The sequence below is a fragment of the Pseudoalteromonas sp. S3785 genome (assembly GCF_005887365.1).
GTDB lineage: Bacteria > Pseudomonadota > Gammaproteobacteria > Enterobacterales > Alteromonadaceae > Pseudoalteromonas.
This window is the reverse complement of record NZ_PNCT01000012.1, coordinates 1-48844: the sequence shown is the minus strand read 5'-3', so window position 1 is coordinate 48844 and position 48844 is coordinate 1. Positions and strand designations below refer to the sequence as shown.

47 protein-coding genes are annotated in these 48844 nt (G+C 42.4%); 11 read left to right on the top strand and 36 right to left on the bottom strand.

What is annotated here, in order from left to right:
• Nucleotides 1–185: 185 nt before the first annotated feature.
• From rplQ to CWC17_RS04015, 18 genes are all read right to left on the bottom strand, one after another.
• Nucleotides 186–587, bottom strand: a complete 402-nt coding sequence (gene rplQ / locus CWC17_RS04100) for a 50S ribosomal protein L17 (RefSeq protein WP_004589197.1) — start codon at nt 585–587, stop codon at nt 186–188.
• A gap of 39 nt (nt 588–626) precedes the next feature.
• Nucleotides 627–1613 carry a DNA-directed RNA polymerase subunit alpha gene (locus CWC17_RS04095; protein WP_004589198.1) on the bottom strand — a complete coding sequence of 329 codons (987 nt, stop codon included), beginning with the start codon at nt 1611–1613 and terminating at the stop codon, nt 627–629.
• A 24-nt stretch (nt 1614–1637) separates the two neighbouring features.
• Entirely contained in the window at nt 1638–2258 is a 621-nt protein-coding gene (rpsD, locus tag CWC17_RS04090) for a 30S ribosomal protein S4 (RefSeq protein ID WP_002959461.1), read from the bottom strand.
• Between the two features lie 21 nt (nt 2259–2279).
• Nucleotides 2280–2666, bottom strand: coding sequence for a 30S ribosomal protein S11 (gene rpsK / locus CWC17_RS04085; protein WP_002959471.1), 387 nt, complete (start codon nt 2664–2666; stop codon nt 2280–2282).
• A gap of 12 nt (nt 2667–2678) precedes the next feature.
• A complete protein-coding gene (gene rpsM / locus CWC17_RS04080) occupies nt 2679–3035 on the bottom strand; it encodes a 30S ribosomal protein S13 (protein WP_004589200.1) in 357 nt (118 codons plus the stop codon).
• 125 nt (nt 3036–3160) lie between these two features.
• The gene (rpmJ, locus tag CWC17_RS04075) at nt 3161–3274 is read right to left on the bottom strand and encodes a 50S ribosomal protein L36 (RefSeq protein ID WP_002959476.1); all 114 of its coding nucleotides are present in this window, start codon (nt 3272–3274) and stop codon (nt 3161–3163) included.
• Between the two features lie 22 nt (nt 3275–3296).
• Nucleotides 3297–4625 (bottom strand): preprotein translocase subunit SecY, encoded by a 1329-nt coding sequence (secY, locus tag CWC17_RS04070; protein ID WP_055015418.1) that lies wholly within the window; start codon nt 4623–4625, stop codon nt 3297–3299.
• Nucleotides 4626–4635: 10 nt separating this feature from the next.
• Complete coding sequence (gene rplO / locus CWC17_RS04065; RefSeq protein WP_004589202.1) at nt 4636–5070, bottom strand: 50S ribosomal protein L15; 435 nt, start codon at nt 5068–5070, stop codon at nt 4636–4638.
• Nucleotides 5071–5074: 4 nt separating this feature from the next.
• A complete protein-coding gene (gene rpmD / locus CWC17_RS04060) occupies nt 5075–5257 on the bottom strand; it encodes a 50S ribosomal protein L30 (protein WP_004589203.1) in 183 nt (60 codons plus the stop codon).
• Nucleotides 5258–5259: 2 nt separating this feature from the next.
• Complete coding sequence (gene rpsE, locus CWC17_RS04055) at nt 5260–5766, bottom strand: 30S ribosomal protein S5 (protein WP_004589204.1); 507 nt, start codon at nt 5764–5766, stop codon at nt 5260–5262.
• Between the two features lie 9 nt (nt 5767–5775).
• Nucleotides 5776–6126 carry a 50S ribosomal protein L18 gene (gene rplR / locus CWC17_RS04050; RefSeq protein ID WP_004589205.1) on the bottom strand — a complete coding sequence of 117 codons (351 nt, stop codon included), beginning with the start codon at nt 6124–6126 and terminating at the stop codon, nt 5776–5778.
• 9 nt (nt 6127–6135) lie between these two features.
• On the bottom strand, nt 6136–6669 hold the full coding sequence (rplF, locus tag CWC17_RS04045) for a 50S ribosomal protein L6 (protein WP_138541031.1): 534 nt from the start codon (nt 6667–6669) through the stop codon (nt 6136–6138).
• 13 nt (nt 6670–6682) lie between these two features.
• Nucleotides 6683–7075, bottom strand: coding sequence for a 30S ribosomal protein S8 (rpsH, locus tag CWC17_RS04040; protein WP_004589207.1), 393 nt, complete (start codon nt 7073–7075; stop codon nt 6683–6685).
• Nucleotides 7076–7096: 21 nt separating this feature from the next.
• Nucleotides 7097–7402 carry a 30S ribosomal protein S14 gene (gene rpsN / locus CWC17_RS04035; protein ID WP_004589208.1) on the bottom strand — a complete coding sequence of 102 codons (306 nt, stop codon included), beginning with the start codon at nt 7400–7402 and terminating at the stop codon, nt 7097–7099.
• A 10-nt stretch (nt 7403–7412) separates the two neighbouring features.
• Complete coding sequence (gene rplE, locus CWC17_RS04030) at nt 7413–7952, bottom strand: 50S ribosomal protein L5 (protein WP_010392500.1); 540 nt, start codon at nt 7950–7952, stop codon at nt 7413–7415.
• Between the two features lie 16 nt (nt 7953–7968).
• A complete protein-coding gene (gene rplX, locus CWC17_RS04025) occupies nt 7969–8283 on the bottom strand; it encodes a 50S ribosomal protein L24 (RefSeq protein WP_004589210.1) in 315 nt (104 codons plus the stop codon).
• Nucleotides 8284–8293: 10 nt separating this feature from the next.
• Nucleotides 8294–8662 carry a 50S ribosomal protein L14 gene (gene rplN / locus CWC17_RS04020; protein WP_004589211.1) on the bottom strand — a complete coding sequence of 123 codons (369 nt, stop codon included), beginning with the start codon at nt 8660–8662 and terminating at the stop codon, nt 8294–8296.
• 279 nt (nt 8663–8941) lie between these two features.
• Complete coding sequence (locus CWC17_RS04015) at nt 8942–10912, bottom strand: AsmA family protein (RefSeq protein WP_138612149.1); 1971 nt, start codon at nt 10910–10912, stop codon at nt 8942–8944.
• 311 nt (nt 10913–11223) lie between these two features.
• On the opposite strand from CWC17_RS04015, the gene CWC17_RS04010 reads away from it, so the two are divergent.
• Entirely contained in the window at nt 11224–12387 is a 1164-nt protein-coding gene (locus tag CWC17_RS04010; protein ID WP_138612148.1) for a hypothetical protein, read from the top strand.
• Nucleotides 12388–12666: 279 nt separating this feature from the next.
• On the top strand, nt 12667–13353 hold the full coding sequence (locus CWC17_RS04005) for a TorF family putative porin (RefSeq protein ID WP_138612147.1): 687 nt from the start codon (nt 12667–12669) through the stop codon (nt 13351–13353).
• Between the two features lie 386 nt (nt 13354–13739).
• On the opposite strand, the gene CWC17_RS04000 is transcribed toward CWC17_RS04005, so the two are convergent.
• Both CWC17_RS04000 and CWC17_RS03995 read right to left on the bottom strand, forming a co-directional pair.
• Nucleotides 13740–17318: an ABC transporter permease/M1 family aminopeptidase gene (locus CWC17_RS04000; RefSeq protein ID WP_138612146.1), complete on the bottom strand. Its 3579-nt coding sequence runs from the start codon at nt 17316–17318 to the stop codon at nt 13740–13742.
• A gap of 9 nt (nt 17319–17327) precedes the next feature.
• Nucleotides 17328–18209: an ABC transporter ATP-binding protein gene (locus CWC17_RS03995; RefSeq protein ID WP_055017995.1), complete on the bottom strand. Its 882-nt coding sequence runs from the start codon at nt 18207–18209 to the stop codon at nt 17328–17330.
• 180 nt (nt 18210–18389) lie between these two features.
• Between CWC17_RS03995 and CWC17_RS03990 the strand changes: the two genes are divergently transcribed.
• Entirely contained in the window at nt 18390–19067 is a 678-nt protein-coding gene (locus CWC17_RS03990; protein ID WP_055017996.1) for a nitroreductase family protein, read from the top strand.
• A 6-nt stretch (nt 19068–19073) separates the two neighbouring features.
• Here the strand turns inward: CWC17_RS03990 and CWC17_RS03985 are convergent, their stop codons facing one another.
• On the bottom strand, nt 19074–19382 hold the full coding sequence (locus CWC17_RS03985; protein WP_055017955.1) for an ArsR/SmtB family transcription factor: 309 nt from the start codon (nt 19380–19382) through the stop codon (nt 19074–19076).
• A gap of 98 nt (nt 19383–19480) precedes the next feature.
• On the opposite strand from CWC17_RS03985, the gene CWC17_RS03980 reads away from it, so the two are divergent.
• The 3 genes from CWC17_RS03980 (at nt 19481) to CWC17_RS03970 (ending at nt 21858) form a co-directional block, all read left to right on the top strand.
• Nucleotides 19481–19669 (top strand): YgaP family membrane protein, encoded by a 189-nt coding sequence (locus tag CWC17_RS03980; RefSeq protein WP_138612145.1) that lies wholly within the window; start codon nt 19481–19483, stop codon nt 19667–19669.
• The gene (locus tag CWC17_RS03975) at nt 19669–20013 is read left to right on the top strand and encodes a rhodanese-like domain-containing protein (protein WP_055017957.1); all 345 of its coding nucleotides are present in this window, start codon (nt 19669–19671) and stop codon (nt 20011–20013) included. Before CWC17_RS03980 ends, CWC17_RS03975 begins: the two co-directional genes overlap by 1 nt.
• Nucleotides 20014–20079: 66 nt before the next feature.
• On the top strand, nt 20080–21858 hold the full coding sequence (locus tag CWC17_RS03970; protein WP_138612144.1) for an alkaline phosphatase D family protein: 1779 nt from the start codon (nt 20080–20082) through the stop codon (nt 21856–21858).
• Here the strand turns inward: CWC17_RS03970 and CWC17_RS03965 are convergent.
• Nucleotides 21855–22394, bottom strand: coding sequence for a PH domain-containing protein (locus CWC17_RS03965; protein WP_138541022.1), 540 nt, complete (start codon nt 22392–22394; stop codon nt 21855–21857). The genes CWC17_RS03970 and CWC17_RS03965 overlap by 4 nt on opposite strands.
• 230 nt (nt 22395–22624) lie before the next feature.
• On the opposite strand from CWC17_RS03965, the gene CWC17_RS03960 reads away from it, so the two are divergent.
• Nucleotides 22625–23374, top strand: coding sequence for a MipA/OmpV family protein (locus CWC17_RS03960; RefSeq protein WP_138612143.1), 750 nt, complete (start codon nt 22625–22627; stop codon nt 23372–23374).
• A gap of 86 nt (nt 23375–23460) precedes the next feature.
• Here the strand turns inward: CWC17_RS03960 and CWC17_RS03955 are convergent, their stop codons facing one another.
• The 5 genes from CWC17_RS03955 to CWC17_RS03935 all read right to left on the bottom strand — a co-directional run bounded on the left by CWC17_RS03955 (nt 23461) and on the right by CWC17_RS03935 (nt 32208).
• Entirely contained in the window at nt 23461–27765 is a 4305-nt protein-coding gene (locus CWC17_RS03955; protein WP_138612142.1) for an alpha-1,6-glucosidase domain-containing protein, read from the bottom strand.
• A gap of 22 nt (nt 27766–27787) precedes the next feature.
• Nucleotides 27788–30661, bottom strand: a complete 2874-nt coding sequence (locus CWC17_RS03950; RefSeq protein WP_138612141.1) for a TonB-dependent receptor — start codon at nt 30659–30661, stop codon at nt 27788–27790.
• 167 nt (nt 30662–30828) lie between these two features.
• Nucleotides 30829–31446: a LysE family translocator gene (locus CWC17_RS03945; protein ID WP_138612140.1), complete on the bottom strand. Its 618-nt coding sequence runs from the start codon at nt 31444–31446 to the stop codon at nt 30829–30831.
• The gene (locus CWC17_RS03940; RefSeq protein WP_055017961.1) at nt 31447–31629 is read right to left on the bottom strand and encodes a hypothetical protein; all 183 of its coding nucleotides are present in this window, start codon (nt 31627–31629) and stop codon (nt 31447–31449) included. It lies immediately after the preceding gene.
• Nucleotides 31630–31809: 180 nt separating this feature from the next.
• On the bottom strand, nt 31810–32208 hold the full coding sequence (locus CWC17_RS03935; RefSeq protein WP_004587550.1) for a DUF3224 domain-containing protein: 399 nt from the start codon (nt 32206–32208) through the stop codon (nt 31810–31812).
• 91 nt (nt 32209–32299) lie between these two features.
• Here CWC17_RS03935 and CWC17_RS03930 point away from each other — a divergent pair, with 91 nt between their 5' ends.
• On the top strand, nt 32300–34078 hold the full coding sequence (locus tag CWC17_RS03930) for an ABC transporter transmembrane domain-containing protein (protein WP_138612139.1): 1779 nt from the start codon (nt 32300–32302) through the stop codon (nt 34076–34078).
• Here CWC17_RS03930 and CWC17_RS03925 read toward each other — a convergent pair.
• Nucleotides 34075–34707 carry a YiaD family glycine zipper/OmpA-like lipoprotein gene (locus tag CWC17_RS03925; protein WP_004587548.1) on the bottom strand — a complete coding sequence of 211 codons (633 nt, stop codon included), beginning with the start codon at nt 34705–34707 and terminating at the stop codon, nt 34075–34077. The two genes, CWC17_RS03930 and CWC17_RS03925, sit on opposite strands and share 4 nt — an antisense overlap.
• A gap of 214 nt (nt 34708–34921) precedes the next feature.
• Between CWC17_RS03925 and chrA the strand changes: the two genes are divergently transcribed.
• Nucleotides 34922–36076 (top strand): chromate efflux transporter, encoded by a 1155-nt coding sequence (chrA, locus tag CWC17_RS03920; protein WP_138612150.1) that lies wholly within the window; start codon nt 34922–34924, stop codon nt 36074–36076.
• On the opposite strand, the gene CWC17_RS03915 is transcribed toward chrA, so the two are convergent.
• The 4 genes from CWC17_RS03915 to speA all read right to left on the bottom strand — a co-directional run bounded on the left by CWC17_RS03915 (nt 36048) and on the right by speA (nt 41059).
• Nucleotides 36048–37292, bottom strand: coding sequence for a mechanosensitive ion channel family protein (locus tag CWC17_RS03915; RefSeq protein WP_138612138.1), 1245 nt, complete (start codon nt 37290–37292; stop codon nt 36048–36050). The two genes, chrA and CWC17_RS03915, sit on opposite strands and share 29 nt — an antisense overlap.
• Nucleotides 37289–38209: a 1-acylglycerol-3-phosphate O-acyltransferase, YihG family gene (gene yihG, locus CWC17_RS03910; protein ID WP_138612137.1), complete on the bottom strand. Its 921-nt coding sequence runs from the start codon at nt 38207–38209 to the stop codon at nt 37289–37291. The genes CWC17_RS03915 and yihG (CWC17_RS03910) overlap by 4 nt, the downstream gene beginning before the upstream one ends.
• A gap of 26 nt (nt 38210–38235) precedes the next feature.
• Complete coding sequence (gene yihG, locus CWC17_RS03905) at nt 38236–39114, bottom strand: 1-acylglycerol-3-phosphate O-acyltransferase, YihG family (RefSeq protein ID WP_138612136.1); 879 nt, start codon at nt 39112–39114, stop codon at nt 38236–38238.
• Nucleotides 39115–39178: 64 nt separating this feature from the next.
• The gene (gene speA, locus CWC17_RS03900) at nt 39179–41059 is read right to left on the bottom strand and encodes a biosynthetic arginine decarboxylase (RefSeq protein ID WP_138541013.1); all 1881 of its coding nucleotides are present in this window, start codon (nt 41057–41059) and stop codon (nt 39179–39181) included.
• 197 nt (nt 41060–41256) lie between these two features.
• Between speA and speE the strand changes: the two genes are divergently transcribed.
• The gene (gene speE, locus CWC17_RS03895) at nt 41257–42120 is read left to right on the top strand and encodes a polyamine aminopropyltransferase (RefSeq protein ID WP_055019701.1); all 864 of its coding nucleotides are present in this window, start codon (nt 41257–41259) and stop codon (nt 42118–42120) included.
• 54 nt (nt 42121–42174) lie between these two features.
• On the opposite strand, the gene CWC17_RS03890 is transcribed toward speE, so the two are convergent.
• A complete protein-coding gene (locus CWC17_RS03890) occupies nt 42175–43401 on the bottom strand; it encodes a hypothetical protein (RefSeq protein ID WP_138541012.1) in 1227 nt (408 codons plus the stop codon).
• On the bottom strand, nt 43391–44014 hold the full coding sequence (locus CWC17_RS03885) for a cupredoxin domain-containing protein (RefSeq protein ID WP_138612135.1): 624 nt from the start codon (nt 44012–44014) through the stop codon (nt 43391–43393). The genes CWC17_RS03890 and CWC17_RS03885 overlap by 11 nt, the downstream gene beginning before the upstream one ends.
• Before the next feature lie 159 nt (nt 44015–44173).
• Here CWC17_RS03885 and CWC17_RS03880 point away from each other — a divergent pair, with 159 nt between their 5' ends.
• Complete coding sequence (locus CWC17_RS03880; protein WP_138612134.1) at nt 44174–46216, top strand: glycoside hydrolase family 97 protein; 2043 nt, start codon at nt 44174–44176, stop codon at nt 46214–46216.
• A gap of 311 nt (nt 46217–46527) precedes the next feature.
• Here the strand turns inward: CWC17_RS03880 and envZ are convergent, their stop codons facing one another.
• Both envZ and ompR read right to left on the bottom strand, forming a co-directional pair.
• Nucleotides 46528–47844, bottom strand: coding sequence for a two-component system sensor histidine kinase EnvZ (gene envZ / locus CWC17_RS03875; RefSeq protein ID WP_138541009.1), 1317 nt, complete (start codon nt 47842–47844; stop codon nt 46528–46530).
• Between the two features lie 5 nt (nt 47845–47849).
• Complete coding sequence (gene ompR / locus CWC17_RS03870) at nt 47850–48569, bottom strand: osmolarity response regulator transcription factor OmpR (protein WP_089348882.1); 720 nt, start codon at nt 48567–48569, stop codon at nt 47850–47852.
• Nucleotides 48570–48844: the final 275 nt, after the last annotated feature.

The following is a 48844-nucleotide window of genomic DNA, read 5'->3' as shown; positions in this document are numbered from 1 at the left end:
ATATATTTTTTTAAGTAGATAAGTAGATAAGTAGATAAGTAGATAAGTAGATAAGTAGATAAGTAGATAAGTAGATAAGTAGATAAGTAGATAAGTAGATAGAATAACTCAAACAATTTGTTTATCAAATTTTTGGTATTAAAAAGCCGAGCATAAGCTCGGCTTTTTGGTGTCTCTTTAAAGACTTACTCTGCAGACTGCGCGTCTTCTTGAACTTCTTCGTTAGTCGCTGGGCGACCCACTAGTTCAATATAAGCCATTGGTGCATTATCACCAGCACGGAAGCCACACTTAAGAATACGAGTGTAACCACCTGGACGGTCTGTATTACGAGGACCGATTTCGCTGAACAATTTACCAACTACTTCATTATCACGCGTGCGAGCAAACGCTAAACGGCGATTTGCTACACTGTCAGTCTTAGCCAGTGTGATTAAAGGTTCAATTACACGGCGTAACTCTTTCGCTTTAGGCAAAGTAGTTTTGATGATTTCATGTTTCACCAAAGAACCTGCCATATTGCTGAACATCGCTTTACGATGGCTACTGTTACGGTTTAATTGACGACCACTCTTACGATGGCGCATGACCCTATCCTTCTAACTAAACTAATATAGTGATTTAGATTATTCAGCTAGGCTTGCAGGCGGCCAATTTTCTAGGCGCATGCCTAGAGAAAGACCACGTGAAGCTAGCACGTCTTTTATTTCAGTTAGAGACTTCTTACCTAGATTAGGCGTTTTAAGAAGCTCAACTTCAGTGCGCTGAACTAAATCACCGATATATTGAATTTGCTCGGCTTTCAAACAGTTTGCTGAACGTACTGTTAGTTCAAGATCATCAACTGGACGAAGTAGAATAGGATCGAATTCTGGCTTCTCTTCTTTCTCTTCTGGCTCAGTTACATCACGTAAATCTACGAATGCATCTAATTGCTCAGCTAAGATAGTAGACGCACGGCGGATCGCTTCTTCAGGATCTAAAGTGCCGTTTGTTTCCATATCAATGATTAACTTGTCTAAGTCTGTACGTTGCTCAACACGGGCTGATTCAACCGAGTACGCAATACGTTCAACTGGGCTGAATGATGCATCAAGCAGCAATCGACCAATTGGACGCTCATCGTCATCAGAGGATAAACGACTAGATGCCGGCACATAACCACGACCACGCTCAACACGAATACGCATGCTGATCTCGCTGCTATCTGTCGTTAAATGACAAATAACGTGATCTGGATTAGCAATTGTTACATCGCCATCGTGCTGAATATCAGCCGCAGTCACAGGGCCTACACCAGATTTAGTCAGGGTCAGAAAAACTTCATCTTTGCCTTCTAACGTTACTGCTAGACCTTTTAGGTTTAGTAGTATTTCAATGATGTCTTCTTGTACGCCTTCTTTCGCGCTGTACTCATGCAATACACCGTCGATTTCAACTTCAGTTACTGCACATCCAGGCATAGATGATAACAGTATACGGCGTAAGGCATTACCCAGAGTATGACCAAAGCCACGCTCTAGTGGTTCTAAAACTACTTTAGAACGCGTTGGGTTGATAGCGTCGATATCGACTAACCTTGGTTTTAGAAATTCTGTAACAGAACCCTGCATTTTATCCTCTCTTAACTCTTAACTTTACTTAGAGTAAAGTTCGACGATTAGTTGTTCATTAATGTCCGCAGACAGATCTGAACGCTCAGGTAGGCGCTTAAAGCTACCTTCCAATTTCTTACCGTCAACTTCAACCCAAGTCGGCTTTTCACGTTGCTCAGCCAACTCTAGAGCAGCGATGATACGTGCTTGTGTTTTAGACTTCTCACGGATTACTACAGTATCTTCTGGAGTAATTACGTATGAAGGAATATTCACAACACGACCATTAACTAAAATCGCTTTGTGGCTTACTAACTGACGTGCTTCAGCGCGTGTGCTAGCAAAACCCATGCGATATACAACATTGTCTAAACGTTGCTCTAAAAGCTGTAACAAGTTTTCACCTGTATTACCTTTAAGGCGAGCAGCTTCTTTGTAGTAATTACGGAATTGCTTTTCTAATACACCGTAAATACGACGTACTTTTTGCTTTTCACGTAATTGTAAACCGTAATCAGATAAGCGACCTTTACGAGCGCCGTGCTGACCAGGTGCAGTCTCAAGTTTACACTTAGAGTCGATAGCTCTTACGCCGCTCTTAAGGAACAGGTCAGTACCTTCACGACGACTCAGCTTGAGCTTAGGGCCCAAATATCTTGCCATGTTATTTCTCCTAACCTATTGTTAAACGCGACGTTTCTTCGGTGGACGACAACCATTATGTGGTATTGGCGTCACGTCAGTAATGTTGGTGATACGGTAACCAGCAGCATTCAAAGCACGTACAGCAGATTCACGACCTGGACCTGGACCTTTAATGAAAACTTCTAGATTTTTTAAACCGTATTCTTGAGCAGCAGTACCTGCACGCTCTGCAGCAACCTGAGCAGCAAATGGTGTAGATTTACGTGAACCACGGAAACCTGAACCACCGGCAGTTGCCCATGATAATGCATTACCTTGACGGTCGGTAATTGTTACAATAGTGTTGTTGAAAGACGCATGAACATGAGCCATACCATCAGCAACTTGCTTTTTAACCTTTTTACGACGAATTGGTGTCTTAGCCATAATACTATCCCCTTATCGCTTAATAGGCTTACGAGGACCCTTACGGGTACGCGCGTTAGTCTTTGTTCTTTGACCACGTAGTGGTAAAGAGCGACGGTGACGTAGGCCACGGAAACAACCAAGGTCCATAAGGCGCTTGATATTTAGAGTAACTTCACGACGAAGGTCACCTTCTACAGTGTACTTGCCAACTGCATCACGCAGTACGTCAAGAGTTTCGTCTGAAAGTTCACCGATTTTTGTGGTCTCGGCGATACCAGTCGCTTCTAAGATAGCCTTAGAGCGAGTCTTACCTATGCCATAAATTGCTGTTAAACCAATAACTGCATGTTTATGATCAGGGACGTTAATGCCAGCGATACGGGCCACTAACACATCTCCTATATTTGAATTTGGTAATCAAAAGTTTGAAAAGCCCGTAAGGATACTCAAACGAAGACCAAATCACAACTAAAAACACAGGCCGAGAAATCTCAGCCTGCACGACTGTTTACTTAGCCTTGCCTTTGCTTATGCTTAGGCTCACTGCAAATTACGCGTACTACACCAGCACGTTTAATAACTTTACAGTTACGGCATATTTTCTTAACGGAAGCACGTACTTTCATTGCTCAACTCCGTAAACTGACCTTATCGGCCGTAGCCTTTAAGGTTCGCTTTTTTCAGCACAGAATCATACTGATGTGACATCAGGTGAGTCTGTACTTGTGCCATAAAGTCCATGATTACTACAACGATAATCAAAATTGATGTACCGCCGAAATAGAATGGCGTTTGCCATGCCATAGTCATGAATTCGGGCACCAGACAGATAAAGGTTATATACAAAGCACCTGCCAATGTCAGGCGTGTCATCACTTTATCAATGTATTTAGATGTCTGCTCACCTGGACGAATACCTGGGATAAATGCGCCAGATTTCTTCAGGTTGTCTGCTGTTTCACGTGGGTTAAAAACCAACGCTGTGTAGAAAAAGCAGAAGAAGATGATAGCTGCAGCTAATACCATCGCATACAAAGGTTGACCAGGAGTCAACGTTGTTGCAATAGCTTGTAGCACATCAGCGACCGGACCTTCACCCTGGCCGAACCAGCTTGCAATTGTACCAGGGAACAGAATTATACTGCTAGCAAAGATTGGTGGAATAACACCCGCCATATTTACTTTTAGTGGTAAATGCGTGCTTTGAGCAGCAAATACTTGACGACCTTGTTGGCGTTTAGCGTAGTTAACAACGATACGACGTTGTCCACGTTCGAAAAACACTACAAGATAAGTAACAGCGAATACTATAACCGCAACCATCAACAGTACAAAAACATTCAAATCACCTTGGCGCGCCATTTCGGCTGTCGAACCAATAGCAGACGGCAGGTTAGCTACAATACCAACAAATATTAGAACTGAGATACCGTTACCGATACCACGTTCAGTTATTTGCTCGCCCAACCACATTAGGAACATAGTACCTGTAACCAAACTCACCACAGCGGTGAAGTAGAAACCGATACCAGGGTTAACAACTAACCCTTCCATCATGCCCGGTAAGCTAGTCGCAATACCGATTGATTGGATAGTAGCAAGCACAAGCGTGCCATAGCGTGTGTACTGGCTAATTTTTTTACGCCCTTGCTCACCTTCTTTCTTAAGCTCTATAAACGGAGGATACATATGCGTTAATAGTTGCGTAATAATCGAAGCCGAGATATACGGCATAATACCCAGTGCTAACACTGAAGCTCGCTCAAGCGCACCACCGCTAAACATGTTGAACATCTCAACAATGGTGCCCTTTTGTTGCTCGAAGAAATCGGCAAGTACAGCGGCGTCAATCCCAGGGATTGGCACAAATGAACCTAGACGGTAAATAATGATAGCACCTAAAACAAATAGTAATCGACGCTTCAATTCCGAAAGTCCACTTTGTGCACTTTGTGTATCTTGACCTGGTTTAGCCATCAGTACTTCCTTAGTCTTCTACCTTGCCTCCGGCAGCTTCAATAGCTTCGCGAGCACCTTTAGAAGCCTTAAGGCCTTTAACGGTAACAGCGCGTGAAACTTCGCCAGATTTAACAACTTTAACGAACAGAACGTTCTTTTTAACTAGACCAGCTGCTTGTAACGCGTTTAGGTCTACCACATCGCCTTCAACTTTAGCGATTTCAAAAAGGTTTACTTCTGCAGATACTAACGATTTGCGTGAAGTGAAACCAAATTTAGGTAGACGACGTTGCATAGGCATTTGACCGCCCTCAAAACCAACGCGTACTTTACCGCCAGAACGTGATTTTTGACCTTTGTGACCACGGCCACCAGTCTTACCAAGACCAGAACCGATACCACGACCAACACGTTTTGGAGCAGTTTTAGAACCTGCAGCAGGTGAAAGTGTATTCAAATGCATGAAATTAACCCTCTACCTTTACCATGTAAGAAACTCGGTTGATCATACCACGTACACATGCTGTGTCTTCTAACTCAACAGTGTGGTTGATACGACGTAAACCAAGACCGCGTAATGTAGCTTTATGCTTCGGTAAACGACCGATAGAGCTCTTTACTTGTGTTACTTTTACAGTTTTATTTGCCATGGTTACCCCAGAATTTCGTCTACGCGCAGACCACGTTTAGCAGCGATTGACTCTGGAGAGTTCATGTTCTCTAGAGCTTGAATCGTTGCACGTACTACGTTGATCGGGTTGGTAGAACCGTAACATTTAGAAAGTACGTTCTGCACACCAGTAACTTCTAGTACTGCACGCATAGCACCACCTGCGATGATACCAGTACCTTCTGATGCTGGTTTCATGAACACTTGTGAGCCAGCATGACGTCCTTTAACAGGATGCTGTAATGTGTTGCCATTTAGGTCTACATTGATCATGTTGCGACGTGCTTTTTCCATTGCTTTTTGAATAGCAGCTGGAACTTCACGTGCTTTACCATAACCAAAACCTACTTTACCTGCGCCATCACCAACTACAGTTAGTGCAGTGAAGCTAAAGATACGACCACCTTTAACTACTTTAGACACACGGTTTACCGCGATTAGCTTTTCAGCTAAATCAGGCTGTTGTTGCTTTGCTTCTACGTTAGCCATTGTCTACTCCTAGAATTGCAAACCGGCTTCACGCGCAGCATCAGCTAGCGCCTTCACACGGCCGTGATATTTAAAGCCACTGCGATCAAAAGCAATCTTTTCGATGCCTTTGTCAGCCGCACGTTCTGCAACCGCTTTACCAACTGCTTGTGCAGCTGAAACGTTGCCTGTGCCTTTAACTGTTTCGCTAATAGCTTTCTCAACAGTAGAAGCAGCAGCCAGTACAGTACCCTCAGCATTAACTACTTGAGCGTAAATGTGACGTGGCGTGCGGTGGATAACAAGACGCGTTGTGCCTTGTTCAATATAATTTCTACGAGTGCGTTTAGCACGACGTAGACGAGCTGTTTTTTTATCCATCGTCTTACCTTACTTCTTCTTAGCCTCTTTACGGCGTACATTCTCATCTGCGTAACGAACACCTTTACCTTTGTAAGGCTCAGGTTTACGGTATGCACGAATGTTAGCAGCTGTTTGACCAACTAACTGCTTATCTACGCCCTTAACTAGAACTTCTGTTTGGCTTGGAGTTTCAATCGTAATTCCTTCAGGAACTTCGAAATTAACTGGGTGCGAGAAACCAAGTGTTAAGTCTAAAACTTTACCCTTAGCTGCTGCACGGTAACCAACACCTACTAACTGAAGTTTCTTCTCGTAACCTTCATGCGTACCAACAACCATGTTGTTGATAAGAGCGCGAGCAGTACCTGCTTGTGCCCATGCATTAGCTACGCCTTCACGAGGTAAAGTTGTAATAACGTTGTCATTAAGTTGTACTTCAACTGCATCGTTGATAGTACGCGTTAATTCACCGTTTTTGCCTTTAACTGTGATGTCCTGGCCTTTTAATGTAACTTCTACACCGGCAGGAACATTGATTGGTGCCTTTGCTATGCGAGACATAGTTCCCCTCCGATTAAGCTACAAAGCCAATGATTTCACCACCAACACCAGCACTACGTGCTGCGCGGTCTGTCATTAGGCCTTTAGAAGTTGATACGATAGCGATACCAAGACCACCCATTACCTTCGGTAATTCGTCACGTTTCTTATAGATACGTAGACCAGGGCGGCTAACACGCTGGATATTTTCAATTACAGCTTTGCCTTCGAAGTATTTCAACTCGATAGAAAGCTCAGGTTTCGCTTCGCTGTTTACTGCGAAATCTGCGATGTAACCTTCGTCTTTTAATACTTTAGCTACTGCTACTTTCAGCTTTGAAGTTGGCATCGTTACAGATACTTTCTTCGCTGATTGACCGTTACGGATACGTGTGAACAAATCCGCGATAGGATCTTGCAAGCTCATAGTCTTACTCCCGTGATACTATTACCAGCTAGCCTTTTTAAGGCCAGGAATTTCACCGCGCATAGCTGCTTCGCGAACTTTAATACGGCTCATGCCGAATTTGCGAAGGAAACCATGTGGGCGGCCCGTAATGTTACAACGATTACGTTGACGTGCAGGGCTAGAATCACGTGGTAAAGCTTGAAGCTTAAGTACCGCGTCCCAACGATCATCTTCTGATGCGTTAACATCGCTGATGATAGCTTTTAGTGCTGCACGCTTTTCAGCGTACTGAGCAACTAGTTTAGTGCGCTTTGCTTCGCGCGCTTTCATAGAATTCTTTGCCATAACCCTACCCTTATTTCTTGAATGGGAAGTTAAACGCTTCTAACAACGCACGGCCTTCCTCATCAGATTTCGCAGAAGTTGTGATTGTGATATCCATACCGCGTACACGGTCTACTTTATCGTAATCAATTTCTGGGAAGATGATTTGTTCACGTACGCCCATGCTGTAGTTACCACGTCCATCAAAAGACTTAGCACTCACACCACGGAAGTCACGGATACGTGGGATAGCGATTGATACCAAACGCTCAAAAAAGTCCCACATACGCTCGCCGCGTAAGGTTACTTTACAGCCAATTGGGTAGCCTTCACGCACTTTAAAGCCAGCAACAGATTTGCGTGCTTTAGTGATTAAAGGTTTCTGACCAGAGATAGCTTCTAGATCCGCTACAGCGTTATCTAAAATCTTCTTGTCAGCTAGGGCTTCGCCCACGCCCATATTTAATGTGATCTTTTCGATCTGAGGGACTTGCATGACAGAGCTGAAACCAAACTTCTCTTGAAGCTCAGCAACTACTTTGTCTTTATATACTTCATGCAGTTTCGCCATCATTCTACTCCAACTATTAGATAGTTTTACCAGTAGATTTAAAGATACGTAATTTCTTACCATCTTCAATCTTGAAACCTACACGATCTGCTTTACTCGTTTCCGAGTTGTAGATCGCAACGTTTGATACGTCGATAGACGCTTCTTTCTCAACAATGCCGCCAGCTTGGTTCAATTGTGGAACCGGCTTTTGGTGTTTCTTGATTAAGTTAATGCCTTCGACAAATACTCGACCAGACTCGGTAACAACTGAAAGCACTTTGCCGCGCTTACCTTTGTCTTTACCTGCTAGTACGATTACTTCGTCATCACGACGGATTTTTGCTGCCATGATAGACTCCTTACAGTACTTCTGGGGCTAGTGAAACAATTTTCATGAACTTGTCATTACGAAGCTCACGAGTCACAGGGCCGAAGATACGAGTACCAATTGGCTGCAAGTTATCATTTAAGATAACAGCCGCATTGCTATCGAAACGGATCAGAGAACCGTCCGGACGACGAACGCCTTTTTTGGTACGCACAACTACCGCGTTTTTAACATCACCTTTCTTCACTTTACCGCGAGGAATAGCTTCTTTCACAGAAACTTTAATGATATCGCCAACTGCCGCATAGCGACGGTGTGAACCACCAAGGACTTTTATACACTGCACTTTGCGAGCGCCGCTGTTATCAGCAACTTCCAGCTGAGTTTGCATTTGGATCATGTTAATGACCTCCGGTGTAGTAATTACAACTTGCCTTAAATTTGTTTAAAATCAAGGCACTTCGATTAAATCCCACTCTAAAAACAACGGAGTTGTCTCTTAAGGGCGGGCAATTGTACCAGCATTGGCTAGTGAGTGGTAGGTTATTTTTTAATTAATTTGAGTGAAGGCCAGATTAAAACTGAGTAAAAACCGCTATGTAGCTATTTTACAAGTGGTTATAAAACAATCAAGGCGCTAATAGCGCCTTAATTATTTATTTGTGGTTGCTTATTAGCTTTAGCCAAATAAGCCTTTTAGTTTATCTTTAACCTTGTCCTTAGCTTTCTCTTTTGCTTTTTCTTTGGCATCGTCTAGCTTTTGCTTTGCTTTATCTTTAAGTGCATTGCTTACATCTAGCTTAAAGCCAACGTCATGGAATGGGCCTTTTATTCGCAGTGGGATTTTAAAGCCCGTGCTGTCATCTGTAGTGCCTTGTCCTTCAATTGAATCAACAATACCTGTCACTAACCGATAATCAACATTGGTTTTAGGTAAATCTACATCGCCCTCACCTGTAATACGGATAAGCGGGCTCATCAGGGATAGGTCGTTATTATGTCCCACGCCATTCGTAAAATTAAAGCTACCTGTGAGCGCAGAAAAATCTGTTTGCTCAGATTCTTGAAAGCCTGTATCTAGCCCTTCGCTTACAGCGCCCAAGTTACCTGTAATAAGCTCTTTACCCTTACGAACCATTTCAGCGACGTTTGCGCCCTTAACAGCCCCATCAGCAAATTCAAAACCAACCTTGCCGTTTAAAGCATCAATAAAGGTTTTTTGACTTTGACCAGTCGTAGTTAAGTTCCAATTTAATGACCCTTTACCCATAAGTTTATCAAAGCCAGCTGCATCTGTGAGTAGTGGCTGCGCATCTATGTCAGTTAAATCAAAATTTGTGCTTATTTTATAAGGCGTTTGCTGGGCATTTATATTAATGACCCCTTTACCGGTGCCCTCATAGGCTTTAAAGCTATCCAAACTTAATTTAGCAACGCTGTTGTTTAAGTCGACTGTAAATTGATTCGCACCGAGCTTAATATCATTCGCTTTTAAACCGCTTGAACGAATAACTACGTTAGCATTAAGTGCATTTAATGCGCTTAAATCAATTTTAGTATCGTCCCAAACAATCGGCTGTGCGGCTTTAGGTTCTTCGCTTTGCGACGCTTGTTGCTTAGCTACTGCCTCCGGTAAGTATGGATTTAGATCAAGCATACCTAGGTCTATGTCGGCATTAACCGCTAGTTTATTTCCTAAGTTAACTTCACTTTTACCTTTAATCTCTAATTCATCTAGGGTAGCAATCAGCTCTTCTAGGTTAAACGTATCATTTATAAGGTGCATTTTGCCGTTTACGCTAAACGCATTAAATGCATTTTCTTTGGCGTTTAAGTCTACTCCCTGCCAAGTTGCTAGCTCTTTAACAGAATCACCACTGAGCGCTAACTCACCTTTTATATCTTTTCCTTGTTGCGCAATATTGCCGTTAAAAGTAAGGTCGACCAAGCGAGAGTCTACGCTTTGAGTAACCTCAAACATCGCCCCTTCAATAGCCTTTGCTGGCGTATCAAGTTTTACATCTAGCTCAAAGCGCTCTTGCATATATGTAATGCCGCCTTTGATCTCTAATGTTTTACGCAGTGATGGTAATAAAATAGCCAGCTCTAGGTCACTAATTTGCTGTTTAGCGCCAGTTTGCCCATCTAGGTAAGTAAATGTACCACCGTAAATAGCTACTTCACCTAGCTCTATATCAAAGTTCTCTGGTAGCTGAACAGCCCCACCAGATTGAGTTTGCTCTTGCGGCTGCGCTGCTAAAGCATCAAACAACTGCCAGTTAGCTTTACCGTTTTTATCAGTTTCTAATAAAATATTGGGCTCGTTAATAACAAACTTATCAAGTTTAAACTCACCACCAAATAACGATAACCAGGGTATATGCACAGCTAATTGCTCCATACTGGCCATGTCGTCGCGCGAGCCTGTCTGCATGTTTGCAAAGTGCACATCGTTAAGCTCTAACTTTAATGCAGGAAATACACTAAGCGTTTTATCACCTTTAATAGTAAGTGTGCGCCCTGTTGTTTTTTCAACCTGTTCAGATACTTTATTAAAAATAGTATCCGTTGGAATTAAAAACGGAGCGGCAATAATTAACGCAATACAAAGTAAGAGTATTACACCAACAATTTTGAGTAAGGTCTTCATGATCATCCTTTCAAACGTGCAAATAATGTTCTTATCATAGCGAGTGTTAGCTTTAAAATCATTGTCGTTGCGACAAAAAAGCTGTTTATTGTAATTTATTTAATTTGAGATGAATTTATGCTTAAAAGTAAACTTTGCGAAATTGGTGACTAAAAGTAAAGCTCATCAAATTTAAATCTAGCCAAGTATTAAACCCTACAACATTGCATCCCTTGAATTGTTAGGTATGATGCACGGCCCTGTTGCTATTGGCGTATTTGCGCTAAAATAAAGCAGCTAAAAAATGTATCTACTCGGAGACTCTACAAGGCATGAAAAAACTGCTAATTTCACCGTCAAAAATGGCGCTAGGCGAACAAGAAAGTCAAATTTACCAAAACATCTTGAAGCAAGCTTCAGAACTAAGCCTAAACCTAATGGCCGTGAAAGTAGAAAACCACCCAGAGGATTTTTTAGGCTGGTGTTATGAGCTATTAAGTGCAAGTAAAGACCGCATAAATTACGACTTACTAGATCCAAAACAGCTACCCGTTTTAAAAAAGCTGCACGATCAGCTAACCTCTGCAATTAGCTTTTTACAGCTTAAAACACTACGTGTAGCACCTTGGCCTGTTATTAGTATGTTTGTAGAGCAACATAAAGAACTTATTGCACTGAAAGAACAGCTTCGCCTTACCACGTATTTGCACACCATTCGTGAGCAAGCATTAAAAGACATGATCCCAGAAGATTTACTGGCATTTAGTGGTAAACACACTGCTACGCTCGACCCAAGCACCTATAACTTTGATGTTGAATGGTTTGCATCAACAAAAAGTGCAAAGGGTTTTCATCAAATGCTAGCCGACTTACCTGGCGCGTTTGACGATGCACTTGCTAACATTCCGCTTGAAGGAGATGTGAGCGAAGCTGATTACCAACAGTTTGTTGTTGCTTATTTACTTGCCTTTAACGGCAGTGATGAAAAACCTACCCTTGCCCCTGCTACACGTTTATTAGCAATGCGCCGCCCAGATGTATTTACGCCAATTAGTAATAGCCGCCTTGATGCATTATGCGCAGCTTTAGGTATTACAAAATTAAACAACCGCGACTTTGAGCGCTACTGGCAAGATATAGTACAAAGCATTCATGCTATGTCGTGGTTTAAAATGGCTAGTGGCAGCAATGAACTAGAAGCGCAACTGGTAAGTATAAAAGCGCTATTACCGTGCTTTTTTTACTATGCAGATGCCAACACGGCCGATAACTCAAATTATATTAAGCTATTAAACAAACCTAAACGCAGCACAACAAGTGCGGGAAAACCACAGCGTAGAGGTAAAGAGTCAGCCGAAATACTTGTAGACCGCGCACTTGCAGCCGATGACATTCCTGAGCATATTCGTAGCAAACGCGACTCTATAATTAGCGAAGTACAAAAAGGGCGCGGAGTAAACGAAACAATTAGTCTTATGCGCACTATATTTGGCTAATTTCACCTAACCTAACTGTATTTTTCTGGTGCAGTTAGGTTAAATTATGCACCAGCAGTGTGCGTTTCTTTACTATCACCCTCATTACCTCCTTTTTCGAAAATCCTTTAACACCTTGTTATAAAAGAACAAAAAACCAGTTTCAACCAAATAATTTTGAGCTGGCACATACAGTGCAATTCTATTTCCAGTTAAACAATAAAACGCCGCTAGCCAAAGGGTTGCCAATAAGAGAATAAAAACCTAGGCGGTAAAAAAATCATACAACGGGAAATGGACATGCTAAAACTAAAAAAAACTATCGCAATTAGCGCAATCGCTTTATTAGGTGCTACATCTTTAACATCAACAGCCGTGCATGCAGAGGTAACCGCAAACGCAGCGGCTACGTCTAACTACTTATGGCGTGGACAAGAGCAAACTGGGGGCGATGCTGCTATTTCTGGCGGTATTGATTACGCTAACGAGTCGGGCTTTTATGCAGGCACTTGGGTCTCAAATGCATCTTGGGCCGATGAAATGACGTATGAGCTAGACCTATACGCTGGCTTTGGCGGTGATATTAATGAGACAGTTAGCTACGATGTAGGTTACATTTATTACGCTTACCCAGATGCAGCTTCTGCGGCAGATGCTGATTTCTCTGAGATTTACGGTAGCATTAGTGTAGAAGGTTTTACTTTTGGTGCTGCAATCCTTGCCACTTCAGCTGCTGACGGTGATGGTACTGACTTTGGCGATTCGCTATACCTAAATGCCGATTACAGCTTTGCTGTTGGCAGTAATGGCACTGAGGTTGCGCTGCACTTAGGCCACTACTCTGGCGACTTTATAGGCGATGATAATATTATTGATTATGGTATCTCTGTATCAAAAGATGGTTTTACTTTTGGCGTATCTGACACCGACATGGATGAGTCAGATGTTAAAGTTTACGTAGGTTACGCGGTAGACTTTACGCTTTAAAACAAAATGTGTTACTTGCTGCAACACTAAGGGCCTTTTGGCCCTTTTCTCGTTTAGGGCAGCCTAAATACCCATAACGCCCTCTAAGTTTAGAACTAATGCGCTCTTCCATGTGCACCAGTTAATCAATCACTACCACCACGCTGTTAAATCATTTACCCGTAATGCCAACTCGCTTAATTGACTAATCTACTCTGAGGCAAGAGAAACGTGGCGAAACCTAGCCAAAGTAAGCTATTTAGTTGCTCTAAACCTGAGGCTTTAACGCAGCCAGCTGCCACGTTTAGCCTTGAAGTAATTAAGTATTATTGAGGGTCAGTGTTATACACATTAGCTAAAACAAAAAAGGCCGCACTAAATGCGGCCTACAAGTTAGTAGCTAATCGTTAAAACTTAGCGAGGTTGTTTTTACTGTCTTTATCAACAAGCTTAATGTACGGGTCTACCCCTGCATACACTGGTTTTTCTTTTACTTTTAGCTCAATAGTATTAGTACCAGAGACTATTTGATGCTTTTGCGAGTAAATAACAAAGTCTTCAGCGAGAAGGTTTTCAGGGTCATCGCTAAATAATGCAATATCAATTAGCTCATCGAGTGGTTGCTCAGTCTCTTCACCTTGTCCATCGGCATGCTGCTTAGTTGCTTCAACGCTCAGTGTTACTGTATAAAAACCTTCGCTATCAACATCATCTGTAACCGACACTGCTTTCATTTCAAGCTCATAAAGCGTTATGTATTTAAACTGATCATCTATAAAACGTTGTTCAACTTGTGTTGCATCTCGCTTTAAATAATTAAGTAAATCAAGTGTGGTTGGGTATGGGGTTGATTGGTATTTAAACTCATTCAAAAACGCTTTAAGTGCGGCATTTAAGCGCTCTTCACCTAAGCGATCATACAAAGCCATCATCACAACTGAGCCTTTATTATAGTGAAGGTATTGTTGAGCCTGCGTTTTATACAGCGGCATTTCTTCAAAGGCTTCGCCTGTGCGGCCCATTAAGTATTTATCTAACTCGTACTTTAAAAATTTACGAAGTTTCTCGGCGCCAAAGCGTTTTTTTAGCACCATAAGTGCGCTGTATTGGGAGAGCGATTCAGAAATAACGGCACTGCCCTCTACATTAGCCCCCGATACTTGATGCCCCCACCATTGGTGCGCAACTTCATGTGCGGTTACATAGTAAGGTAAGTCAACTTTACTCTCATCTCTTAGGTCTGTAATAAAGCCAATACTTTCTGAGTAAGGCACCGTATTGGCAAAACTTTGCGCAAACGAGCGGTACTTAGGAAACTCAATAATACGTAACTGCTTATGCTGATATGGTCCAAAGGCTTGCGTGTAGTAATCTAGTGAGTCTTGTACCGACTCAATCATACGGTCAACATTCCATGCATGATCTTTATGGTAGTACACCTCAATATTTACACCGTTGTGCTCAACCTTTTTGCTTTCAAGCTCTGCCGAAAGCACAGAATAAAAGTTTAAAATAGGGGCATCCATTTCATAAACAAAAGTACGTCGTCCGTCTTTTACACTCTCACTTTTTAAGTAGCCGGGTGTAATAGCAAATTGCGACTCATCGGTGGTTACCGTGGCTTTGTAGTTTATAAACCCATTAGCAGGCCCAAACTCATTTTGCGTATAAAAACGGCTGTCTTCTAGTTTATGTGCGCGTTCAAGTTCGGGTAAATCATGCTTACGGCGCTCATATTTATCGGCAATTTGATAATACTTTTGATAACCAAAACGCGGTAGTAATTCTCTATTATTTATAAAAGTACCGTTATGCACGAGCTGAGTATCCGATCTTCTATCAACAAAACCGTCGTGTTCACGAATAACAGACAGCTCTCCTTCGCGCACTTCGTTAGGCATTAGTGGTTGTTCAAACTCAAACCATACCATGCCAAAATCGGTTAAACGCTCAACTATTTTCCCACCTGCCATTTTTACATCCCAGCTTTTAGATTGGCTAGGCTCGTTAATTAACACACGGGTTATTGGCTCGTTTGCGGTATTGGTAAACTTAATTTTAGCCACGGCATTTAAAGCACGTTTTTTAGGATAAATATCAATGTGTAAATCAACATCAGTTATTATAGGCAGTGGCAAGTCTTTGTATTGTGAGAACTCTTGCTCATACCTTACTTGTAGCGCTTCGTTATCATCACTTGTTACAAACTCATTGATTACACGGGTGTTGTAATAAATGTTATAACCTGCGCCCACAAATACCAATAAACTTATAACCGCTGCAATCTGGCCTTTTAAAGACATGTTGTAACGCACTAAAGATAAACGCGTACGCAATGTTTGCGATGGGCCGCGATGCCATAAAGCAAACCCTACAATAGCTAAAAACACACTCAATGCACCCCAATATAAGGTATACCAATGTGCGCCTTGTAAAAAATGTCCGTAACCGTTTATATCAGAATACGGTACGCTGCTGCTTTGTGAAAAATGATACATATGATGCTCAAACCCGTAAGCACCCATTACCATTTGAGCAATGTAATACAAAATAAACAAGCCCATACCTATGTATTTATTAGGGCTAATTATTTGTAAAAAGAACGCCAGAATAGCCATCATAATTAAAGGTAGTAATGTAAGGTAGCCTAACCTAAATAAGTACTGGCCAAGCTCTAGGTTAAATTGCCCCTTAAATAGCTGCACTGCAATGGTAAACATCATGCCTACTAAATAAAGGCCACAAACTGCAGTGATTAGCGCAATAATTTTAGATACCCAAAACACACTGTTATGCACCGGGTAGCTGTCAACAATATCGCCCATACCACTGTGACGTTCTCGCCAAACCAGCTCTGCGCTGTAATAAGCAATAATAATAAACATAAATATAGCGGAGGCGTTTTGAATAATGCCCACCATGTTTTGTGTGAGCGGCCAATCTGTTGTGCCATATGCGCCAATAGGCGCAAAAAGTGGTGCGAGTAACGTAATAATACTGACACCCGCTAAAATCATAAAAGGAGCACTTAATATAACCTGCTTAAGCTCAAATAAGCTGCGCATTACTAATTGCGATTGCGTATTGATCCCTTTTGACTTGTAGTTTTTTGCGCTGCTAATAAGTGCTGCTTGTTTATTTTTTACAAACGTAGAAACAGCAAATTGCTTTTTCTGTTTTTTACTTACTACGCGATTACCTAACTTTCCGAGGCCAAAAAACATCGCTAAGCTTAGTGCTACCCATAAAATACGGTTAATTAAAAAATCGCCCGAAAGCGTTAACACTTCCGTATTTTTATCACTTACAGTCCAGTAACGGGTTAAGTCAATTAACGACCCTGTGCCAAATGGGTCTGCGTAAACAACAATATTTCTAAACGCTAAATCATCAAAATAGATACTCGCCAATTGGTAACTTATGTAGATCACCACGGCCGTTACATATACCGCCATTATGGTTTTAAAATAAACCGCCACACTATTAAAAATAGCACTGAGCACCAATAAGCTTGGCACGGCTAAATATAAAAAAGGCGCAGCGTAATATATAAACTTATTAGGGCCTACTAGCTCACTATCAAGCCAACCAACCAACAAACCAAATTGAGATCCTAAAAACACGCCTAATGGCACGGTTAAAAAAACAACGAGCACAACCAAGTAAGCACCAAAAAAGCGCCCTGATTGATAAGCAAGCGGGTTAACGGGCTTACTAAACACCAGCTCATCCATTTTGGTCTCACTATTGCGAATCGCAGAGCTTGCAACAAAGTTAACCACTAAAAACATAGCAAGTGTACAAAAGGTAACCGTTAAAACCATAATGGTATAAGGCGAGTTCATATGAACATTAGCCCCGCCTAACGGAAACTTACTACTAGAGCTTATAAAAAATGCCATAAAAAAGAAGATTAATGAGGTCACATAAAACGAAGGCTGGCGCACAAAATAGCGCAGCTCAAACGCGAGCATATTAAAAAACATAGCGCCCCCTTATGCTACTTGGCTATTACGGTGATTAAGCAACGTAGAAAAGTACACGTCTTCTAGGTTTGCACTGCTGAGCTCAAAACCTTCAGGGGCCTGTTCGGCTAATACGTGTAATATAGTTTGCCCAGCAAATAAGCGTTTTGAAATAACAGGCAGTTGCGGTTCAAGCTCTAGTGCTTCTTCTTGGCTCATGGCTTTGCGCCATATTTGGCCTTGAAGTTTATCGGTAAGGGCAATAGGGTTACCCTCTAATAGTATTTTTCCACCGGCCAGTACGGCCATGTTTGGGCAAAGCTCTGCTACATCTTCAACAATGTGGGTCGATAATATAACGACTTTTTGCTCGCCTAAGCTTACTAATAAGTTATGAAAACGATTTCGCTCTTCAGGGTCTAGCCCTGCGGTGGGTTCATCAACAATTAGTAAGTCGGGATCGCCTAGTAAGGCTTGTGCAATACCAAAACGCTGGCGCATACCGCCTGAAAAGCCACTTACGGCTTTTGAGCGATGTTGATACAAATTAGTATGTGCAAGCAAGCCTTCCACCGACTCTTTACGCTCGCCTTTGTTATGAATGCCCTTTAAAACAGCCATATGATCTAGCAAGTCGTAAGCACTAACGCGAGGGTAAACACCAAAATCTTGCGGTAGATAACCCAAACGTTGACGTAGAGCCTGTGGGTCTTTAAAAACATCAATACCATCAAAAGTAATTGAACCCGCATCGGCAGATTGCAACGTTGAAATAGTACGCATTAGGGAAGATTTACCTGCGCCATTTGGCCCAAGTAGCCCAAACATCCCTTTACCTATAGATAAATCAACACCTTGTAGTGCATGTACGCCATTATCGTAGGTTTTAGATAACCCTGTTATTGATAGCATTTTTACTTCCTTGAATTTTAATAGTTTTTTTATTGCGCTTTTTATACCACATTAAAAAAAGGAACATAAGTTACACCACGGTCAATTTTGTAACAATAAATAAACAAAGGATATTACTTGCCTCGCATTTATTCAGTCGGTATAAAAACCAAACACACACTTTATAAGAAGCGTAAAGCCATGCAAAAACATCAAAGCCAGCCACTAAACGACTTTATAGAATACCCTCACGATGAAATGCTAAAACGTGCAAACGAATTTTTACAAACCAGCCAGCGCCGCCATAGTATTCGCAGCTTTAGCGACCGACCAGTCCCTAAAAATATAATTGAAGCATGTATAAAAGCAGCAGGCACCGCGCCTAGCGGAGCAAACCACCAACCCTGGCATTTTGTGGCTATAAATAGTAGCGATGTAAAAAAACAAATAAGAGAGGCCGCCGAAAAACTAGAGCGTTCTTTTTACGAAGGCAGAGCAGGAGAAGAGTGGCTTGATGCGCTAAAACCATTAGGTACCGACGCCAATAAACCTTATTTAGAACACGCGCCTTGGCTTATTGCAGTGTTTAGTCAAAAAAAAGGCGGTGTGAATACGGATGATAAAAACACCAATTATTATGTGCATGAATCAGTAGGGCTGGCGACTGGTTTTTTGATACAAGCTCTGCACCGTAGTGGTTTAGCAACACTGACTCATACTCCAAAACCAATGAGCTTTTTAACCGATATATGTAAGCGCGACAAAGACAACGAACGCCCTTACATGTTACTTATTGCAGGCTACCCAAGTGACGATGCAACTGTACCTTCCCATGCACTTGATAAAAAGTCGCTTGATGAGATTGCCACTTTTATTTAAAGCAAACTACTCAGCCGTACTTTGCTTACAAAACCACTCGTAAAGTAACGTAATAATCGACTCAACTTTTGGGTCGATTAACGAATAATAAATAGTATGCCCATCGCGGCGGGTTGCCACTAGCTGGGCTTTACGTAAACTCGCTAAATGCTGAGATAAAGCAGACTGCGCCAGCGGAACATTTTGATTTAACTCTCCTACACTTTGTTCACCTTGTAATAAACTGCATAAAATCATTAAACGGTTTTTATTTGCCATCAATTTTAAAAATTGCTCTGCCTGCTGAGCGTTTACTGCAAGTTGTTCAATATTCATTGTGATGCTTAGTTATTTTGCGTGTTTTAATTATAGACTTTTATATTAGTAAGTTCTAATATAATTAACATTAGACAATACTAATATTAAGGTCATCCATGAAAATAAGTGACGCCATACTCTTAATTGGCGGTAGTGCCGTTACAATCTCTGTGCTTTTAAGCTACTTTGTTGATAGTAACTTTCAATTTTTAACGTTATTCATTGGCATTAACCTCGTGCAATCAGCCTTCACTAAGTGGTGCCCGTTAATGTCTTTTTTTCGAAAAAGAGGATTTACAGACTAATGCTTACATCAATTCCTGATTTACTAAAAATTATCACACCTAACCAACGCCGTATTGATGCAGCGCAAGCAAAGCAAGAGCTTGAACAAAATAAAGGGCTGCTTATTGATGTGCGAGAACCTGCAGAGCATGCTACAAAAGCAGCTACTGGCGCTATAAATATTCCGCGTGGATTACTAGAGATGAAGCTGATGGAAATAGAAAAAGACGCAGGGCGCCCTATTTACTTACATTGTGCCAGCGGTGCCCGCGCCACATTAGGTGCAGAAGCGCTAACTCGCGTTGGATACAAAAACGTAACGGTTATAACCTGTAACGCAACGCAAGTAAGTGAAGTTTTTTAACGGCTTCATAAAAAAGTAACCTAAATTGCCTACACTTTGCTTTTTACACTTAACAGGTACAAAGCAATGGCATTTACACGGAGAAGTTTTTTAAAAGCATCGGCAGCAGGATTTGGCGCTGCCGTATTATCACTTGGTTTAACAGGTTGCAGGCTTGATGATAATGACGACACACCTGTTAGCTTTGATCACGGTGTCGCCAGCGGCGACCCGCTTAGCGATAGCTTAATTATTTGGACCCGTGTAACCCCACTCGATGTAACAACTAAATCATTAAAAGTACAGTGGCAAGCTGCCACAGATAAAGGCTTTACTAATATTGTGCACGATGGCGAAGCAAACATAAGTGACACCACCGACTTTACCCTTAAAGTTGATTTACAAGGGCTCGATGCCAATACCGTTTATTACTATCGTTTTAATGCACACGGTAAAACTTCCCCTGTCGGGCAAGGTAAAACACTTCCTGTTGGTGAAATTGATCAAGTGAAGCTAGCCGTTGTATCGTGCGCAAATTACCCTGCAGGGTATTTTCATGTGTATGGCGAAATTGCTAAGCAAAGCGATTTGGATGCAGTACTGCACTTAGGTGATTACATATACGAATATAGCAATACTGGCTATGCAACCGAAGACGCAGCACAATTAGACCGACTCCTCCCCCTTGATAACAGCAGTGAAATTATAGCGCTTACCGATTACAGAAAGCGCTATGCAAATTATCGTCTCGATGCCGACTTACAAGCAGCCCATAGCCACTGTGCATTTATAACGGTGTGGGACGACCACGAAATAACCAACGATACATGGCGCGAAGGCGCAGAAAACCATAACGAAGGTGAAGGTGAATTTAGCCAACGTAAGCTTAATGCGCTACAGGCTTACTTTGAGTGGATGCCAATTCGTAATGTAGCCGATAAAGAACGGATTTACCGCCGTTTTGAGTTTGGTAACTTAGTTTCTTTATACATGCTAGATACCCGTGTATTAGCGCGTGATGAGCAGCTTAGCTATAGCGATTTTGATCTCACAACCCCTGCGGGACAAAGTGCATTTGCCGCAGCAATTGGTGCGAGTGATCGCGCATTATTAGGCAGTGAACAACTTACTTGGCTTAGCGATGCAATAACGACCTCAAGTACACAATGGCAAGTATTAGGGCAGCAAGTGCTCATGACCAAAATGCATTTACCTGTAGAGGTAATGCTGCTACTAGCCAGCTTACAAAGTACACAAGCAAATGGTGGCGATCCTAGTGCTTTACTCGCACAAGCCAATGCTTTATTTGCAGAGCTGGCGCAAATTAAAGGCCGAGTATTAACAGGTGACCCAAGTGTAACAGAGGCAGAACTAGCCCGTATTCAAACCACCATACCGTATAACCTTGATGCGTGGGATGGTTACGCCTACGAGCGAGAGGTGTTATTAGGCACCGCTATTGCAGCACAAAAAAACCTAGTAGTTTTAGCCGGAGATACTCATAACGGCTGGGCAGGAGAGCTTAAAACTGATGCCAATAACCCTATTGCAGCCTCGCAAAATGCCGGGGTAGAATTTGCAACGGCATCGGTTTCATCACCAGGGCTTGAAAAGTATTTAGCGCTAAACACACAAGATGCGCAAACCGTAGCGCAAATAGAGCAAGTAATTGCCTTATTAATTGATGACCTTGCTTATAATAATTTAGTGGAGCGCGGTTATTTAACCGTTACATTCACACCTACAAAAGCCAGTGCTAAATGGAACTATATAAGCACAATTAAAGCGCGCGAATATCAGGTTGTAGAAAGCCGTAGTAAAGAGCTAAGCATGCTGGCGGGGCAAGCTCAATTACAAAACGTTTAACGCTTCGCCTCTAAAGCAGCCAAACGCGTATCTATGCGCTCTACCACCTCAACTAAGCGGGCAAGTAATGCTTGGTTGAGGTGATCTTCAGCAAACTCTTCCATTTTAGGTGCTTGCGCAGCTAAGTTATCTTTTTGCTGAAGTATGGCTTCTCTAAACTCACTGGCATTTTCAACACCAAGTAATGACACTAATGCACCATGGCCTGATTGCCCGGCAGTTTCAAAGCTTAACCGATATAAGCCAAAAAAGCGCATAAGCGGCCCTTGGCTCAGCCCAACATCGGTTATTTTTTCAAGCGGTATCGATTTTTCTTCTTTAAATAAAATACCGCGTTTAACCACCAACTTTTGCGTGAGTAATTGCGCCGACATAGCGGCCAATATTTTACCTGCCACCAGCCAAACAATAATTAACACCACAGGTATAAGTGGAATGGTCACTAATGCAACGGCACTAAAAAAGCATGCCATGGTCATCCAGTATTGTTTCACTTTGGGATCAAAGCTGGCACTTTTTAAAATAGGGTTGCTCATTTTTTATCCTCATTCCCATTTTATTAATCTAATCAAACGTATGCCTTTATTTAACTTACGTGAACAACGGCTTCAATGCAATTTAGCCACTAACATTCAAATAAACTTTCACACACTCTCTTACAAACACCAACAGTAAATATAGCTACACTAAAGCCTATTAGTTTTGAGATGCACTTTAATTGTCTCAGCAATTTATCTTTTTACTTATTTAACACCTAAGGCTTTTAATGAACACTTATATTAAAAACTCAATACGGATATTGGTTGGCACTCTTACACTTTGCAGTATTGCTGTACAAGCTGAGTCGCAGTTTTCTCTAGGGGGCGGCGTTATTTCTACCAGCTCACCTTATGCCGGCACCGACAGTGAAACGCTATTTTTACCTATTATTACCTACGAAGGTGAAAGGCTTAGTTTTAAAGGTTTGTCACTTGATTATAAATTAGTGGAGCAGCAAGGTTTTAACTGGTCATTAGTTTTAGAGCCAGGTGATAACTTTGATACATCAGATTCAGACCTTGCAGCTATTAAAGCCTTAGACGACAGAAAACTGTCTCTTTATGCTGGCACACAGGTTAGCTACACTGCAAGCTTTGGTAAAATAAGCGCCAGTGCGACTCATGATGTAATAGGCCACGGTGATGGCGCTAAATTTAAAACCAACTACAGTTACCCTATTAAGTTATCTAAACAACTAATGCTCGTTCCTTCTGTGGGTGTTGAGCTAAATAGCAGTGATGTATCTAACTACTATTATGGTGTAGCACAGGGCGAATCTACCACCTATGCGCCTTACGAACTTAGCTCTACAGTTAACTACAATGCGGGTTTATTTTTACTTTATTACATTAATAAAAGCTGGAACGTAAATGCCATGGTTAACTATAAGCAGCTTGATTCTGATATTGAAGACTCACCCATTATTGATACCGATAGCACCACGACTGTTATGATGTCGGTTAACTATCGTTTTTAATATCTCTTTTGTTAGGTGTTAATTAGGTATTAAAAAAGCCGAGCATACAGGGCTATGCTCGGCTTAGGTTTGGGAAAATATAACCGCTACTGCTTATTAATGAGTATGCTCACATTTTCTCTATCTGGGCCTATTACATTAAACGTGTAGATACCTTGCTCGGTAATGCTCAGTGCTATATTGGCACCTACCGCTTCAAGTGGTGTTACTTCATTAATTACCACTACTGGCGTATCGCCTGCTCCACCGTAATCAACGGTACTCCAATCTTCAGACGCTACTTTAAATTCGTAGTCGCCCACTTCTAATTCTATAGAAGCAGAGTAAATCGTATCACCCTCGTACATCAGTGGGTTATCAGTACTCCAGTCATTTAAACTACCGCGAATAAACACCGGAGTTTGTGCAAACATTTCGCCGTTGAGCACTTTTAGCGATACGTTATTTAAATCACTGGCGTCAAATATAAATTGGTATTCACCTTGCTCGGCAATGTCTATGGTCATATTTGCGCCCGCAACCGACAACTGCTCAGCGGTGCCAACCATTACACTGGCATCACCCTCAGCCGAGCCATAATCAACCGTGCTCCAATCTTCAGACGCTACTTTAAATTCATAGCTTGCAGCGCTCAGTGTTTTAGTAAAGGTGTAAATGCCTTTACCTTTATAACTTAGCTCATCGGTTACTCCCCAATCATTAAGCGTACCGCGCACATAAATAGCAGTGCCTACAAATGGCTCTTCGTTGTATAAAGTAAGTGTTGGATTTTCTGGGTTTGAAGCATCAAGCGAAAATACATAGGTTGCATCAATGGCAGCAATAAATGTCATGTTTGCACCTGAGCGTGTTAATGGCTCACTTTGATTTTCAACTACCTCTTTATCAGCATCAGAAAGCGCACCAAAATCAACAGTAGACCAATCTTCTGAGGCAATTTTAAATTCGTAGTCGCCAGCGCTTAGTGCAATTGCTATACGGTATTCACCCTCGCCAATATATTCAAATGCATCACGTGTGCCCCAGTCGTTTAAAGTTCCGCGCACAAACACAGCGGTGCTGCCATAAGGTACTACATCAGGCGCGCCTACGGTTGCATTTGCACTTAAACCAACACCTTGGCTCTCACCTTGGTTTTTAGTAAAAACAGCTAGTGTGTAAGGCGGTACTGTAAATGTGCCTTCGTTATCGCCTTGGGCAAAATTAGCGCTGGCCATACTTGGATCAACACTGTTTTTTAATACGTCGTGTAATTCAAAACCCGCTGCGGTGGTAATAGTATGGCTAAGGGTTTGCTCGGTTGCGTTAATCACCACTACAAGCGCGTCAAATGCTGGGTCTAAGTCTGTGAGTCCTTCTCCATCATCAATGCTCATTACAATTAAGCCATGTTGCTGGTTTTTACCCACATTGTGAAATCCGACACGGTCGATAACATCTTGCTCTGTGGTTAATCTAAATAGTGGACTTGCGCTGCGAATAGCCAAGAATTCTTGAAATACATCACCTGCATAAGCTATGTCTTGCGGCATTGCCTGTGCATCTGGATTAGCAGAGATAGGCATAATTTCAGACCATTTTTCTTGGTTCTTCTCTGCATTTGGTAAACCAATGTTCCAGTTATTATTCTCTTTGGTTAAATCAACAGCATTAAACCAATCACCGGCATTATAGCTATCACGATCCATTGACTTTGAACGTAGTAAATCAGCGCCCAATTGCATAAATGGAATGCCTTGGCTCATAAGTGGAATAGACAATGCCATGTTGTGCGCGCGCACACGTTGCTCAATACTCATGCTTGATGCATGTTTGTATTGCAACTGATCCCACAGTGTTTCGTTATCGTGTTTTGATACGTAATGAATGCTATCCGCTGGGTCTAGTGCATACGCCGTTGGCTGAGTGTTCCAAGTAAAGCTATTGCCTTTAGATGAATTACCTTTAAAGTCTTTTAAAATGTAGTTTTGTAAATTACCCGCAAGCGACAAACGTAAAGTATCTTGCTCTGCTAAATTGCCATCTGTTGCGCTATTACTAAATAATGCCCCGCCGCGAATGGCTTCACGAATACGGTCGTTAAATGTACCCACCTCTGAGCCTGCCATATCAGCCTGTTTAGCTTGTGTGAATAAACGATTGTTAGCTACTTCACCAAAGTCCCAGCCTTCACCATAAAAATAGTTATCAGGGTCGACTGCTTGTACTGCTTCACGCGCAGCTAATATTGATGATTTAGGCATATGCCCCATAACATCAAATCTAAAACTGTCGTAGCCAAATTCACGCGCTAAAATAACCAGTGAATCAGTAACAAACTTATCCATCATTACATGCTCTGTAGCTGTGTTTTCACAACAGGTTGAGCGCTCTATTTCACCACTTACTTCGTTATAGCGATGGTAGTAACCCGGTACTAGCTTATCAAATACCGACTTATCCCAAATACCCGATGATGTTGTGTGGTTATAAACCACATCCAGTACAACACGAAGCCCTACTTCTTGCAGTGATTGCACCATAGCGCGGGTTTCTTTAACGCGGGCAATGCCCTCTGGGCTTGAGGCGTACGAGCCTTCAGGCGCTATAAAGTAATGCGGATCGTAACCCCAGTTAAAGCCATCTAAATCACGCATCGCACTGGCTAATGCTTGTGCATCGTCTGAGCCAGGTAGGTAACTTTGCATAATATCGACAATGGTGCTGTTTTTATCTTCGATTTTACATGCATCAGCTTCATCGTTAATACGCTCACATAATTTACCTAAGGTGTCTGTAATTTCCACACGCTGTGAGGCATCCTCTTCAATGGTGCCAATATCAGTCACTGGCAGTAAATGAAAGTGTGTTAAGCCTTTATCTGCTAATTGCTTAATGTGCTGCATTGGCACGCTTTCAAGTTCAGTGAATGCAAGGTATTTACCGCGGTTTGCTTCGCTTACTGACTGGTCGCGCACACTAAAATCACGTACGTGGCCTTCATAAATGACCGCATCTTCTGGGTTAGTAATAGTAGGCACAATACGCTCATCCCAGCCTTCTGGCTTAGTGTCATCATCGGCTAAATTAATCATCTGGCTGTACAAACCATTGCTAGATACATTAAGTGAGTAAGGGTCTGTACTCCAAAGCGACTCTATTTGCTGAGTCAGTGGGTGGTAAACATCAAAATTAAAGCGGTAGTAGTGGCGGTCATATTGCATATCTAAACTTGCCTGCCAAATACCCGTCTGTGTATTTAATGTCATTGGTACAGAGTGCACTTGTGTTTTTGCATCATCAAACACGTTTAGCACCATGTTATTAGCGGTGGGTGCCCATACAGTGACATCAATCGCGTTATTGCCATAAGTTACGCCAAGTACAGCTTCGTTAGCATCGTCTTCGCCTTGTGTGTAAAGGGCATCGAGTGCTTTAGCGGTTTGCACATAGCTTGCTTCTAGCAGCTTACCTTCACTATCGTAGCCGGCAATAACAAGCTGCGATTTTATAAGCGCTTTAGCCGTGCTTGTATCCCAACTTCCTTCGTAAGCGTTCCAAGTGGTTAAATGCGGTACTTTTGCCGCTTGCTCATCAGTTAAACTGCTTGATTGCAGCGTAACAATATCGCCGTTTAAACCAGTATCAATATCCACTTCAAGCTGCGCCGTGGCTGATGAATGCAACTTAATTAGGCTTGTAAGCTCGTTACTTGGTTTATACAAAATAGTATTTAAATCAATCCAATGCGCTGAAGCACCTGTTATAGCAACTGCGCGTTCGCCCAAACTTAAAATAGGGTATTCAAACACCGAAGGCTCACCATGAATGGTAAAGTTCATACGTTGAAAGGTTTCATCGTCTTGCATCAACGGCATAGTTAAATCCACATCACCAAACGCTTTACCTGACCCTTCTGTACCAATATGAATAATAAAATTGGCACATTCGTTATAACCCTCTTTAAGGTTAATTATCCAGTACGCACCGTAGTTAGGGTCAATACCATCGTACTCGTGGCCGTTAGCCCAATCGCTGGTGTCAAACGGGGGTGCATAAGCATCGCATATCTCGTTATTCCACGAATGTAATCGGTAGCCTTCGTAATTGTCATCGGCTAAGCGGTTGTAAAATAAAACCGCCTCTCCTTCCCCTGCAAATACCACAGGGTCTGGGAGGGTTGGGTCGGCGCCAACCACACAGCTTTCGTTATTTTCATCAGGTACTGTAGGTGCAGGGCAGGATATAGGTTCGGGATCGACACATTGTGTCCCCGCTTCATTAGGCACTTGCGGCACATTACAAGTAAGTAATGGTTCACCAGATTCAACATCATCTGTTCCACCACACGCTGCTAATAGCATTAACGCTAACGTTATTAGCAAATATTTAGGCATAGTTATAATTTTCATTTTTAAACGCTCCGTTTGCTAATTAATGACTGTATGTAAAACCAAGGTAGAACTGACGACCAAAGTACTGAGTCGTCCCTGTTCGCTGCTGCGACCCAAAGTAACTTTGGGTTGGTTCATCGGTTAAGTTATTAACTTGCAAAAGCATGGTTAGCGAGTCGCTAAAGCGATAAGAGGTTTGAAAGTCGACTACGGTTTCGGCATCAAAATTAACCACTTGCTCGTTAATGGCAACCTGCTCTGATACAAACTCATCGCGGTAACGCACATTAAGGCGGGTTTCAAAATCATCTAAAGCATAAAACACCGTAGCATTAAGCACGTTATTAGACAGCCCAGGTAAAGATTGCGCTAATGTGTCGCCCCCTAAACTGGTAATCGATTCAATTTCACTCTCGGTGTACGAGTAACTTGCATTAGCACCTAAGCCATTAAATGGCGAAGGCAAAAAGCTAAACACTTGCGTATACGCAAGCTCTAGCCCTCTAATGTAGCCACCTTCACCGTTATTAACTGCCGTGGTGTAAATACCGTTAGTTGTGGCAACTTGCTCGCCACTAACAGGGTCTTCTATTGAGTCAGGTACGTTAAAGCCGTTGCCTTTAAAGTCAAAGTTTTCGATTGATAAGGTTTCAACAAACGAGTCTATATTTTTATAAAATAACGCCGCAGCGATGGTGCCGTTACCTTCTTCAAAATAATATTCGTAAGATAAGTCGTATTGGTCGGCATAAAAGGGTTTTAAAAATGGGTTATTAGTACTTGAACCATTAATAACACCATCGTCACTCACATTTGCACTGGCATCGCCCGCTAAGCGGTTAATTGGCGCACGCGACATTACTTTAGCCGCAGCAAAGCGTACAAGTGAATTATCGTTAAGTTGCAGGTTTAAATTTAATGACGGTAAGTAGTCGGTGTATTTAGTGCCTAATACATTAGGCGCGTATAAATCATTTACAATGCCGTTCTCATCAACAATATTTTGCGCACCTAAGCGCGCATCGCCTGCTACGTTCTCTAGCACCGTTGCTGATTGATCGGTTTCAACGCGGCGCACACCCACATTGCCCGATAAGTCGAGCCCCCCTATTTGCGTGTTAATGTTTACCATAACGTACGCAGCTAGCACATCTTCAAACACCGAGCCGCTTTGCAGTACTGACCACGAATAGTTAGTTGTGTAACCTTGCGCGTCGTCTACGCCATCGGCGTTGCCCCATGTTTGAACCGGCTCTGGCGTGCCATCTGGAAACCACGCGTTAAGTGCTTTGTCTAAATCAATGGCTAAATACGACGGGAAATAACTAAATTCACCTTGCCAATCAACCACTGACTCCATATCGTCGGTTAAGCGCAAAGGGGGTTGCGTTGTTGAAAACGCCCCATCGTTACCGTACTCAAATACCGAGCGTTTACGGCTGTACTCTCTATCTGAGTAGCGCGCCCCAAACTCTACTGAGCTAAATATGTCGCTTTCTAGCTCGTATTTAAAGTCGAGCCTAAATGCCGTTACTTCATCTTCTGTTTGATCTGGGTAAATACCATATTTACTGACCATCACACGGTCTATATCACTAAAGGCGGCCGCCTGATTAAACCCAACGTCAGGTAAATTTAAGCCATTTAATTGATAGTTTATTGCTACGTTGTTATCAAATACTGGCGTTTCTGCATTGGCATCTTCTGCTACTAGGCTCCACAGTAAGCCATTTCTAAAGTTACTTTTTGCGCGAGAAAGCGACACATCGGCATTTACGTTTAGTCTATCGGTTACCTGCCAATCGGCATTCACGCCAAAGCTGTCTACTTCGTCAAAGTCTTGGTTGTCGTCGTTCACTATTTCAACGCGGGTATAACTTTGCGAAGTACGGTTAACCGCTGCGCCTATTACGGCATTACCATCAAGCTGAGCGTTAGCGTATGCAGCTGTTGGCCCGCCTAATTTAACCCTCAGGCCGCGAGCAAATGACTCTTTATCAAAGCGCGATAAAAACGCATCACCTTTTAATTTAAAGTTATCTACCGGCGCCCACTCTATAGCTGCTAAGTAACCATTACGGGTTTCTTCGCCGCCTAAATGCTGTAGCTCAAAGCCTTCGCTAATGTATTCGTTTTCTGGGTTAGCTAAAGGGCCATTGGTATCGTTAGCTGCGCCATCAACGTCTTTTGTGTCGTTGTACGCAAGGCCAATAAACTGCGTTGCTACACTTGGCTGAAACAAACGCGCATAGCCCAGCGCTACGCCTAATGTGTCGTCTAGGTATTTGCCTTGATACGAAAAACTAATTCGGTCGCCAAATTCAGTGGCATCCGATACCTCAGAGGCGCGGTCGTTATACATACCGCGCACATTAGCTACAAATTTATGCGTTTGATCATTATTAAGTGGGCTGGCGGTTTCAAGCTCTACGGTACCGGCCACGCCACCTTCAATAAGCGATGCCTTGGGCGATTTATATACCGCCGCAGAGCTAATTAATTCTGACGGATATTGGTCAAACTCAATACTGCGGCTACCACTTGTAGATACTTGCTCACGGCCATTAAGTGTTGAAAATACAAACCCGCCCGACAGCCCGCGTATATTAATTTGCGCCGCTTGCCCGCCCGTTCGTACCGCTGAAATACCAGGTAATCGTGTAAGTGCATCGGCCATTGAAATATCAGGCAGTGCCCCTAAATCATCGGCAGAAATTTGTTCTGACACCGTATCGCTAAAACGCTTTTGATTTAAAGATTGGATTAAACTGCGACTAAAGCCTCGCACTTCAATAATTTCTAAATCTTCAACTTCTGTGTCGGGTGATTGATTTGTTGAGTTTTCGTTTGCAGCCAATGCACTATTAGCGGCAAATAAAGCCAGCATAAGTGCACTTAGTTTAAACTTGTCCATGTGTGTGAACCTTTGAGTTATTGTTGTCAGGTGTTGCTGTGTTGTTTAAAACACAACCAACAAATTGTAACTAAAAGGTGAACTTATTGTGATGAATACGTATGCAGGGCATGAGGGTTAGGCTGCACGGAGCATAGAGGCACGCGCCCCTGCATCGGGAACGCGATTTAAAGGCTTAGCACCACTTTTATCGCAAGGGCAATAAATACGACTCCCAGTATTTTATCAAGCCACGGACTTTGCTTGGTAAAACCAAAGCGATTTTTTGAAACCTCTGTCAGTAACGCCACCAGCAAATACCAGCCGGTATCAATTACAAACACGGTTAAACACATAATTATACCCACGTTTAAAGTAAGTAGCTGAGGGTCAATAAATTGCGAGAACAAGGCTAAAAAGAAAATAGCGAGCTTGGGGTTTAAAAACGCAATAGCAAAGCCATCTTGTAAAGCTTGGCCAGCACTTACTTCACTTTTTTGTACTTCAAGTTCGTTATTGCTGGGTTTTGCTAGCAATATTTTTATACCTAAATATGCCAAATAGGCTGCGCCTAAATACACCAGTATTTGATAAACAGTCGGAAACTGCATCATTAAAGCGCCTAGCCCTAATAACGATGCACCTGCGTATAACCCAACACCAGTACCATGGCTGAGCGCGGCAAGCATTCCGTTTTTCATACTGCCGTTAAATGAGTGCTTTAAAACCACCGCTAAACTTGGCCCTGGCGACATTGCGCCCATCATACAAATAGCCGCTAGGCTTAACCATACTGTAAATGTCATTTAAAACTCTTCATTTTCAATAAGTAATGTATAACCATGCACTTTCCCATAAAAGCCTGTCAATGGCACTGCGTTTACTACTTTCCAGCCATCTTGGTTTAATTCCTGTATGCGGTCATTCAGTGCGGCTATATCTACGCCACCCAAAAAACGGGTCTTTCTAAATTCGATTACTTTTTGCATTTTAATCCTTGTGTATCTTATACCAATTCGCTTATTTAAGTGATCTTTTTTGAGGACGGAAAAACGTGTTGATAGCTAGGCAAAAAATTCGCTATTTAGTTGTTCTAAATGAGAATTTTTTAACGCAGGTAGCGACACGTTTAGGCCCGCAAAATGATTAAGTAATATTGCGGATTGGTATCATAAGGTGTATTCAAAATCGTAGTAGTGAATCCCTTGCTCAATACGTATTTTCATACTGCCCGTTAACCCTTCTAGCTCATGGGTGCCTGAGTCGGGAATTACATTTAAAATTAGGCTGTCTTGACCTTTATCCATTGTACCAAAATGCTGTAGTACAAAGCTGCCTTTTTTACCTTCAAGCTCGCCTATTACTTGCTCTATGGCAACATAACCAGCACTGCCCTGCGTAGGAGTCATGGCGCTTAGCATTTCGCCTTGGCTGGTGGCATTTAAGCTACCTTTAAATGTTTTATCTATCGACATACGCCCTAAATTAACGCCGTTTTGGCCGCTTGCGTAGCCTTCTATAGGGGCTAGGTTTACATTAAATTCTCCACTTACGGTTGCAGTAGTCATAACGTTTCCTTATTGATGCTAATGTTTAAAAGTATTGATTTTTATTATCTTAGTGCCATATCTATACCTTAACCTTTAAAAAGAATCCACTATGTCAAAAACAAGCCCTAAGCCCGAAAAAGCCGCTTTTAGTAGTTTATTACCTATTTTTGCGTTTATTAAACCGTATAAATGGATTGTAGTGGCGGCACTTGGCGCCCTTTTAGTCACCGCTGGTGTTAACTTATCATTAGGGCAAGGCGTTAAATTTGTCATAGATCATGGTTTTATTGCAGGCTCCCAAGCACAGTTGCAACACGCTGTATTAGTGCTTATTGGTTTAATTAGTTTATTGGCCGTGGGCACCTTTAGCCGCTTTTATTTAATGTCGTGGATTGGCGAACGCGTTAGTAACGATATTCGCAAAGCGGTGTTTAATCGCATTGTTACCTTGCACCCAAGCTACTTTGAAGAAAACCGCAGTGGCGAGCTGATGTCGCGTTTAACAACCGACACCACCTTGCTGCAATCGATTATTGGCTCATCGTTTTCTATGGCGCTGCGCAGTGCATTAATGTTGGTGGGCGGCTTGGTAATGCTGTTAGTGACTAACTTAAAGCTTACCCTTGTCGTTGTTGCGTGTGTACCGCTGGTATTAGTGCCGATGATGGTATTTGGCAAAAAGGTTCGCAAACTTGCAAGTTCTAGCCAAGATGCAATAGCCGACATAAGCACCTATGCCGGCGAGATCATTCAAAACATAAAAGTAGTACAAAGTTATAGCCACGAACAGCGTGAGCAACACGCCTTTGCTCAAGAAACAGAAAAAGCCTTTAACGTTGCCAAAAGCCGTATTAAGCAGCGCTCTTTTTTAATTGCCGCGGTAATATTTTTAACCTTTAGTGCGATTAGCGTTATGCTCTGGGTAGGCGGTAGTGACGTATTAGCAGGTACAATGACTGGCGGTGAGCTAGGAGCATTTGTGTTTTACGCTATTATGGTGGCCATGTCGGTGGCTACCGTAGCCGAGGTTTACGGCGAGCTTCAACGAGCTGCTGGGGCGGCAGCGCGCCTACTTGAATTACTGGCCGTTAATAGTGAAATTAAAAATCCAGAAAACCCGCAAGACGCTCAACTACAAAATAATGCAGGTTTGCCTGCAATCTCGCTTGAAAATATTAGCTTTAATTATCCGTCTCGCCCTGATGTCAGTGCACTTAACAAAATAAGCTTAAGCATTTCGCAAGGTCAAACAGTGGCTATTGTTGGCCCCTCTGGCGCTGGTAAAACAACTTTATTTGAGCTACTTCAGCGCTTTTACGACCCAGCTAGTGGCACAATAAAATTTCACGATATTGATATCAAGTCACTCTCTTTAAACACCCTACGCGATAAAATGGGCATGGTGGCGCAAAACCCTATTTTATTTAGTTCAGACGTAATGCATAACATTCGTTACGGCAACCCAAACGCCACTGACGAGCAAGTATACGCCGCTGCAAAACATGCCCATGCCGATGAATTTATTAAACAATTACCGCAAGGCTATAATAGCTTTTTAGGTGAGCAAGGCGTAAGGCTTTCGGGTGGGCAAAAGCAGCGTATTGTATTGGCACGCGCTATTTTAAAAGACCCAGAAATACTGCTTTTAGATGAAGCCACCAGTGCACTCGATGCGCAAAGTGAGCACCACGTTCAAGCCGCGCTTGAGCACTTAATGCAAAATCGCACAACGTTAATTATTGCCCATAGGCTGGCAACGGTTAAACATGCCGATGTGATTGTAGTTATGGAAAATGGGGAAATAAAAGCAACGGGGAGCCACCAGCAATTGCTAGCAAGCTCCCCTTTGTATCAGCGTCTTTGTGAATTGCAGTTCAACAAACACTAACCTTCTGTGTTTGGCACTATTTGAATTTCTACACGGCGGTTTTGAGCTCGGCCGTTGGCGCTATCGTTAGTGGCTATTGGGCGGGTTTCGCCGTAGCCTGTAGTGCTAATACGTGCAGCCATAATTTGCTGGTTCACTAAGTAATTTTTAACGCTTTGCGCACGCTCACGCGATAGGTTCATATTGTAGCTGTCTTTACCTGTGCTATCTGTGTGACCTTCTACGCTTAAGTAGGTTTTTTCGTATTTGTTCATTACTTTAGCAATGGCGTTTAGGGTATCGTTAAAACCTGATGAAATATAAGATTGGTCTGTCGCAAAGGTAATGTTAGATGGCATAACTAAACGTAAGTTATCGCCCTCACGTACAACTTCTACCCCTGAGCCTGCTAGTTCATCACGAAACGCTTCTTCTTGCTTATCCATATAATCACCTACAGCAGCACCAGCTAGTGCGCCAATAGCTGCACCAATAAAGATACGCTTGTCTTTATGATTACCCGTTGCTTTACCTAATACGCCACCCGCGGCGGCACCAATTGCGGCGCCCTTGCCTGTGTTGTTCATTTCGCAACCGCTTAGCAATACAGCTACCACGGTTACGCTTAAAAGTGATTTAGTTAAAGTCATGTGATGTCCTATTCATTAAGAATTATAAAACGAGTATGCAAATACATGTATGAACAAACTATGAAGAGCATGTTAAAAGCAGTTCGCTTTATACCAATCCACTTAATTAAGTGGATTGGTATTATTTTTAGATTACGAATTAATGTATGCAATTAATAAAAGTGTCATACTCCTTTGTGACAATTTAATGAACTTTAAAAAGGATATAAGCTCAATGTTAGTCGCTATTTTTAGACAGTTTTTTTTACTTGGCTGCATGAGTTTTGGTGGCCCTGCTGCCCATTTAGGCTATTTTAAACGCCACTTTGTAGACACATTAAACTGGTTAAGCGATACCCGCTACGCGCAGCTTATTAGTTTAAGCCAAGCGCTACCTGGGCCTGGTTCAAGCCAAGTGGGCTTTGCAATTGGTGTTGAGCGCGCGGGGGTTATTGGTGGCATTACCGCATTTATCGCTTTTACCTTACCGTCTTTTTTAATCATGTTGTTACTAGCGGTAAGCGCACATCAGTTTGATGTTGTTTACTTTGCTATTATTGCCGGTTTAAAACTATTTGCGGTTGTTATTGTGGCCGATGCAACACTCACTATGGCAAAAAGCTTTTGTACCAGCGTTGCGCTCAAGCTTATCGCAGTAATGAGTACCTTAGCTTTATTACTATTTCCTTTACTTGGCACGCAAATAGCTATTTTAGTAAGTGCCGCTGCTATAGGCGCAATCTGGCCTCTATTACAACTCAACACCCATACTGAGCCAAAAGCAGATACTAAAAGCGCGTTTAGGTGGCTCCCTTTAGGCTTATTTGTATTACTGCTCGCTATTAGCTTTATACCGTTAGGTGATGATCTTGCTTTGTTTGCTCCTTTTTACCAAGCGGGCGCTATGGTATTTGGTGGCGGGCATGTGGTATTGCCTGTATTGCAAGCGGGCGTACCAGCGCTTAGTAACGATCAATTTTTAAGTGCGTATGCTAGTGCTCAGGCAATTCCTGGCCCCATGTTTACAATAGCCACATACTTAGGCGCGCAGCTTACTTCAGAGCAACCCTTAATAGGGGCCATAGCTGCAACCCTACTTATTTTTACACCGGGTTTTTTATTAATGCTGGCGTTTCAAAAAAGCTGGTTAAACCTGGCAAGTAAACCTCGCTTTGCAAGCTCTATTGCGGCGCTTAACGCTGCCGTAGTTGGCTTTTTAGCGGCGGCGTTGTACTCACCTATTTGGACATCGGCCGTCCACAATCTATGGCAGGTTGCACTAGTTATTGCCGCTTTTGCATGGCTAAGAATGAAAAAGCCACCTATTTGGTGGCTATTAGCTTTATTTATTAGTGTGGGCCTTACTCAGCACTATTTACCATTACTTTAAAAGTTGGCTTATCGGTTTGCTGTGCATTAGGTGGGCTTAGTTGCCCGCTAACACTTTGATACGCTCTTAGGCCAAATACAGGCAACACTGCCAATAAGTGATCCATAATTTCGGCTTGTAAATGCTCGTAAGATATCCAGCGTTTATCTTCACTAAAGCAGTAAAACTCAATCGGTAATCCGTGGTTCATTGGTTGTAGCTCACGCACCATAAGCGTAAGTGAGGTATTTATTTTATTATGCTGCTTTAAATAGCCCTCGGCGTAGCGGCGAAACAAGCCTAAGTTAGAAACCGGATCAGGCAATGAAGCAACACGTATATATTCGTGCAGCGGAATAGCCGCATCTATTTGTTTTCTAAATTCATCACTCACTAAACAAATGCTATGCATGTCTATATTAAGTGAGCGCTTGATACGTCGGCCACCAGACTCTTGCATTCCGCGCCAGTTCTTAAACGAGCCCGCTACCAGCATATAAGTAGGTATAGTGGTTATGGTGTTATCCCAGTTACGCACTTTTACGGTGTTTAGGCCTAAATCTATTACTTCACCGTCGGCACCGTAGTTTTCTACTTGAATCCAATCACCGTAAGTAACTAATCGGTTTGCCGCAATTTGGATACTGGCTACAAAACCTAAAATAGTGTCTTTAAATACTAATAAAGTAACGGCGGCTATGGCACCAAAACCAGAGAGAATATAAGTAGGTGATTTTTCAAGCACTATGCTTACAATTAATATTGCACACACAATAAAAGTAATAAGCTTAACAACCTGCAATAACCCCTGTATTGGCACTTCACGAGCAAAATCTAGCTGGTTATAAATGGCCCCAGCAATACTTACAATGCTGCTAAAAATAAAGCCTACATAAATAATTAATATACCTTGGCCAATGGTTTTTAGTATTTCTGCACTGAGTTCATTAACAGGGTAAACACTGTCGAAGGTTGCTAAAAAAAGCACGCTACATAACATACCTGCTATGCGCTTATTCAATTTGGTGAGCAACGGCGAAAGTAAGCCTATACGTTCAGGAGATAACTTAGTCACCACTTTTTGAATGCCTGGCAGCATTAATCGGCGAGTAAATAAATACACCACCAGCAAAGAAAGCACACCAATAGAGGCTGCAGTAATTGCACTTAAAAAATCTGCGTCGGGTACTTTTTCAAACCAAGGAGCAATTAACTCCTGCAGGTGGGTATTGGTCATAGTGTTTCTACTTCCTTACTTATGTGTGGCTCAGGTAAATCGTGTTGAGCATAAATGCTGGTAAGTTGCGCGTCTTTAGCAACCCATAGCTCATTAACGTACTTTTGAAAACTGCTTCTAAATACTTTGTCGTGTTGGTAACTACCTAACATCTGCTGGTTAATAGCCAACACATCAATAGAAACATAAATCGAATCAAGCTCGCCCTTTAAAATATTGCGACAAACATGGCTTGTGCTGCCGCTGTACATCACACTGGTATTTAACATGGCATCAAATTGCTCGCCTAGTACCTCAAGAGCGAAAGCAATACCACCTGCTTTGGGCTTTAATAAGTACTTAAACGGGCTTTGCTGTTGTGCATGTTTAGCAGGTGTGTAGCGGGTGCCCTCTACAAAATTGATAATGGTGGTGGGGTTATCTCTAAAGTTACGGCAACTGTGTTTGGTGCGCTCAACGTCTAACCCTTTTAATTTGGGGTTTTTAGCCAGCTGGGCTTTAGTAACGCGCTTCATAAAAGGCATACCCATAGCCCATGCGCCAGAGCCAATGAAAGGTACGTACTTTAATTCATCTTTTAAAAAAAACTTTGGGGCTGGTAATACATTAATTGAACTAAGCACTACAATATCTAACCAGCTCATATGATTACAAATTAGTAAGTACCAACTTTGCGAGTTTACATCGCCGTTAATATTGATGTTTATGTTAGCGCAGCCAAGCCATAAACCAAGCCTATTGCCATTACACCAGCCTCGGTACAGACTGTGCAGCATAGTGTTAATTATAGATAAAGGTAGTAAAAGCTTTATTAAACCTAGTAGTAAAACTAAGGAGCCAAAAATAATTAAATTTGAAAAAAACACGCAGCCTACAATTAAGCCATTGAGCCAATTTGGTAACCACTTTTTTAGCATAATTGTAAGCCCATTTTGTTGCCTTATTATTTATGGTTTTGTTCGAGCTGCTGAATTGTTTGCTCTTTTTCTTCCCATAAGCGGTTTAATTCACCTTGAAAGCCGACTCTAAACTCAGAGTCGCCAGTGTAATCACCTATTAGCTCTTCGCTTACTGGGCGAATGTCTACATGCACATTAATTTGCTTCACTTTGCCGCCGGCAAAGTCCATAAACGTAGGAATGCCATCGGGGTAATGGATTGTTACATTCACCACTTTAGAGATTTGCTCACCCATGGCTTGCATTACAAATGCAATCCCACCTGCTTTTGGTTTTAATAAATGTGGAAAAGGGCTGTTTTGACGTGCGTGTTTTTGCGTAGTAAAACGTGTACCTTCTACAAAGTTAACAATGCTTACTGGCATTTCTTTAAATTTTTCGCAAGCTTTACGGGTGGTTTCTATGTCTTTACCACGTAGCTTTGGGTTCTTTTTTAGCTGTGCTTTACTGGTACGGGTCATAAATGGAAAGTCGAGCGCCCACCAGCACACACCTAAAATTGGCACGTAAATAAGCTCTTTTTTTAAAAAAAAGTTTAAAAAAGGTATTTTTCGATTAAATACACGCTGCAGCACTAATATATCTACCCAGCTTTGATGATTAGCAATTACTAAGTACCAGTCTTTTAATTTGGTTTCTTCAAGTCCAGTCACATTAATTTTAGTTGGCGTGAATAAGCGTTGGTTAATGCTATTAACCGACACCCAAATAGTGGCACACTGCTTAGCAACCCAGCTTAAAAACTTTTGAATAGGTTTGATAGGGATTAATTTTAATAGCCCACAAATAAAAATAGGTAAAAACCAAATAAGTGTGTTTATTGTGTAAAGTAAAATACTAAATACACTACGAATTACTGACATTTATTTCTATTCCTTTAAACAATGCGCAGCAAACAACCGCGCTTTTAACACTGAGTATGTAAAGTTAATCTTCAAAGTAAGTGTAACCTTCAAGGCCGGCATTTAGTTCAGCTAAATAGCCTGCTTTACACTGCTCAGACACTGCTAGCTTGTTGACCAATAGTTCAAAGTTTTGTGCCAAAATGGCGCTATCATAGTCAACAAACTTTAATACATCCTTAACGCTATCACCTTTTATAGCATTGGTTAACACATAGCCCTCATCGTTTAGCTCTACATGTACTGAATCTGTGTCGCCAAATAGGTTATGTAGGTCACCTAAAATTTCTTGGTAAGCTCCCACCATAAACATGGCTATATGGTATTGCTCGCCATGTTGATATTCAGGTATAGGTAAACTGGTTTCTATGCCTGCACCTTCTACGTACTCACGAATTTGTCCGTCAGAGTCACAGGTAATATCTTGAATAATCGCACGCTGCGTAAGTGGCTTATCTAGGTTTTCGATTGGCATAACCGGGAACAACTGCTCAATGCCCCATACATCAGGTAACGACTGAAACAGTGAAAAGTTAACAAATAGTTTGTCGGCTAACTTTTCGTGTAAATCGTCAAGCACTTCGCGGTGCGCACGCGCGTTATTGCTAAGTGATGCTCGCACTCGGTGCAAAATAGTAAAATATAACTGCTCTATTTTCGCCCACTCTAGCATGCTTACTAACCCATGCACGTATTGGTCATGGGCTTCGCTAAATAGGTGCATTGCATCGTGGTAAATCTCTAGCGCCATACGCGGGTTTAAACGTTGTAAACACTGCCACATTTCATCAAGTACTAACGCGCTATTTTGAAGTGGCGGCTCAGGGTTTGGATGATTTGGCGCTTTTTCTACGTCTATCACATCGGTAATTAACACCGCGTGGTGCGCTGTTAAAGCACGCCCTGATTCGGTAATAATGGCAGGGTGCGTTAAGCTATGCTGATCACACACCTCAGCAAAAGCGTTAACCACATTACGTGCGTATTCTTCAACGGTGTAGTTCATCGAGCACGCACTACGTGAGCCTGAGCCTTCGTAATCTACGCCTAAGCCACCGCCTACATCAACGGTATTGAGCGGTACACCTAGCTGAGTAAGTTCAGCAAAGTGGCGTGCACATTCGCGCAGGGCGCGGTGTATGTCGCGTATATTGGCAATTTGAGAGCCAATATGAAAATGCACCATTTGCATTAAATGCAATTTATTATGCTTTTTAAGCACCTCAACAGCACTAAGCACTTGGCCTGCGGTTAAGCCAAATTTACCTTTTTCGCCCCCGGTATTTTGCCACTTGCCTTTACCTACCGAGTTTAAGCGAATGCGTATACCAATGGCTGGCTCTATGCCAAGGTTATCTATTTCCTCAAGTAAAGTAGTGAGTTCTGATAATTTTTCGACCACTATTTTAACACTGTGCCCCATAGCTTGACCAATACAAGCTAAACGTAAAAATTCACTGTCTTTATAGCCATTGCACACAATAGTAATGGGCTTATCAGCTATGCCTAAAATTGCCATTAGCTCGGGTTTTGAGCCAGCCTCAAGGCCAACTAAACCACTTGGGTGCGCCAATAGCTTACTTACCACAGAGCGCTGCTGATTAACCTTTATTGGGTATACACACGTATACTTGCCTTTGTACTCGCGGTTGCTTTGAGCAAGCGTAAATGCATTAGTAAGCGTATCTACGCGGTTTTTTAAAATATCGGTAAAGCGAACTAATACCGGTAAGGTTAAACCTTGCTGCTTAAATTGTTCTGTGAGCTGCGTTAAAGAAATCGCATTTTTAGATTGGTCGCCATCTGGGTAAGCAACCAGCTCGCCTTGTGCGTTAATATCAAAATAGCCATCGCTCCAATGAGCAACATTATATGTAGCGCGTGCTGTTTCTAAACCCCAAGTCATGGCAACTCTTCTTTAATCAATTAGCTATAAAGGCGCATTTTAATACGTCACTATCCCCTACGCTAACAAAAATTGAACTTTAACTCGATACTGGCTAACTTTATTGGCTAAGCAGTTAAAATTTCATTGAGCAAAACGCAAAGCGCTGGCAAAATTGCCCCCTTTTCATACTCAACTTAAAAAGTGTAAAAGCAACTATGGCAAATTTAGATCAAAGTAAGTGGTTTACAGAAATTAGCGACCGTGATGGTAGCGCATTTTCATTGCGTATTAACAAAAAGTTGGATGAAAAACAGTCTCCTTTTCAAAAGGTAGAAATGTTCGAAACCACAGACTTTGGTAATTTAATGATCATCGATGGTTGCACCATGGTTAGCACTCGTGAAAACTTTTTTTACCATGAGATGATCAGCCACCCTGCACTTTTAGCGCACCCAAATCCTAAAAATGTGGTCATTATTGGCGGCGGCGATTGCGGTACATTACGTGAAGTATTAAAACACCCAGGCGTAGAAACCGTAACCCAAATAGATATAGACGAAGTAGTAACGCAAATGTCGTTAAAATACTTCCCAGAGCTTTGTGAGTCTAACAACGATACACGCGCAACCGTTATGTTTGATGATGGCATTAAATACATGCGCGAAGCTGCGAGCGAGTCTATTGATGTTGTTATTGTTGATGGCACAGACCCAGTAGGCCCAGGCGAGGGGTTATTTAACCACGCGTTTTACACGAGCTGCTTAAATGCACTTCGCCCGGGCGGTATTTTAGTGCAGCAAAGCGAATCACCATTAATGCATATGCCACTATTAGTAGAAATGCGTGAGGCTATGTTAAATGTAGGCTTTAACGATTTACAAACACTGCCATTTCCACAGCCAATTTACCCAAGCGGTTTATGGTCGGTAACGCTTGCTCGTAAATCACAAGCATTTAATGGCTTTAGAGAAGCCGATGCAGAGCAAGTTGCACAGCAAAGCGAATACTACAACAGCGGTATTCATCACGGCGCACTTGCTACACCAAACTTTATGAAACGCGCATTTGATAAAAAATAATTCACACTTTTTTTGAAACTAAAAGGGAGCTTTAAAAGCTCCCTTTTTTGTACTTTAAAAACGCCATTGAGCGTTAGCCATAAGTTGCTGCTGCGATATTCGCTGAGCAAACCCACTACCCGGCCTATTTTGTACAAAGCTATGCAGCGCTGAACCCTCAACACCTATTTGTACCGTATCGGTTAATTGGTAACGCCACGTAGCTGTTAAGCCTTCGCCGTGGCTGGCGTTAGGGTCAAACGCGGTGGTGTCATCGTCATCTACTTTAAAATAGTCATACCTAAGCGATACCCTATGCTTACCCGCCTTATGGCTTAGCATTAAATAATGGCTGTAAAAACGGTTATAAATAAGCTTATTAGCGCCCATTTCAGTTTTACCATCGAGTAGCTGGGCAATAAAACGGGTTTTTCCTGTCAATTTATATAACCACGCTAAGCTGCTAAAGCGAGTATGCCAAGCGTATTGCCCTGTTGTGCGATTAAAAACGCTCGGATCGGCGTTATTATCGTAATAATAAAACCTAAACTGCGAGCGCTTTAAATAATCCCAATGCACACCGGCATAGTAGCCAAAACGACCATCAACTTCTTCAAATGGCAGTACTTGGTTAGCTTGCCAGCGTAATTCGTCGCTATTTAATGCCGCAATAGGTGCAAATTGTACACTTTCGCTAAAGGTTGTTTGCCTATCGTGCAATGCAAATCCGCGCCACGAAAGTAACGTCCCTGTTGGGTCGTTTCCTTTGTAAATAGCTGCGCTCACACTAAAGCTGTGCTTAGAATTAAAACGTTTTCCGGGGCGCTTAATACTAAGCTCGCCACCGACGGTGCGAAGCTCTTCGCCTATCCAACTATTAATGGCTGAATTAGTATAATTGTAAGGTGAAGTCCAGCCTATATCGGGGTTTTCTAGCGACATACTAGGATAAAACCCACCGAGCTTTACATGCCATTTATAACGGCTGTTTACTAACGGCTGATACTGTAAATACGCTTGGCTTAAACCTAAAGTAGTTTTCGGCTCTTGATTGGCATTAACAACGGCATGTGCGCGCCAAGCACTACTTAAATCGGCCTTAAAGTCTATAATTCCTTGCGATAACAAAATGCTATCACTGCTATCCCCATGGCGATATAAACCAATACCGCCATCTTGAAAGCTTTGTGTATCATCGCTTGCAACCGCACGTACCTGAATAAGCCCTTTAACTTGCGAAAAAGCCGGTAGGCTCATAAAAAGCAAGCCAAGTATTACTGTATTTTTGCGCTTAATAGTCATCAAATTCATCCGTAGCAAAGTCTATTTGCTCGGCTATGGCCTGCTTTACGGTGTAGTGTATAGGTGACTCGCTCACATTAACGCTGTGGGTTTCTACGTTGCTTATATCGCTAAAGCCAGAATGCCATACGCTCATGCTGTATTGCCCATTAGGGGCAGTTAAATTAACCACACCGTTATTGTCGGTAATTGCAAAAACGGTGCTATCAACCACCACAATATAGCCTAGCATCCAGTCATGAATATTACAGCCAAGTTCAACCACCCCTGTTTGATCAAATGTTATGGGCGCTTTAGGTTGCTCTTTGTAAAGTTTCAACTCAAAGGTTTTAGCTTTAGAAAACGAATAAACATGGTGCATGATAGAGTCGGCATTAGGAAACTCTACCTTTGCATTTTGCGGAACCACTAACGTACGTGGCGTAAACTCGCGGTTTTTTTGGCTCATTGCATAGGTTTTACTTGCTTGGTTACTAGCCTCAATGGGCGCCCCGCTTAGCCACACTACCGCATTTGCTAAAGGCTGATTATTGGCATTTTTTATAGTTATTGTTGTTGCTGCTACGCAAGTACTCATACTTAGCAGTAATACACTGAGTAAGGGTTTTATCATGGGGCTAATCGCTATTATCAATTTGTTTACATTATAGACCGATTAAACCGTTAAATTCTTTCTATTTTTTAAAAGATTGAATACGTATGTAGACAGTCGCATTAACAACTCAGTGCCATTATCCTTAAAGGTCACCACCGACTCATCAAAGGACACACAATGAGAACATCCGCACTTTTACTACTGGCGTTTGCTGGCAATAGCTTTGCACAAACCGCTGTAGTTGAATCACCTAATTCACAAATAAAAGTGACTATTTCAGATGAAAATAGCACACCCAGCTACGCTATTAGCTTTAAAAACAAACCCGCTATAAACGCCTCGCGCTTGGGTTTTGAATTTAAAACCCAAGCCGCATTTAGCGATGGTTTTAAAATTACCCATGTTAAGCAGCAAAGCCTAAATACCCAGTGGCAACAACCTTGGGGCGAGCGACAAACGGTTACTGATAAACACAACGAAGTTGCGGTTACGTTTACAAAAAACGAGCCTAATGGGGCAACCTACACAGTGCGCTTTAGAGCTTTTGATAGTGGCGTTGGGTTTAGATACGAAGTACCAAAACAAGCAGGCTTTGAGCAAACACACATTACCAAAGAGCTCACCGAGTTTGCCATTAACAATAACAACAATGCCACCGCCTGGTGGATACCCGCCCGCGGTTGGAACCGATACGAATACGTTTACAACACCACTGCATTAAATGACGTCCCCCTTGCACACACGCCGTTCACCTTAAAAACCAATGACGGTACCCATATAAGTATTCATGAAGCAGCCTTAGTTGATTACGCAGGTATGGTGCTTAATCAACGCCGCCCAGGCACTTTTAATGCCGATTTAACACCGTGGTCAGACGGCATTGCTGTTAAAAAGCAAGGGGCGTTTAATACCCCTTGGCGCACCATTCAAATTGCCGACAGCGCGGTTGGCTTAGTCAATTCAGACATAATATTAAATTTAAACGAGCCTAATAAACTCGGTGATGTATCGTGGGTAAAACCTGGTAAATACGTGGGTATTTGGTGGGGCATGCATATAAACACGCAAACCTGGGGCAGCGGCGAAAAGCACGGTGCCACCACACAAACCACCAAATACTACATGGACTTTGCCGCAGAATATGGCTTTGATGGCGTACTAGTAGAAGGCTGGAACATAGGCTGGGACGGTGACTGGTTTTTTAATGGCGATGTATTTAGTTTTACACAACCCTACGACGACTTTGATATAGCGGCCCTTACTCAATATGGCAAACAAAAAGGCGTGCAGTTAATTGGCCACCACGAAACATCGGGTAATGTAAGTAACTATCGCGACCAAATGGACGAGGCCTTTGCCCTTTACGAAAAATCAAACGTAAGCCAAGTTAAAACGGGTTATGTAGCCGACGGCGGTAATATAAAGCGCATAGACGAAAACGGCATTGCCCGTCATGAGTGGCACGATGGCCAATTTATGGTTAACGAGTACCTTTACAATGTAAAGCTGGCTGCTAAACATAAAATTAGTATTAACACCCACGAGCCAATAAAAGACACCGGCCTGCGTCGTACCTACCCAAATTGGATTGCCCGCGAAGGGGCACGCGGACAAGAGTTTAATGCATGGGGTACGCCGCCTAACCCACCAGAGCATATTCCTATGCTGGCGTTTACCCGTATGCTGGCAGGGCCTATGGACTTTACCCCTGGCATTTTTGATATGAGCTTTAATGGCTTAGGCGATAATACAAACCGCCCGCAAACAACGCTTGCCAAGCAGCTTGCACTGTATGTAGTGCTATATAGTCCGATTCAAATGGCCGCCGACTTACCTAAAAACTATTTAGCTAAGCCTGATGCATTTCAATTTATTCAAGACGTACCCACCGATTGGCAGCAAAGCATTGCGCTTGATGGCGAAGTGGGCGATTTTATTGTATTTGCCCGTAAAGAGCGTAAACGCGATAAATACTCAGGAAACGACTGGTACTTAGGCGCCGTAACCGATGAAAAAGCCCGTACTATTGAGGTAAAACTCGACTTTTTAGAAAAGGGTAAAAAGTTTGAAGCGCAGATATACCAAGACGGTAAAAACGCTGAATGGAAAAACAATCCGTACGATTTAGATATCGAAAAGCGCATAGTTAGCGCAAACGACAAGCTCACTTTAAAACTAGCAACAAGTGGTGGTACAGCAATCCGTTTTAAAGCACTTTAAGTTTTAACGCTATTAGGGCATGTTTATCTTTCGAGGTTGAATTTGTAGCAGTTTGTTTGGTATTTAGGCAAGGCAGAGCCTATGTAGTGTGGTTATTCCCCATAAATAGGCGATAACGCAGCATAAATGCCAAACAGGCGCTGCCCGAAGGGTTCTGTCTAGGGGCAATTTACTCTTTGTTGCTCGATTTTTACTTAGCCCACTAGGTTACAAACCTCGCGCCGCGATTAAATTGCCCCTAGTTTGAACAAATTTTAATCCTGAAAGGTCAACAGGCCCTAAAGTTATTGAAATAGCCAACTCTGCACAGCTTACTGTGCAGAGTTTTGTATTTTTATCGGTAAATAAATTTGTGCACTTAGACCGCCCTCTGGGCGGTTTTCAAGCTTAACTTTACCATCGTGCATATCAATAATACGCTTAATAATGGCAAGGCCTAAACCACTACCTTCGCTGCCACGCGCTGCATCTCCTTGCTTAAAGGGTTCGAACACTGATTCAAGTTCGCTTTCTGGAATGCCTGGCCCGTTATCGTTTACCGCTATCACAACGTATTTTTTGTTTGAATTAAAGTAGCTTAATACTTCTATGTCGCCGTCAGAATAACGCAGCGCATTTTCAATCATGTTAGTAATTACACGTTTAATAGCCACACTGCTTAACGGAACAAGTCCCACGCTAGGGTTACCTTTAAAGGTAATAACACGCTGATGTTTAAGCTCACAATTAACCACTTCAGACACGAGTGCGTTTATGTCTTCGCAAACAAGCTCATCTGTTTTGTGGTGGCGTAAATACTCAATAAATTGATCGATAATGCCGTTCATATCTTCAATATCGTATATGATGCCCTCACGAAGGTAGTCATCCTCATCGCTCATCATTTCGGTTGCAAGACGAATACGAGTAAGCGGAGTGCGTAAATCGTGAGAAACACCAGCCATGAGTAAACGGCGGTCGTTTTCAAGAGCAGCAATGCCACGCGACATTTGGTTAAATGCACGGGTCACCTCTATTACTTCACTGGAGCCCTCTTCTTCAAGCTTAGAGCTAAAATCGCCCTTACCTACTTTCACAGCAGCTTGCTGCAACGCCTTTAATGGCCGGTTTAAGTGCCTCGCAAATAGCCAGCCACCTAATACACTTAAAAAACCAATACTTGATAAGTAAAAGGTTAAAAATTCGAGATTGTTTTCTTGATACCCGCTAAGCGGTACTTTTACCCAATACCCTGGCGCTTGCGGTGCTTCTACCCAATAAATTAGTGGGTCGGTTTGGCTAATGCGCACCCGCGCCGAGCCATTTAATTGCTCAGACATACTACGCGACAGCATCGAGTACTCTCGGGTTTGGCCAAGCCCTTGGCGCATTGCCTCGCGCTGCGTCATCACTTCTATACCGGTAATTTCAAAAAATTTTTCAGATACTTCGTCGTTTATTTCTACGCCGTCTTCCCAGTCTATAAATACCGTTTTAATTTGCTTTGCAAGCATGAGATTTACTTGCTCTATGGTCGGTTTTACAACGTAAAAGCTTACCGTAACATAGGACACTATTTGGTTAATTAGCAGTAAAGCGGCCACTAAAAATACAGTTTGTCCAAACGCACTTCGCGGAAAAAATCCCATATAAACTACTTTTCACCGTCAGGAACAAACACATAACCTAAACCCCAAACCGTTTGAATATAGCGCGGGTTGGCGGCATCTACTTCAATCATGCGGCGAAGTCGCGAAACCTGCACGTCTATACTGCGCTCAAGGGCGCTGTAATCCCGCCCTCGAGCAAGGTTCATTAGTTTATCGCGACTCAGTGGCTCGCGCGGGTGCGATACAAGGGCTTTAAGCACGGCAAATTCTCCGCTGGTGAGCGAAATGGTTTTATCGCCTTCACTCATTTCACGGGTGGCTAAGTTAAGTGTAAATTGGCCAAACGCAATCAGGTTTTCTTCTGCTGCGGGTGCGCCCGGCACTTCTTTAGCACGACGACGTAAAATAGCTTTAATGCGAGCCAGTAATTCGCGCGGATTAAACGGTTTAGGGATGTAGTCATCTGCGCCTAGCTCCAAACCAATAATACGGTCGACCTCATCGCCTTTTGCTGTCAGCATCACAATAGGAATTTCGTTTTCTTTTTGGCGTAGCCGGCGGCAAATTGATAAGCCATCTTCGCCTGGTAGCATTAAATCAAGCACCATTAAGTGAAAGTTTTCTCGCTCAATGAGTCTATCCATTTGCTCTGAGTTTGCGGCGGTTCTAACAATAAACCCCTGCTCTACTAAATAACGCTCTAGTAAGCTGCGCAGGCGCATATCGTCATCAACAACTAATACTTTTGTGGTTTCGTGTCCCATTGTTTGTTTCTTATTTTTATCTCCAATTAATAGTTAATATAAATGAAAAACTTAATAATCAAAATCTAATTGCGCGCTTAGATTGTTACTGAACATTTCAAAGCTTAATTTTTAGGGCGTGCTGATCTTTGCGGATTGAAATTTGTTCAATCTAGGGGCGATTAAATCGCGGCGTGAGGTTTGTAACCTAGTGGGCTAAGTAAAAACCGAGCAAAGCTTACGCGGCCTGCTAACGCGCCTTACCTACATCCATGTAGTCATCTAAGCTTTAATCG

Excerpts from the sequence above, each read along its gene's own strand:
- rplQ (WP_004589197.1), bottom strand. The coding sequence starts at position 587 with ATGCGCCATCGTAAGAGTGGTCGTCAATTAAACCGTAACAGTAGCCAT.
- CWC17_RS03880 (WP_138612134.1), top strand. The coding sequence starts at position 44,174 with ATGAGAACATCCGCACTTTTACTACTGGCGTTTGCTGGCAATAGCTTT.
- yihG (WP_138612136.1), bottom strand. The coding sequence starts at position 39,114 with ATGTCAGTAATTCGTAGTGTATTTAGTATTTTACTTTACACAATAAAC.
- CWC17_RS04005 (WP_138612147.1), top strand. The coding sequence starts at position 12,667 with ATGCTAAAACTAAAAAAAACTATCGCAATTAGCGCAATCGCTTTATTA.
- rpsH (WP_004589207.1), bottom strand. The coding sequence starts at position 7,075 with ATGAGCTTGCAAGATCCTATCGCGGATTTGTTCACACGTATCCGTAAC.
- CWC17_RS03885 (WP_138612135.1), bottom strand. The coding sequence starts at position 44,014 with ATGATAAAACCCTTACTCAGTGTATTACTGCTAAGTATGAGTACTTGC.
- CWC17_RS03960 (WP_138612143.1), top strand. The coding sequence starts at position 22,625 with ATGAACACTTATATTAAAAACTCAATACGGATATTGGTTGGCACTCTT.
- CWC17_RS04015 (WP_138612149.1), bottom strand. The coding sequence starts at position 10,912 with ATGAAGACCTTACTCAAAATTGTTGGTGTAATACTCTTACTTTGTATT.
- CWC17_RS03940 (WP_055017961.1), bottom strand. The coding sequence starts at position 31,629 with ATGCAAAAAGTAATCGAATTTAGAAAGACCCGTTTTTTGGGTGGCGTA.
- rpmJ (WP_002959476.1), bottom strand. The coding sequence starts at position 3,274 with ATGAAAGTACGTGCTTCCGTTAAGAAAATATGCCGTAACTGTAAAGTT.
- speA (WP_138541013.1), bottom strand. The coding sequence starts at position 41,059 with ATGACTTGGGGTTTAGAAACAGCACGCGCTACATATAATGTTGCTCAT.
- CWC17_RS03935 (WP_004587550.1), bottom strand. The coding sequence starts at position 32,208 with ATGACTACTGCAACCGTAAGTGGAGAATTTAATGTAAACCTAGCCCCT.
- rplE (WP_010392500.1), bottom strand. The coding sequence starts at position 7,952 with ATGGCGAAACTGCATGAAGTATATAAAGACAAAGTAGTTGCTGAGCTT.
- CWC17_RS03915 (WP_138612138.1), bottom strand. The coding sequence starts at position 37,292 with ATGACCAATACCCACCTGCAGGAGTTAATTGCTCCTTGGTTTGAAAAA.
- rplF (WP_138541031.1), bottom strand. The coding sequence starts at position 6,669 with ATGTCTCGCATAGCAAAGGCACCAATCAATGTTCCTGCCGGTGTAGAA.
- CWC17_RS03945 (WP_138612140.1), bottom strand. The coding sequence starts at position 31,446 with ATGACATTTACAGTATGGTTAAGCCTAGCGGCTATTTGTATGATGGGC.
- CWC17_RS03965 (WP_138541022.1), bottom strand. The coding sequence starts at position 22,394 with ATGAGCAACCCTATTTTAAAAAGTGCCAGCTTTGATCCCAAAGTGAAA.
- CWC17_RS03995 (WP_055017995.1), bottom strand. The coding sequence starts at position 18,209 with ATGCTATCAATAACAGGGTTATCTAAAACCTACGATAATGGCGTACAT.
- CWC17_RS03970 (WP_138612144.1), top strand. The coding sequence starts at position 20,080 with ATGGCATTTACACGGAGAAGTTTTTTAAAAGCATCGGCAGCAGGATTT.
- CWC17_RS03950 (WP_138612141.1), bottom strand. The coding sequence starts at position 30,661 with ATGGACAAGTTTAAACTAAGTGCACTTATGCTGGCTTTATTTGCCGCT.
- CWC17_RS03955 (WP_138612142.1), bottom strand. The coding sequence starts at position 27,765 with ATGAAAATTATAACTATGCCTAAATATTTGCTAATAACGTTAGCGTTA.
- yihG (WP_138612137.1), bottom strand. The coding sequence starts at position 38,209 with ATGCTAAAAAAGTGGTTACCAAATTGGCTCAATGGCTTAATTGTAGGC.
- CWC17_RS03975 (WP_055017957.1), top strand. The coding sequence starts at position 19,669 with ATGCTTACATCAATTCCTGATTTACTAAAAATTATCACACCTAACCAA.
- CWC17_RS03925 (WP_004587548.1), bottom strand. The coding sequence starts at position 34,707 with ATGACTTTAACTAAATCACTTTTAAGCGTAACCGTGGTAGCTGTATTG.
- secY (WP_055015418.1), bottom strand. The coding sequence starts at position 4,625 with ATGGCTAAACCAGGTCAAGATACACAAAGTGCACAAAGTGGACTTTCG.
- CWC17_RS03990 (WP_055017996.1), top strand. The coding sequence starts at position 18,390 with ATGCAAAAACATCAAAGCCAGCCACTAAACGACTTTATAGAATACCCT.
- CWC17_RS03930 (WP_138612139.1), top strand. The coding sequence starts at position 32,300 with ATGTCAAAAACAAGCCCTAAGCCCGAAAAAGCCGCTTTTAGTAGTTTA.
- envZ (WP_138541009.1), bottom strand. The coding sequence starts at position 47,844 with ATGGGATTTTTTCCGCGAAGTGCGTTTGGACAAACTGTATTTTTAGTG.
- CWC17_RS03980 (WP_138612145.1), top strand. The coding sequence starts at position 19,481 with ATGAAAATAAGTGACGCCATACTCTTAATTGGCGGTAGTGCCGTTACA.
- rplR (WP_004589205.1), bottom strand. The coding sequence starts at position 6,126 with ATGGATAAAAAAACAGCTCGTCTACGTCGTGCTAAACGCACTCGTAGA.
- rplN (WP_004589211.1), bottom strand. The coding sequence starts at position 8,662 with ATGATCCAAATGCAAACTCAGCTGGAAGTTGCTGATAACAGCGGCGCT.
- ompR (WP_089348882.1), bottom strand. The coding sequence starts at position 48,569 with ATGGGACACGAAACCACAAAAGTATTAGTTGTTGATGACGATATGCGC.
- chrA (WP_138612150.1), top strand. The coding sequence starts at position 34,922 with ATGTTAGTCGCTATTTTTAGACAGTTTTTTTTACTTGGCTGCATGAGT.
- rpmD (WP_004589203.1), bottom strand. The coding sequence starts at position 5,257 with ATGGCAAATAAAACTGTAAAAGTAACACAAGTAAAGAGCTCTATCGGT.
- rpsN (WP_004589208.1), bottom strand. The coding sequence starts at position 7,402 with ATGGCAAAGAATTCTATGAAAGCGCGCGAAGCAAAGCGCACTAAACTA.
- rplO (WP_004589202.1), bottom strand. The coding sequence starts at position 5,070 with ATGCATTTGAATACACTTTCACCTGCTGCAGGTTCTAAAACTGCTCCA.
- CWC17_RS03890 (WP_138541012.1), bottom strand. The coding sequence starts at position 43,401 with ATGACTATTAAGCGCAAAAATACAGTAATACTTGGCTTGCTTTTTATG.
- CWC17_RS03985 (WP_055017955.1), bottom strand. The coding sequence starts at position 19,382 with ATGAATATTGAACAACTTGCAGTAAACGCTCAGCAGGCAGAGCAATTT.
- CWC17_RS04095 (WP_004589198.1), bottom strand. The coding sequence starts at position 1,613 with ATGCAGGGTTCTGTTACAGAATTTCTAAAACCAAGGTTAGTCGATATC.
- rpsE (WP_004589204.1), bottom strand. The coding sequence starts at position 5,766 with ATGGCTAACGTAGAAGCAAAGCAACAACAGCCTGATTTAGCTGAAAAG.
- CWC17_RS04010 (WP_138612148.1), top strand. The coding sequence starts at position 11,224 with ATGAAAAAACTGCTAATTTCACCGTCAAAAATGGCGCTAGGCGAACAA.
- rpsK (WP_002959471.1), bottom strand. The coding sequence starts at position 2,666 with ATGGCTAAGACACCAATTCGTCGTAAAAAGGTTAAAAAGCAAGTTGCT.
- rplX (WP_004589210.1), bottom strand. The coding sequence starts at position 8,283 with ATGGCAGCAAAAATCCGTCGTGATGACGAAGTAATCGTACTAGCAGGT.
- rpsD (WP_002959461.1), bottom strand. The coding sequence starts at position 2,258 with ATGGCAAGATATTTGGGCCCTAAGCTCAAGCTGAGTCGTCGTGAAGGT.
- speE (WP_055019701.1), top strand. The coding sequence starts at position 41,257 with ATGGCAAATTTAGATCAAAGTAAGTGGTTTACAGAAATTAGCGACCGT.
- CWC17_RS04000 (WP_138612146.1), bottom strand. The coding sequence starts at position 17,318 with ATGTTTTTTAATATGCTCGCGTTTGAGCTGCGCTATTTTGTGCGCCAG.